General features: G+C 41.9%; 56 protein-coding genes, 2 pseudogenes, 1 riboswitch and 2 other annotated features (1 of these 61 running past the window's edge). Of the genes and pseudogenes, 42 read left to right on the top strand and 16 right to left on the bottom strand.

The genetic code is table 11. The features are described from left to right. From CVN76_RS14535 to CVN76_RS14505, 7 genes are all read left to right on the top strand, one after another. Nucleotides 1-1,957: the 3' portion of an ATP-binding protein gene (locus tag CVN76_RS14535; protein WP_198512561.1), read on the top strand. Its footprint begins 173 nt before the window's first position; 1,957 of the gene's 2,130 nt are visible here — the last part of the coding sequence; its start codon lies off the left edge, out of view; it ends in the stop codon at nucleotides 1,955-1,957. Between the two features lie 7 nt (nucleotides 1,958-1,964). Then, nucleotides 1,965-2,591 (top strand): hypothetical protein, encoded by a 627-nt coding sequence (locus tag CVN76_RS14530; RefSeq protein WP_100531856.1) that lies wholly within the window; start codon nucleotides 1,965-1,967, stop codon nucleotides 2,589-2,591. Further along, complete coding sequence (locus CVN76_RS14525; RefSeq protein ID WP_157805667.1) at nucleotides 2,581-3,234, top strand: HNH endonuclease; 654 nt, start codon at nucleotides 2,581-2,583, stop codon at nucleotides 3,232-3,234. Before CVN76_RS14530 ends, CVN76_RS14525 begins: the two co-directional genes overlap by 11 nt. A gap of 21 nt (nucleotides 3,235-3,255) precedes the next feature. After that, complete coding sequence (locus CVN76_RS14520) at nucleotides 3,256-4,695, top strand: Eco57I restriction-modification methylase domain-containing protein (RefSeq protein ID WP_198512560.1); 1,440 nt, start codon at nucleotides 3,256-3,258, stop codon at nucleotides 4,693-4,695. Nucleotides 4,696-5,254: 559 nt separating this feature from the next. Beyond that, complete coding sequence (locus CVN76_RS14515) at nucleotides 5,255-6,547, top strand: AAA family ATPase (protein ID WP_100531854.1); 1,293 nt, start codon at nucleotides 5,255-5,257, stop codon at nucleotides 6,545-6,547. 7 nt (nucleotides 6,548-6,554) lie between these two features. Further along, nucleotides 6,555-7,262 (top strand): HNH endonuclease, encoded by a 708-nt coding sequence (locus CVN76_RS14510; RefSeq protein WP_100531853.1) that lies wholly within the window; start codon nucleotides 6,555-6,557, stop codon nucleotides 7,260-7,262. Nucleotides 7,263-7,514: 252 nt separating this feature from the next. Continuing rightward, nucleotides 7,515-10,325 (top strand): DEAD/DEAH box helicase, encoded by a 2,811-nt coding sequence (locus tag CVN76_RS14505; RefSeq protein ID WP_100531852.1) that lies wholly within the window; start codon nucleotides 7,515-7,517, stop codon nucleotides 10,323-10,325. A 5-nt stretch (nucleotides 10,326-10,330) separates the two neighbouring features. Here CVN76_RS14505 and CVN76_RS14500 read toward each other — a convergent pair whose 3' ends face one another. After that, nucleotides 10,331-10,744: a (deoxy)nucleoside triphosphate pyrophosphohydrolase gene (locus tag CVN76_RS14500; protein ID WP_100531851.1), complete on the bottom strand. Its 414-nt coding sequence runs from the start codon at nucleotides 10,742-10,744 to the stop codon at nucleotides 10,331-10,333. A 119-nt stretch (nucleotides 10,745-10,863) separates the two neighbouring features. Between CVN76_RS14500 and CVN76_RS14495 the strand changes: the two genes are divergently transcribed. Together CVN76_RS14495 and CVN76_RS14490 are read left to right on the top strand one after the other, a co-directional pair. Further along, the gene (locus tag CVN76_RS14495; protein WP_100531850.1) at nucleotides 10,864-11,190 is read left to right on the top strand and encodes a nucleoside triphosphate pyrophosphohydrolase; all 327 of its coding nucleotides are present in this window, start codon (nucleotides 10,864-10,866) and stop codon (nucleotides 11,188-11,190) included. Then, complete coding sequence (locus CVN76_RS14490; protein WP_100531849.1) at nucleotides 11,183-13,597, top strand: DEAD/DEAH box helicase family protein; 2,415 nt, start codon at nucleotides 11,183-11,185, stop codon at nucleotides 13,595-13,597. The genes CVN76_RS14495 and CVN76_RS14490 overlap by 8 nt, the downstream gene beginning before the upstream one ends. A 135-nt stretch (nucleotides 13,598-13,732) precedes the next feature. Here CVN76_RS14490 and CVN76_RS14485 read toward each other — a convergent pair whose 3' ends face one another. After that, nucleotides 13,733-14,632 carry a DMT family transporter gene (locus CVN76_RS14485; RefSeq protein ID WP_100531848.1) on the bottom strand — a complete coding sequence of 300 codons (900 nt, stop codon included), beginning with the start codon at nucleotides 14,630-14,632 and terminating at the stop codon, nucleotides 13,733-13,735. 150 nt (nucleotides 14,633-14,782) lie between these two features. On the opposite strand from CVN76_RS14485, the gene CVN76_RS14480 reads away from it, so the two are divergent. From CVN76_RS14480 to CVN76_RS31030, 3 genes and pseudogenes are all read left to right on the top strand, one after another. Next, nucleotides 14,783-16,159: an aminotransferase-like domain-containing protein gene (locus CVN76_RS14480; protein ID WP_100531847.1), complete on the top strand. Its 1,377-nt coding sequence runs from the start codon at nucleotides 14,783-14,785 to the stop codon at nucleotides 16,157-16,159. 251 nt (nucleotides 16,160-16,410) lie between these two features. Further along, on the top strand, nucleotides 16,411-18,096 hold the full coding sequence (locus CVN76_RS14475) for a methyl-accepting chemotaxis protein (RefSeq protein WP_100531846.1): 1,686 nt from the start codon (nucleotides 16,411-16,413) through the stop codon (nucleotides 18,094-18,096). Nucleotides 18,097-18,177: 81 nt separating this feature from the next. Further along, nucleotides 18,178-18,292, top strand: a pseudogene (locus CVN76_RS31030) (IS3 family transposase); the annotation flags it as partial. A 68-nt stretch (nucleotides 18,293-18,360) separates the two neighbouring features. On the opposite strand, the gene CVN76_RS14470 reads toward CVN76_RS31030, so the two are convergent. Continuing rightward, nucleotides 18,361-19,278: an aldo/keto reductase gene (locus CVN76_RS14470; RefSeq protein ID WP_100531845.1), complete on the bottom strand. Its 918-nt coding sequence runs from the start codon at nucleotides 19,276-19,278 to the stop codon at nucleotides 18,361-18,363. A 750-nt stretch (nucleotides 19,279-20,028) separates the two neighbouring features. Between CVN76_RS14470 and CVN76_RS14465 the strand changes: the two genes are divergently transcribed. The 3 genes from CVN76_RS14465 to CVN76_RS14455 are packed head-to-tail and all read left to right on the top strand — an operon-like array spanning nucleotide 20,029 to nucleotide 21,090. Further along, nucleotides 20,029-20,394, top strand: coding sequence for a DUF2089 domain-containing protein (locus CVN76_RS14465; RefSeq protein ID WP_100531844.1), 366 nt, complete (start codon nucleotides 20,029-20,031; stop codon nucleotides 20,392-20,394). Between the two features lie 15 nt (nucleotides 20,395-20,409). Beyond that, nucleotides 20,410-20,799, top strand: a complete 390-nt coding sequence (locus tag CVN76_RS14460) for an SHOCT-like domain-containing protein (RefSeq protein WP_100531843.1) — start codon at nucleotides 20,410-20,412, stop codon at nucleotides 20,797-20,799. Nucleotides 20,800-20,808: 9 nt separating this feature from the next. Next, complete coding sequence (locus CVN76_RS14455) at nucleotides 20,809-21,090, top strand: hypothetical protein (protein WP_100531842.1); 282 nt, start codon at nucleotides 20,809-20,811, stop codon at nucleotides 21,088-21,090. Nucleotides 21,091-21,204: 114 nt separating this feature from the next. Here CVN76_RS14455 and CVN76_RS14450 read toward each other — a convergent pair whose 3' ends face one another. Beyond that, a complete protein-coding gene (locus CVN76_RS14450) occupies nucleotides 21,205-21,699 on the bottom strand; it encodes a L,D-transpeptidase family protein (protein ID WP_061140722.1) in 495 nt (164 codons plus the stop codon). A 196-nt stretch (nucleotides 21,700-21,895) separates the two neighbouring features. Here CVN76_RS14450 and CVN76_RS14445 point away from each other — a divergent pair, with 196 nt between their 5' ends. The 3 genes from CVN76_RS14445 (at nucleotide 21,896) to CVN76_RS14435 (ending at nucleotide 23,581) form a co-directional block, all read left to right on the top strand. Continuing rightward, a complete protein-coding gene (locus tag CVN76_RS14445) occupies nucleotides 21,896-22,234 on the top strand; it encodes a hypothetical protein (RefSeq protein ID WP_061140721.1) in 339 nt (112 codons plus the stop codon). A 100-nt stretch (nucleotides 22,235-22,334) separates the two neighbouring features. After that, entirely contained in the window at nucleotides 22,335-23,060 is a 726-nt protein-coding gene (locus tag CVN76_RS14440; RefSeq protein WP_100531899.1) for a ZIP family metal transporter, read from the top strand. Between the two features lie 164 nt (nucleotides 23,061-23,224). Further along, on the top strand, nucleotides 23,225-23,581 hold the full coding sequence (locus CVN76_RS14435) for a hypothetical protein (RefSeq protein ID WP_061140720.1): 357 nt from the start codon (nucleotides 23,225-23,227) through the stop codon (nucleotides 23,579-23,581). A 61-nt stretch (nucleotides 23,582-23,642) separates the two neighbouring features. Here CVN76_RS14435 and CVN76_RS14430 read toward each other — a convergent pair whose 3' ends face one another. Further along, a complete protein-coding gene (locus CVN76_RS14430) occupies nucleotides 23,643-24,524 on the bottom strand; it encodes a 5'-methylthioadenosine/S-adenosylhomocysteine nucleosidase (protein WP_100531898.1) in 882 nt (293 codons plus the stop codon). Nucleotides 24,525-24,690: 166 nt separating this feature from the next. Next, nucleotides 24,691-24,795: riboswitch (purine riboswitch) on the bottom strand. A 205-nt stretch (nucleotides 24,796-25,000) separates the two neighbouring features. Here CVN76_RS14430 and CVN76_RS14425 point away from each other — a divergent pair. Together CVN76_RS14425 and CVN76_RS32115 are read left to right on the top strand one after the other, a co-directional pair. Beyond that, nucleotides 25,001-25,429: an NUDIX hydrolase gene (locus CVN76_RS14425; protein ID WP_100531841.1), complete on the top strand. Its 429-nt coding sequence runs from the start codon at nucleotides 25,001-25,003 to the stop codon at nucleotides 25,427-25,429. Between the two features lie 114 nt (nucleotides 25,430-25,543). Then, nucleotides 25,544-25,672 carry a hypothetical protein gene (locus tag CVN76_RS32115; RefSeq protein WP_269800040.1) on the top strand — a complete coding sequence of 43 codons (129 nt, stop codon included), beginning with the start codon at nucleotides 25,544-25,546 and terminating at the stop codon, nucleotides 25,670-25,672. Nucleotides 25,673-25,974: 302 nt separating this feature from the next. On the opposite strand, the gene CVN76_RS14415 is transcribed toward CVN76_RS32115, so the two are convergent. Both CVN76_RS14415 and CVN76_RS14410 read right to left on the bottom strand, forming a co-directional pair. Further along, nucleotides 25,975-26,898: an NAD(P)-dependent alcohol dehydrogenase gene (locus CVN76_RS14415; RefSeq protein WP_100531839.1), complete on the bottom strand. Its 924-nt coding sequence runs from the start codon at nucleotides 26,896-26,898 to the stop codon at nucleotides 25,975-25,977. A gap of 88 nt (nucleotides 26,899-26,986) precedes the next feature. Next, entirely contained in the window at nucleotides 26,987-27,910 is a 924-nt protein-coding gene (locus CVN76_RS14410; protein WP_100531838.1) for a LysR family transcriptional regulator, read from the bottom strand. A 410-nt stretch (nucleotides 27,911-28,320) separates the two neighbouring features. On the opposite strand from CVN76_RS14410, the gene CVN76_RS14405 reads away from it, so the two are divergent. The 4 genes from CVN76_RS14405 to CVN76_RS14390 all read left to right on the top strand — a co-directional run bounded on the left by CVN76_RS14405 (nucleotide 28,321) and on the right by CVN76_RS14390 (nucleotide 32,429). Further along, entirely contained in the window at nucleotides 28,321-29,604 is a 1,284-nt protein-coding gene (locus CVN76_RS14405) for a GntP family permease (protein WP_100531837.1), read from the top strand. Between the two features lie 36 nt (nucleotides 29,605-29,640). Beyond that, nucleotides 29,641-30,417 carry a 3-hydroxybutyrate dehydrogenase gene (locus CVN76_RS14400; RefSeq protein WP_061140713.1) on the top strand — a complete coding sequence of 259 codons (777 nt, stop codon included), beginning with the start codon at nucleotides 29,641-29,643 and terminating at the stop codon, nucleotides 30,415-30,417. A 130-nt stretch (nucleotides 30,418-30,547) separates the two neighbouring features. Next, complete coding sequence (locus CVN76_RS14395; RefSeq protein ID WP_100531836.1) at nucleotides 30,548-31,975, top strand: GntP family permease; 1,428 nt, start codon at nucleotides 30,548-30,550, stop codon at nucleotides 31,973-31,975. Nucleotides 31,976-32,174: 199 nt separating this feature from the next. Beyond that, nucleotides 32,175-32,429 carry a sigma-G-dependent sporulation-specific acid-soluble spore protein CsgA gene (locus CVN76_RS14390; protein WP_100531835.1) on the top strand — a complete coding sequence of 85 codons (255 nt, stop codon included), beginning with the start codon at nucleotides 32,175-32,177 and terminating at the stop codon, nucleotides 32,427-32,429. 41 nt (nucleotides 32,430-32,470) lie between these two features. Here the strand turns inward: CVN76_RS14390 and CVN76_RS14385 are convergent, their stop codons facing one another. After that, a complete protein-coding gene (locus tag CVN76_RS14385; RefSeq protein WP_100531834.1) occupies nucleotides 32,471-33,097 on the bottom strand; it encodes a hypothetical protein in 627 nt (208 codons plus the stop codon). Nucleotides 33,098-33,244: 147 nt separating this feature from the next. On the opposite strand from CVN76_RS14385, the gene CVN76_RS14380 reads away from it, so the two are divergent. From CVN76_RS14380 to CVN76_RS14360, 4 genes are all read left to right on the top strand, one after another. Beyond that, nucleotides 33,245-33,463, top strand: coding sequence for a DUF1659 domain-containing protein (locus CVN76_RS14380; protein WP_100531833.1), 219 nt, complete (start codon nucleotides 33,245-33,247; stop codon nucleotides 33,461-33,463). A 37-nt stretch (nucleotides 33,464-33,500) separates the two neighbouring features. Continuing rightward, nucleotides 33,501-33,719 carry a DUF2922 domain-containing protein gene (locus CVN76_RS14375; protein WP_100531832.1) on the top strand — a complete coding sequence of 73 codons (219 nt, stop codon included), beginning with the start codon at nucleotides 33,501-33,503 and terminating at the stop codon, nucleotides 33,717-33,719. Nucleotides 33,720-33,772: 53 nt separating this feature from the next. Beyond that, nucleotides 33,773-33,928, top strand: coding sequence for a YvrJ family protein (locus CVN76_RS14370; RefSeq protein WP_064465749.1), 156 nt, complete (start codon nucleotides 33,773-33,775; stop codon nucleotides 33,926-33,928). Between the two features lie 223 nt (nucleotides 33,929-34,151). After that, nucleotides 34,152-35,495 carry a DUF3238 domain-containing protein gene (locus CVN76_RS14360; protein ID WP_100531830.1) on the top strand — a complete coding sequence of 448 codons (1,344 nt, stop codon included), beginning with the start codon at nucleotides 34,152-34,154 and terminating at the stop codon, nucleotides 35,493-35,495. Nucleotides 35,496-35,534: 39 nt separating this feature from the next. Here the strand turns inward: CVN76_RS14360 and CVN76_RS14355 are convergent, their stop codons facing one another. Next, a complete protein-coding gene (locus CVN76_RS14355) occupies nucleotides 35,535-35,927 on the bottom strand; it encodes a thiol-disulfide oxidoreductase DCC family protein (RefSeq protein ID WP_100531829.1) in 393 nt (130 codons plus the stop codon). A 92-nt stretch (nucleotides 35,928-36,019) separates the two neighbouring features. Between CVN76_RS14355 and CVN76_RS14350 the strand changes: the two genes are divergently transcribed. Next, complete coding sequence (locus tag CVN76_RS14350; RefSeq protein WP_100531828.1) at nucleotides 36,020-36,421, top strand: hypothetical protein; 402 nt, start codon at nucleotides 36,020-36,022, stop codon at nucleotides 36,419-36,421. Nucleotides 36,422-36,529: 108 nt separating this feature from the next. On the opposite strand, the gene CVN76_RS14345 is transcribed toward CVN76_RS14350, so the two are convergent. Next, nucleotides 36,530-37,048, bottom strand: coding sequence for a hypothetical protein (locus CVN76_RS14345; RefSeq protein WP_100531827.1), 519 nt, complete (start codon nucleotides 37,046-37,048; stop codon nucleotides 36,530-36,532). A 271-nt stretch (nucleotides 37,049-37,319) separates the two neighbouring features. Between CVN76_RS14345 and CVN76_RS32390 the strand changes: the two are divergent. Beyond that, nucleotides 37,320-37,451, top strand: a pseudogene (locus tag CVN76_RS32390) (YjcZ family sporulation protein); the annotation flags it as partial. A gap of 117 nt (nucleotides 37,452-37,568) precedes the next feature. On the opposite strand, the gene CVN76_RS14335 reads toward CVN76_RS32390, so the two are convergent. Further along, nucleotides 37,569-38,411, bottom strand: a complete 843-nt coding sequence (locus tag CVN76_RS14335) for an alpha/beta fold hydrolase (protein WP_100531826.1) — start codon at nucleotides 38,409-38,411, stop codon at nucleotides 37,569-37,571. A 303-nt stretch (nucleotides 38,412-38,714) separates the two neighbouring features. Then, nucleotides 38,715-39,491, bottom strand: a complete 777-nt coding sequence (locus CVN76_RS14330) for a 3-hydroxybutyrate dehydrogenase (protein WP_100531825.1) — start codon at nucleotides 39,489-39,491, stop codon at nucleotides 38,715-38,717. Nucleotides 39,492-39,724: 233 nt separating this feature from the next. Here CVN76_RS14330 and CVN76_RS14325 point away from each other — a divergent pair, with 233 nt between their 5' ends. From CVN76_RS14325 to CVN76_RS14295, 7 genes are all read left to right on the top strand, one after another. Beyond that, nucleotides 39,725-40,669, top strand: a complete 945-nt coding sequence (locus CVN76_RS14325) for a 3-hydroxyacyl-CoA dehydrogenase family protein (RefSeq protein ID WP_100531824.1) — start codon at nucleotides 39,725-39,727, stop codon at nucleotides 40,667-40,669. After that, nucleotides 40,669-41,844, top strand: a complete 1,176-nt coding sequence (locus CVN76_RS14320; protein WP_100531823.1) for an acetyl-CoA C-acetyltransferase — start codon at nucleotides 40,669-40,671, stop codon at nucleotides 41,842-41,844. Before CVN76_RS14325 ends, CVN76_RS14320 begins: the two co-directional genes overlap by 1 nt. Before the next feature lie 64 nt (nucleotides 41,845-41,908). Continuing rightward, nucleotides 41,909-43,579: a sigma-54 interaction domain-containing protein gene (locus tag CVN76_RS14315; RefSeq protein WP_100531822.1), complete on the top strand. Its 1,671-nt coding sequence runs from the start codon at nucleotides 41,909-41,911 to the stop codon at nucleotides 43,577-43,579. A 581-nt stretch (nucleotides 43,580-44,160) separates the two neighbouring features. Then, nucleotides 44,161-45,546: a GntP family permease gene (locus CVN76_RS14310; RefSeq protein ID WP_100531897.1), complete on the top strand. Its 1,386-nt coding sequence runs from the start codon at nucleotides 44,161-44,163 to the stop codon at nucleotides 45,544-45,546. Between the two features lie 29 nt (nucleotides 45,547-45,575). Beyond that, nucleotides 45,576-46,271 carry a CoA transferase subunit A gene (locus tag CVN76_RS14305; protein ID WP_100531821.1) on the top strand — a complete coding sequence of 232 codons (696 nt, stop codon included), beginning with the start codon at nucleotides 45,576-45,578 and terminating at the stop codon, nucleotides 46,269-46,271. 17 nt (nucleotides 46,272-46,288) lie between these two features. Beyond that, nucleotides 46,289-46,936, top strand: coding sequence for a 3-oxoacid CoA-transferase subunit B (locus CVN76_RS14300; RefSeq protein ID WP_100531820.1), 648 nt, complete (start codon nucleotides 46,289-46,291; stop codon nucleotides 46,934-46,936). Nucleotides 46,937-47,100: 164 nt separating this feature from the next. Next, complete coding sequence (locus tag CVN76_RS14295) at nucleotides 47,101-48,003, top strand: peptidoglycan-binding protein (RefSeq protein WP_232732244.1); 903 nt, start codon at nucleotides 47,101-47,103, stop codon at nucleotides 48,001-48,003. Between the two features lie 176 nt (nucleotides 48,004-48,179). Here the strand turns inward: CVN76_RS14295 and CVN76_RS14290 are convergent, their stop codons facing one another. Further along, nucleotides 48,180-48,695, bottom strand: coding sequence for a GNAT family N-acetyltransferase (locus CVN76_RS14290; protein ID WP_442857575.1), 516 nt, complete (start codon nucleotides 48,693-48,695; stop codon nucleotides 48,180-48,182). Nucleotides 48,696-48,814: 119 nt separating this feature from the next. Between CVN76_RS14290 and CVN76_RS14285 the strand changes: the two genes are divergently transcribed. From CVN76_RS14285 to CVN76_RS14270, 4 genes are all read left to right on the top strand, one after another. Continuing rightward, on the top strand, nucleotides 48,815-50,296 hold the full coding sequence (locus CVN76_RS14285; RefSeq protein ID WP_232732241.1) for a sigma-54 interaction domain-containing protein: 1,482 nt from the start codon (nucleotides 48,815-48,817) through the stop codon (nucleotides 50,294-50,296). A gap of 217 nt (nucleotides 50,297-50,513) precedes the next feature. Beyond that, entirely contained in the window at nucleotides 50,514-51,944 is a 1,431-nt protein-coding gene (ablA, locus tag CVN76_RS14280; RefSeq protein WP_198512564.1) for a lysine 2,3-aminomutase, read from the top strand. Nucleotides 51,945-51,946: 2 nt separating this feature from the next. After that, entirely contained in the window at nucleotides 51,947-52,213 is a 267-nt protein-coding gene (locus CVN76_RS14275) for a YokU family protein (RefSeq protein WP_157805666.1), read from the top strand. 137 nt (nucleotides 52,214-52,350) lie between these two features. Further along, nucleotides 52,351-52,992: a DUF7010 family protein gene (locus CVN76_RS14270; RefSeq protein WP_232732235.1), complete on the top strand. Its 642-nt coding sequence runs from the start codon at nucleotides 52,351-52,353 to the stop codon at nucleotides 52,990-52,992. Between the two features lie 37 nt (nucleotides 52,993-53,029). Here CVN76_RS14270 and CVN76_RS14265 read toward each other — a convergent pair whose 3' ends face one another. Together CVN76_RS14265 and CVN76_RS14260 are read right to left on the bottom strand one after the other, a co-directional pair. Beyond that, nucleotides 53,030-53,656 carry a Type 1 glutamine amidotransferase-like domain-containing protein gene (locus tag CVN76_RS14265; RefSeq protein WP_100531816.1) on the bottom strand — a complete coding sequence of 209 codons (627 nt, stop codon included), beginning with the start codon at nucleotides 53,654-53,656 and terminating at the stop codon, nucleotides 53,030-53,032. Nucleotides 53,657-53,687: 31 nt separating this feature from the next. Then, a complete protein-coding gene (locus CVN76_RS14260) occupies nucleotides 53,688-53,963 on the bottom strand; it encodes a hypothetical protein (RefSeq protein ID WP_100531815.1) in 276 nt (91 codons plus the stop codon). A 153-nt stretch (nucleotides 53,964-54,116) separates the two neighbouring features. Beyond that, nucleotides 54,117-54,337, top strand: a binding site (T-box leader). Nucleotides 54,338-54,367: 30 nt separating this feature from the next. Next, nucleotides 54,368-54,591 (top strand) — a binding site (T-box leader). Nucleotides 54,592-54,650: 59 nt separating this feature from the next. Between CVN76_RS14260 and thrS the strand changes: the two genes are divergently transcribed. Continuing rightward, on the top strand, nucleotides 54,651-56,558 hold the full coding sequence (gene thrS, locus CVN76_RS14255; protein WP_442857576.1) for a threonine--tRNA ligase: 1,908 nt from the start codon (nucleotides 54,651-54,653) through the stop codon (nucleotides 56,556-56,558). Between the two features lie 127 nt (nucleotides 56,559-56,685). Here the strand turns inward: thrS and CVN76_RS14250 are convergent, their stop codons facing one another. Then, a complete protein-coding gene (locus CVN76_RS14250) occupies nucleotides 56,686-57,312 on the bottom strand; it encodes a LysE family transporter (protein WP_100531813.1) in 627 nt (208 codons plus the stop codon). Between the last annotated feature and the right edge of the window lie 359 nt (nucleotides 57,313-57,671).

Below are 57,671 nucleotides of genomic sequence, written 5' to 3'. Positions count from 1 at the left end.
TGGTAATGGAATGAATGAATTAGATATAAAGCAAAGTTGGATGCATGTTGGTAAAAGTAATAAGGGCTATAAAGATAAAAATAATAATAGAATTTTAACAGGATCAAAAGGTGTAGGAAGATTTGCTTTAGCGAGATTAGGGAATAAGGCAAAAATTATATCAAAAAAAGAAAACAATATTCCAGTACATTGGGAAACGGATTGGATTACTTCTGGTTTTAAAGAGTTAACAGTTGAGTTTAAAACGGGAACTTATATAGAGATTACAGATTTAAGAGATAAATGGCGATTGAAGGATATAGAGAATTTAAAGGCATTTCTTAATAGAGCTTATAAAAGTGGAGATATGAAAGTATTTGTTCATTTTAATGAGGATAAACCGTTTCAGATACAGTCCATATTTAAAGATTTAAATATGGGTGTTAACTATAGTTCGAAAATATTATTAAATTATGATAGTGAAAAAATGGAATTAACAGTGACTACAGAATCAGATGAGTTTAATCAAGAAATTGGTAAAATAGTAGATAGCAATTTTGCTAAACACTATAAAGAAACTTTTAGTATGGAAAACGAACTAAAATCTGCTAAATCTAGTGAAGATTCGCATTTTTACCTTACACAATTAGGTGATTTTAGTGCTGAATTTTATTTTTATTTAGAAAAACAGACTAATGATATAGCAAAAAAATTTATGTATAAATACAATGGATTACTTGGTATAGATACAAATATTGCTCTATATAGGAATGAATTTAGTATTTCTTCTCTTGAAGGAAAAAAGGACTGGCTTGAAATAGCTTCCCGTGCTAGAAAATCTCCAGCGGCAGCCACTCATCTATCAGGTAGTTGGAGAGTTCGCTTAAATCAAATTTATGGCTTTGTGACAATTGATAAAGTAACAAATGATAATTTAAAAGATATAGCTAATAGACAAGGCTTAGAAGAAGATGAATTCTACTATTCCTTTGTTGAAATTATACATTTTGGAATAAGTAGATTCGAGAAATATAGGCAATCAATTATTAGAAAAATAGTTGAAAAACAGAACACAGAAAATAATAAGAATAAAGAAGAAAAAAAGAAATTAAATGAATTTTTGAAAAAACCATCAACTGTAACAAAAATGTCAAAGCAAGAAATTGTTTCACTAGTTACTGAAATAAAAGATATTCAGAGAGAAGCAATAGAACAATCAAAAGTATATAAAGAAAGCGAGCAAAAGCATAAATATGATGTTCGAATTTTAAACGTCTTAGCTACGCAAGGTTTAAGAGCAAGTGCTATTGCACATGAATTACAAAATAAAAGAAATGCATTAAGTACAGGGTACCAAGATATTATAAGTGCGTTGGAGGAATATGGATTTTGGGAAGAGTTAAATTCAGATGAATGTACTAGAGTTGCCTATAAGAATGTACCTAAGACTTTGAAAAATTTAGAAGAAATTAATCTTAAATTAATAGCATTTTTAGATTTAATTCTTAATAAAATCGAAAAAAATAAATTTAATTCTAAAATTGAATCAGTTGAAAATGTGATAATCAAAATAATAGATTTATGGAAACAGCAATATAATTGGCTGGATTTTAATATCCAAATAAGTGAAATGCCGAGAGTATACAAATTTACTGATGATGTATTAGAAGTTATTTTTGATAATTTGATATTAAATAGTATCCAACATAATGAATTGAAAGATAGACTAATAATAAAAATAGTAGCAGAAGTAAATGAAGATTTAATTAGTTTGAAATATAGTGATAATGGGCGTGGTTTAAATAGGAAATATAAAAATGATCCAGGGCGAATATTAGATGTGCATGAAACTTCTAGAGAAGATGGTCATGGTTTAGGTATGTGGATAGTTAATAATACTTTACATATGTATGGCGGTAAAGTTATTGGAATATATGGAGAAAATGGTTTTAATATAGATTTATCATTAAAGGGGTAAGTGTAAAATGAAGAAGATTATTAATATTTGTTATATTGATGATAGAATAGACAATATATTAGATAGATATTTGGATGTATTCTGTAAAGAGCACAATCAAACAAATGAATTTAAATATCATTTGGCATTTTCTGATTACACATTTGAAAGTACAGATAATTATAAAACCTTATTAAGTAATAGTATCATAAACAGTTCAAATATTATTATTATTGATTCTAGGTTATTTGAAAACGAGAGTTCTAGCTTAAGTAAATTTACTGGAGAGCAATTTAAAATCATATTAAGGCAAGTTCTACCGTTTATTAAAACTATTGTAATTAGTCAAAATGCTTCCAGTTCTGATTCTCTAACTATAAGAAAATTTCAAGCTAATGGGTCGATGGATTTAGCTGAAGCTAGAGAATATTATGATAAGTATTTAGCGCCAAAAATAAAAAGGAATATTTTGTCTATAATCGAAGAGTTTGAAGTACTAAATCAATTAACTCTTGACAATGAAGTTGATTCTGTATTGATAGGAACAATACAATCTACAATTGCAGGGATTCACGATACAGCTTTATTTGAAAAGGAAGATTTGGATAAGTTAATTGGACTCTTTAATGAGGTTAAGATTAAGTATGATAACTAAGCATAAAAAGGATTATAGAAATACATCATATAATGAACTAGATCATTCTTTAGGAGAAAAAAAAATAAAATTCATGGATGAATTTAAATTGGATTTTCCTAGAGCTTGGAATATATATAATAACATTAATAAAAATGGGAAAATTTATAATGTGAAATTCAAAAACTTATATTACAATAAATGCGTTTATTGTGGAATAAGTACACAAGTGATAAATTCCTCTAATTTTGAAGTGGATCATTTTATACCAAAAGCCGTTTTGGATTTAAATTTAGGATATGATAAAAAGCATATTCAAGGTATAAAAAATTTAGTTAACAGTTGTACAATGTGTAATAGAGGGAAACTAGATTTTTTATGTAACTCTGAGGCTTTATATATGTTGCATCCAGATAATAATCAGTTGCCTCTAATATTTAATCGTAAAACTGATTTGTCAATAGAAATAAAAAAAGAATATGATGATAATGATGTAATTAAAGAGTTTTATACTAAATTAAAATTAAATAATCAATTAAGAAGGTTAGATTATTTGCTAATGGAAATGAAAGATTTTTGTGATAAGTATGAAGGAGAGCCAATTATTAATGAAATTCAAAAGCTTATTCTTAAAATTGAAAGTAAAAGAAGAAAAGATTATTAATTTTATTGTTGGTGAAACATTGTGAATAGTAAATGCCAAATTTTCACCCCTGTACCATATGTAAAGAAAATGTTAGATGCTATAAATTATGAAGGAAAACAAATTGTAGGAAAATATATTTTAGAGAACTCATGTGGTGAAGGGAATATTTTAATAGAAATTGTGAAAAGATATATTGAAGCATCGATAGATCTTCATCATTCAACAGAAGAAATAAAAGAAGATTTAGAGAAATATATATTAGGTTTTGAAATTGATAAGAATGTTAGTGATATTTGTATTAAGAATCTGAATAGGGAAGTTAGTAAGTATGCTATAAAAGAGGTAAAATGGAAAATTATTAATACAGATTATTTAAGATATGATCTTGAAGGAAAAATGGATTTTATTGTAGGGAATCCCCCTTATATTATGTATCAAGGATTAAATTTAGAAGATAGAGTGTTTATAAAACAAAATTTTACATCATGTTGTCAAGGGAAATTTGACTATTGTTATGCATTCATTGAGAAAAGTATAAAAGAGCTAAGTAATATCGGGAGAATGTCTTATATAATTCCAAATAGTATTTTTAAAAATGTATTTGGTAAAAGAATAAGAAACATTATGAAGAATACTCTTGAAAAAATATATGATTATAGGGAAAGTTCAATTTTTGGTAAAGATATCCTAACCTCACCAGCAATTATATGTATAAATAATCAAAAACAAGAGAATTCAATAAAATATTATGACGTTGATAACGACCAAGTTCTTTTAATTGATAAAATGTTGTTAATAGATAAATGGTTATTTTCATCTAATGTAAGTGCTGGTTTTTATGATAGTTCAAAAAAATTTGGGGATTTTTTTAAAGTATCTAATAGTGTAGCAACTTTATTAAATGAAGCATACTTGATTGATAAGAGTACTATTTTATATGAGAACGAATGTTTTATAGATATAGGAGGTTTTCGTATAGAAAAAGGAATACTTCGTTGTGCTGCTAGTCCTAGAAGTTTTTCTATAAATAGAGAAGAATATATTATTTTCCCTTATGCTTATATAAATAATAAATTGGAAAAGTATGAAGAAGAAGCTTTTAAAATTAATTATCCAGGAGCATACGAATATTTATTAAGTGTTTCTGAAGGGTTGAATAAAAGAAAATCAGATAAATCTGCGAAATGGTTTGAATATGGTAGAAGTCAGGCTCTTCCATATTTAAATCAAGAAAAGATTTTAATATCTTCTGTAATCACCAATGAGGTTAGAGTCCATCGTCTTGATAAGAATACAATACCCTATTCGGGATTTTATATCATTCCGTTAACTGATAAGAATTTAGATGTAGCAGAAGAAATCTTGACTTCCCCTGAGTTTTATTCTTACTTGTCCATCAGAGGAATAAATGCAAATGGTAAATCTCTTAGGTTTTCTGTAAATGATATATTAAACTTCCCTATGAATGAACTAATTTAAGTTTAAAGTCTACTCAAGTCATAAAAATGGAGTTCAGGGATTCTTTCCGAACTGCATTTTTTATTGGTTTGATGTCATAATTACTAAATGTCCTACTAGGTTAATTTAATATCATATTTTTGATATTTCTTGATTTTAATGGTGATAAAAGCCAAATCTAGGACTAGGAATATAGGGACATGTAAATAAGTGGATTTGGATTTTTGATCATTTTACTTTGAATACAAATGAGTAATTAATTGGTATCCTCCATTTAAGTCCACCCCTAAAGGCTTTCAACTCCCACTAGTATGCATGAATTCTGAGAAGATATAAGATCTCCATGACTTGGAGCATCATAATAATGGGTATGTATACAATTTTTTCTGAAAACTCCACATATTTTCGTTAGGGGGTCATTTAAAGTTAGGCGTAATAAACTTTTAAAAAAAGTTAATAATTATGTTATATTATTCAGTTAAAAGGAAAGGATTAATTCTATAAACTAAACATTTTAAAATATATTAATTTATTCAATTATAAAATACGTATTTGTATTAATTGAACAGGAGGTGCATTCATGAAAATTCTTGAGTTATTAATGGAAAATTTTCACGGTTTTGAAAAGCGGCATATAAATTTTTCGGACCAGTTTACTGTACTTGTCGGTGATAACGGTAGTGGTAAGACTGCTGTTCTAGATGGCTTGGCTGTTACATTAGGTTCCTTTTTAAGTGGATTGAATGGCGTTCAATCCAGGCATATTAGGCGAGATGAAATATACCGCAAAATATATATACATGGTGGTCTATCTGATGTTCAAATGCAATTTCCTGTTAGGGTAACTAGTAAAGGTAGGATAGGAGGAAATATATTAGAGTGGTCAAGAGCAGTAAACGGAAAGCAAGGCTCGACAACAAGTAAAAATGCAAAGTCAATTATTGATTATGCTTCTAAACTTCAAAAAGAAGTATCAAAAGGTGAACCAGTGATACTTCCGGTAATATCCTATTACGGAACTGGTAGACTTTGGGTGCAAAAGAAGGAAAGAATTGAAGTTAAAAGAAAAGTTGATAGGCTAGAGGGATATTCATATTGTTTGGATCCTGCATCTAATGAAAAGCATTTCTTCCGTTGGATGGAAAAAATGACCTATATTGAGCTGCAAAGAAAAGAAGCTCCTCCTGTCCTTAAGGCAGTACGACAGGCAATTACAGTTTGCATGCAGCAATGGCAGACACTTGAATTTGATGTTGATTCAGAGGAGTTAAGAGCAATTGGTCATGATAATACTGCAATACCATTTCGGTTACTTAGTGATGGAATTCGCAATACAATTGGTCTTGTTGCTGATCTTGCACATAAAATGGCTCAATTAAATCCAGCATTAGGTGAGCTAGTTGTTGAACAAACACCAGGTGTTGTTCTAATTGATGAACTTGATCTGCATTTGCATCCTAGTTGGCAACGCAGAATTGTAAATGATTTAAAACGTACTTTTCCAATGGTTCAGTTTATAACAACTACACATTCTCCATTTATTATTCAATCACTTGAAGAAGGAGAACTCCGACGTCTTCATGAAGTAGATGATGATGAGGTAGTTAGCAGAGAAGAATTTGTAAACAAAAGTATTGAAGATATTTCTGAGAATGTAATGGAATTAAAAGATGTACAAAGAAGTGAAAAGCTTAATGAAATGTATAGAGTAGCACAAAAATACTATAAACTTTTACAAGAAGGAAAAGATATTTCTAGTATAGAATTAGAAAAGGTAAAACTTAAACTAGATCAGTTAGAATCAATGTACAGTGAAGACGTGGCTTATTATGCATTTTTACAAATGGAGAGAAAGTCAGCTGGATTGGAGTGAGAACAGGATGAGACCAATTGATAAGGGGACTATTCCATTAGATCAAGAGGGTAACCCAGTTCAGTTAGAATTTTATCAACAATCAAGGGGACATTTAATTACTAGATTAGGGGCATATTGTTCTTATTGTGAAAGATATTTAGGAGGTAATATTGCAGTAGAACATATACAACCAAAATCAAAAAAACCAAATTTAGAATTGGATTGGGAGAATTTTTTAATTGCCTGTAATAATTGTAATTCTATCAAAGGAAATAAATCTGTAATTCTAAGTGATTTTCTTTGGCCTGATAAAGACAATACTTCATTGGCTTTCATATATATATCAGGAGGATTAATTACAACTCCCGCAAACCTTACACCAAAGATTTTGTCTATGGCCAAAAATACCATAAAGTTAACAGGACTAGATCGTGTACCTAGCGACGATCTTAATATTAACTCAGAAATGAAAGACAGACGTTGGAGCGAAAGAAGAACAGCTTTATTAAGGGCTGAACGAGCTAACCAGAATTTACTAATGACTAACACCAAATCAATGAGAGACCAAATAGTTGATACAGCTCTAGCAACAGGCTTTTTTTCAATTTGGATGACGGTTTTTCAACATGATTCAGATATGCTTCAAAGATTTATACTTGCATTTCAAGGAACAAGTAAAGGCTGTTTCGATTCTAAATGTACTCCTATAAACCGACCAGGTGGAAATATTTAATGTTTTTAAGAGGGGATAACTGTGGAAGGTTATATCCTCTTGTTTTGCAGTTATAATACTTCCGTTTTTACTAGAAACTACAGTGGAGTTAGTATAGTTTTATGGACTAAATTAATTATGCAGCTGACCTTGTTAGCTGTTTTTTCATGGGAAATTATTTGTTTTGATAATCTAAAGATAAATGTTAGACAAATTATGCAATCTTTTATTATCTGAAACATTCTCTAATATAACCACAGTCAGGAGCAAATCATGAGCATCGAGAAAAAGCTAATTGTCAATTCAGACAAGGGTAATTTATTAAATGAATTAATTTCTTCTATAAATGAGTGTGAAAGGTTTTATTTCAGCGTCGCTTTTATTAATTATAGTGGTCTTCAGCTTTTATTGGATACTTTCAAGAACGCGGAAAAAAGGGGAGTAAAGGGGAAGATTATTACTTCTACTTATCTTAATTTTACTGAAGCGAAGGCTTTAAAGAAAATAAATGAGTTTAGTAATATCCATTTGAAGATTTTTGAAACAGATAAGGCGATTGGTTTTCATACGAAAGCGTATATTTTTGAATGTAAGGATCGTTATAAGGTGATTATTGGTTCTTCTAATATTACTCAAAGTGCTCTTAAGAGTAATATTGAGTGGAATGTGGAGATTATTGCTAAAGAGGATGCTCAATTTTTGAAAGATGTACTTAAGGAATATGATGGCTTATGGAATAGTAGTGTCGTTGCCGATGACAATTTTATAGGTAAGTATGAAGAGTTTTTGAGTAAATTAAAGAGCTATACGAATACGCAGCAATTTATTTATGAAAGCTCTGAATATATCATTCCTAATAACATGCAAAAACGTGCGGTTGAAAACCTTGAAAGAATTAGATCGTTTGGGGAAAAGAAGGCCCTAGTTATAGCGGCAACAGGTACTGGTAAAACGTATATGTCTGCTTTTGACGTAAAGGGATTCAGGCCTAAAAGATTATTGTTCATTGTACATAGAGAAGAAATATTAAAAAAAGCAAAAGAGACCTTTGAAAAGCTCCTACCAAATGAAAAGCTGACGTCTGGATTACTGACTGGAAATCAAAAGCAAAAAAATGCTGATTATATTTTCTCCACCATTCAAACTTTGTCTAAATGCTATGAGGAATTTAAACGAGACGAATTTGATTATATTATTTTTGACGAGGCTCACCATGCAACAAGTCCTAGCTATCAAGCCGTGCTAGAATATTTCAACCCTCAGTTCACATTAGGAATGACAGCTACTCCAGAGAGAAGCGATCAACAAAATGTTTTTGATCTATTCGATAATAATGTGGCATTAGAGGTTCGTTTACATGAGGCTTTAGAGGATGAACTGGTGATTCCCTTTCATTATTTTGGTATTACTGACATTGAGGGAATTGATTTAAGTGATGTAGATATTGACGATGTAGCGGAGATAACGAAGCGATTAAAGGTTAACGAGAGAGTCGACTTTATTATTAAGAATATGAATTTCTATGGCCATGACGGGGACAAAAGAAAAGGTCTAGGGTTTTGCGTAACCGTTGAACACGCACAATATATGGCCCAGGAATTTAATAATAGAGGGATACAAAGTATCTGTTTATCTGGAAATGACTCAGTTGAGCTGAGATCACATTATATAAGTAGATTAGAAGATGACCAGGATGACTTGGAATTTATTTTCACCGTTGATATTTTTAATGAGGGTGTGGATATTCCTTCAGTAAATACCGTTTTGATGCTTAGACCAACTAATTCTCCGATTGTTTTTATTCAACAGCTAGGACGAGGACTTCGTAAGCACAAAGACAAGAGTTTTCTAACTGTCCTTGATTTTATCGGCAATCATAGTAAAACGTTCTTAATCGCCATCGCATTAAATGGAAGCCGTTATTACGATAAAGAGAGCTTGAAGGTTGCGATTGCGACTGGCTTTGCCAACATTCCAGGTTGTACACATATTCAAATGGATAAAATCTCGGAAGAACGGATATTAGCGCAGATTGATAAGGAAAACTTTAATTCACTCAAATATTTGAAGGAAGAGTATTTTGAATTTAAGAAAATGAATCAAGGTAAAATTCCTTTATTATTAATGGATTATATGAAGTTTGATGGAGCTCCCGATCCGATTAAGTTTATTAATCGTGAAAAAACCTATTTGCAATTTGTAGCTAAGGTAGAAAAAAACGATTCCTTGAAAAGGCTATTACTGGACGAAGCATTTGAAGGTGTATTAAGGGAGTTATCAAGTAAGCTACCTTTAAAGCGAGTGTATGAGTTTGCGATTGCTAAATATCTATTGGATCATGATGAGATTTCTTTAGAAACCGCAAAACATGAGATATTGAAGTTAGTTAAAGAGGTAGATGAAGATAGCGTATTGCATGCCTTGCAGTGTCTAAATCAGGATTTTTATGATCCTGGTCAGAAAAAGAGGAACTTAAAGTTATTTGCTTTTGAAAATGGTCATTTATCTAAGACATCAACTTATGAGAGGGTTCTAGAGAATGATGAATATAGAGCATATATCGAGGATCTTATTATTTATGGAGTATTTAGATATGAAAAGGAATTCAAAGAAGACTACTATGGTGTGCCACATTTGAAACTGTATGAGCAATATCAAATGGGTGATGCTGCATTATTATCAAATTATCGCAAAAGTCATAGTGCTTTTAGAGGTTCTGGTTTACTTTCAAATGGAAATGACTATTTCTTGTTTATTGATTTACACAAGGAAGAGGATATAAAAGAAAGCATTAATTACCACGATGAATTTATAAACGAGCGGATGTTTCAATGGCAGACACCAAATAGTACAGCCCCAACCTCTGAGAGAGGGAAGAATATTGTATTCAACCAGGATAGAGGGATCCATTTACATTTATTTATTAGAAAGTATAAAGAAATAGATGGAAAGACAGAACCTTATATTTATATCGGGAAGGGTAACACCGTAGAATATGAAGGAGAAAAGCCAATTACCGTTAAGATGGAATTAGAGGATGAAGTCCCAGCTGGTTTATATACGGAGTTCACGAAAAGAGTATAGTCTTCTCATTTGAGAAGACTATTTTTTTCATTGATCAATTGCTCCACAGCTGGAATATCAGCAGGAGCCCATTTTAGAGAGCTTAGATTCTCGCGCTTTAGCCAAATTAGTTTAGAGTGCTCATTGGCTGTTGGGGTACCTCCAATGATTCTACATTTTATAGACAGTAGGTTAATGATGAAGGTTTCATATTCATGCGTAGTATCATTAAAGACTGAAGTCTCCGTTTCAACCTTGCATTGTAACTCTTCATCAATCTCTCTTTTTAAAGCAGTAAAAAGATCCTCGCCTTTTTCTACTTTTCCACCTGGGAATTCCCACATGTTCGGGATGCTCATATCGGGAGAGCGTAAAGCACATAGTATTTCCTCTTGTTCATTTTCAATGATGGCTGCAACTACTTTAACTTGCTTTTTCATGTTATCCTCCTATAGGTTTGCTATGATTAAATCATATCATGATTAAGTGATGTTTGTGATAAATACAAAATCCGGGTAAGTGATATAATTGTAAGAAAACCTTTAAAGGAGGCTATTTTATGCCTATCCACAATAAATTAGTTCGTGATCGGATTCCTGAAGTAATTGGAGCAACAGGTAAGAAATTTATAACAAGAGTGTTAGATGAGAAGGAATACATAGAAGAATTGAAAAAGAAGAGCTTTGAAGAGCTACAGGAATATGTAGAGACTGAAGGTAAAGAGGCTGCGATTGAAGAGTTGGCCGATGTGCTAGAAATCCTTCATGCTCTCGCTGAGTATCATGGGGCTTCTATTGAGGAAGTGGAGGAAGTACGAAAGAGGAAAGCAGCTAAACGCGGGGGATTTAAGGAGAAGATTTATCTGGTTGAGGTTGAAGATGAGTAAGGTCCAATTAATTACTAATCAATTAGGGACACATCTATTGAAGCAGATTGATTCTGCTTCTTCTATTTGTATTTTAACCTCTTTTGTAATGAAATCTGGTGTTCAATATTTGAAGGAAGCATTAAAAGCAGCTGCGGAGCGTGGAGCGGAAATTAAAGTGTGTACCGGCGATTATTTGTTTGTGACCCAGCCAGAAGCATTAAGGATGCTCTTAGAGGTTGATGCAAGGATTGAGGTCAGATTATGGAAGAGTAATGGGGTCTCCTTTCATCCTAAAGCTTACTTATTTCAAAAAGAAAATCAAGATAGCCTGTTCGTTGGATCATCTAATCTTTCACGTTCGGCCTTAAGTAATGGAGTGGAATGGAGTCTTTCTGTTAGTGATGATGAAGCGGTCTTTTCCCAAGGACTGCATCTATTCTTAGAAACGTTTTATAGTGATCAAACGATTCCTTTAAATCAAGAAGCGTTGAAAAATTATAAAGAAAGCTATGAAAAGTTTCTTATCACTAATCCAAATCTTCCTCAAAAGTGGACAGAAACAGAGGAAATGGATTTGATGCTTCCAAGTGATGGTGATGAGTCTTTTCCAACAACAGAGATCATTCATGAACCATCTGTGCCATACGGGAAGATATCTCCTCGATTTGCGCAAATAGAAGCATTAGAGGAATTAAATAAAACGATGGAAGAAGATTATGAAAAGGCATTAGTCGTAATGGCGACAGGGTTAGGAAAGACATATTTAGCTGGATTCTTTGCGCGCAGTTTTAAACGAGTGCTTTTTATTGCTCATCTTGAAGAGATTTTATATCAGGCGAAGAAGTCATTCCAAACGGTTATGCCGGAGGGGCGCTTTTCAATTTATAATGGCAAGGTGAAGGAAAGTGACGGACATACCATTTTTGCTTCGATTTACACGTTAAGCATGCAGCGGCATTTGCAAGTGTTTGATCCTGAAGAATTTGACTTGATTATCGTGGATGAGTTTCATCATGCAGCAGCTGAATCGTATCAACGGGTACTAGATTACTTCAAACCGAAATTCTTGCTTGGAATTACGGCCACTCCAGATAGAAATGATAACAAGGACGTATACGCTATCTGTGGTGGAAATGTTGCGTTCCGGATTGATTTCCTTGAGGCTATTCAACGGAACTGGTTAGCGCCGTTTAAGTATTTTGGTGTGTATGATCATACTGATTATAGTCAGATTACTTGGCTCGGAAATCGATATGATGAACAGGAGTTGTTACAGCTTCAACTAAGAGATGAGATGGCTGAAAAGGTATTGAATGCGTGGAAGGACAAAAGAAAGACTCGTACCATAGGTTTCTGTTCATCGATTAAGCAAGCAGACTTTCTTTCTGCCTTTTTTAATCAAAACGGATTTAGCGCAATTAGTCTGCATTCAAAGCAAAAAGACATGAATCGAGATGAAGCAATCAATCAGCTGGCAGATGGAGTCCTTGATGTTATTTTTACGGTCAATTTATTCAATGAGGGAGTCGATATTCCGGCGGTTGATACGCTGTTATTTGTTAGGCCAACAGAATCTTTAACGGTCTTTACCCAGCAGATTGGCAGAGGGCTACGGCTACATGACTCCAAGGATCATTGCGTTATTATTGATTTAATCGGTAATTATCGAAATGCAGATGTTAAATTTAGCTTGTTTGATACAGATCCGAATAGGAAGGCTAAAGCCATTGAACCGGTTGTTCCGGAGTTATGCGAAATACAATTAGATATCCAAGTTATTAATCTCTTAAAGGAAATGGCAAAAAAGAAGCAGCCTAGACGAGATACATTAGTAAATGATTATTTCCTATTAAAACAGGAGTTAGGAAGAAGGCCATCTTATTTAGAATTACATTTAAAAGGTGCCTCTGAGTCTCCGCAGTATCGTCAAGAGTTCTCTTCATATTATGGTTTCCTGGAATTTGCTAAAGAGCTTTCAGAACAAGAATCAGACATCTTTCACCGCTATAAGCAATGGCTAGTGGAGGTAGAGAAAACAGGTATGGCGAAGAGCTATAAGATGGTCGTTCTACTAGCAATGCTAGAGCGTGGAGAGGATAGCTGGTCCAAGCCCATCACTTCTAAAGAAGCAGCACCCTTCTTTCATAGCTACTTAACAGAAGTAGAGTATCGAAAACAAATCGACTTTAGTGACAAATCCTCTAAAAAGCTATGGAACTACGATGAAGCTGGAATTAGTAAGCTGATTTCAACAATGCCTATGACCAAATGGAGTGGAAGCTCTAAAGGGTTAACTTCTTACGAGGATGATATTTTTAAACTGAACTTTGATGTCAGACCAGAGGATCAGAGGGTTCTGTATAATATGACTAAGGATATATGTGAGTATCGGCTTCATTATCACTTTGAGCGGAAGGCGAAGTAAAAAAATCAATACTAAAAAAGAGACATCACCAGATGGGAATGTCTCTTTCCCTCTACTCGTTCCTTTTTTTGGGAGAATAGCCGGGTAATTACTTAACAGTTGTCAATGCAATCAACCCCTAGCATACCTAACCACTCACCCCTCCCGAGCCACCTCCACCTTCCTTACACGAGCACCCTTCCCAAAAACAACCGAAAGTACCACAATCACAGCGATTACAATCGTAAAATAGGTGATGGATTCATTCAGGAATAGGGTGGCGAATAGGATCATCAGAAAGGGCTGCAGGTATTGGATTTGGCTGACTCTGGCTATTCCGCCCATGGCCATCCCGCTGTACCAGGCGACGTAGGCGAGGAATTGGCTGACGATGGCGAGATAGATGAAGCTGATCCAGGCTTGGATGGGGGCGTGGAGCATTTCGGTTGTCATGCTTAGGGCGACCGGGATGATGAAGAAGGGGGCACCGATGATGATTGCCCAGGCAATCACCTGCCAGCTGCCTAGTTCCTTCGCTAATTTTCCTCCTTCCGCGTAGCTGAGGCCGAGGATGATCACGGCTGTCAGCAGGGCTAGGTCGGCATATTGCAGGGAGCCGAATCCAAGGTGGAGGGCATAGATGATGACGGCCAAGGAGCCGAATGCGCTTGATAGCCAGAATTTGAGCGAGGGGAGTTCGCCGGCCCGAAGCATGGCAAATCCGGCTGTCGCTAATGGCAAAAGCGCCACTTCCACCGCGCCATGGGAAACGGGCAAGGCTTCCATGGCCCACGAGGTGAGGAGCGGAAAGCCTAAAACGGCCCCGACCGCAACGATCAGGAGACTTTTGAATTGTCGGGGAGAGGGTAATTTTTCCTTGCGTATGAGCAATACGACCGCGACTAACATGGCCGCAACGACCGTTCTGCCTAAGCCGACGACCGTCGTTCCGAAATGCTCGACGGCAATCCTTGTAGCAGGGAGCGTTAAGCTAAAACAAATGACACCGACCAATCCTAATAATAATCCGAGTTTTTCTCTTTTTTCTCCCTGCATTCTATCCAGCTCCCATTCTGTTAGTTGTTTCAAATCTGTACCATTTATCAAAATAGTTTTGCTATAATTAACATAATATGAGTACAGAGATGAAAAATAAACTAGTTTTTTGTTGATCTGTCCTGGTACAGATGGAGGGAGGGCGACAAATTGAGCTCGAAATACAATAAGATCATGGCGGACATGAAGCGCCGGCTGGAGGAGGGTTCGCTTACGGCAGGGAGTAAGCTTCCTTCTGTCCGGAAGGTGTCCGAGGATTATGACTGCAGCAAAAACACGGTCATGAAAGCTTATGATGAGCTTGAAAAAGAGCATGTCATTTATTCGGTTCCGAAAAGCGGATATTATGTGGTCAATGATTTTCAAAAGGCGAGGGAGGAGCAGGAGGTAATTGATTTTTTGTCTGCCGGTCCGGATAAAAATATCATGCCTTATGTCGAGTTTCAGCATTGTTTGAATCAGGCCATTGACCAATACAAAGAAGAGCTTTTTACCTATTCCGATCCACAAGGGCTGTATTCGCTGCGCGTGCAATTGGTGAACTATCTGCAAAGTTTACAGGTGTTCACCGAGCCGGAAAGCTTGGTCGTTGTATCTGGCTCGCAGCAAGCCCTTCATTTATTGGTTTCTCTGGCTTTTCCGAATGGGAAAAACAATATTTTGATCGAACAGCCTACGTATTTCGGCTTCATCGAGTCCCTCCATCTGCAGCAGGCTACCGTTTTTGGTATAGAATTAACGATGGAAGGAATCGATCTTGATCGGCTGGAATACATGTTTCGAAATAATGATATAAAATTTTTCTATATCGTCCCGAGGTTTCACAATCCGCTTGGACATGGTTATACGAATCGTGAAAAGAAAAAAATCGTTGAGCTGGCGGAAAAATACGATGTCTATATCGTCGAGGATGATATTTTAGGAGACCTTGATCCGGATTCGAAAGCTGATCCGTTATTTTCCTTTGATCCTTCGGGGCGGGTGATTTATATTAAAAGCCTTTCGAAAATTTTTCTTCCAGGGTTAAGGATTGGTACGGTCGTTCTGCCAGCAATCATGATGAGGGATTTTTTGCAGGCTAAATTCTGTGTGGATTTTACGAGCTCGGCACTTTCCCAAGGTGCGCTGGAAATTTATTTAAAAAGCGGGATGTTCAATAGCCATCTTAAAAAAGTGAAAGAGGTGTACCGGAAGAAGATGCTTCTCGTTCAAGAAGCCTGTGAAGCATGGCTGCCGGCTAACATTTCCTTTTCAAAACCGGCTTCAGGATTTTATCTTTCCATCAGCTTGCCCGGGAATGTGAAGGCGAAGCAGGTCGTCCAGCTGCTGCACGAGCAGCATGTCTATGTGGATGATGCCTCTAGGATGTTTTTACCTCCATATAAAAAGGAAAATCTGATTCGATTGAGCATCTCCCAAGTGAACGAGAGTCAAATTGTACCTGGGATCAAGCTGTTGGCTGACTGCATTGCCGTCCTTGACAGCAGGAAAATTCATGGAAAGCCGACCAACTTTTTGCCGATTTAGGGTAAGTACAGATAAAAATGGAGCCCACTAAAATGTGAACTGCACCTCCCATTGTTAGTTGTGTCTAACTATTGGGGGACAGTACACATTGGTAGGGCTTTTTTGTTGTAGCTCCGATCAGTGAGCTGCCATGGAGCCGGCATTATTTTTATTGCGGCTAAAGGTTTTTATCTTAATAAAGGGAGCTGGGGTTCCGATATATATGATGATTGAATGTTGAACATATATTGCATTTTAGGAGATGTAACGAGTTGAAAATTAAAACGAGATTGATCACTACAGTATCCATTCTTATTGGGACCATTCTAATATTGGGTAGCTTTGCTGTTTATGTAATAAAGGCATCATCTGAAAGGAATTCCATCCTTCAGGATAAGTTGGAAATCCAAAAGAGTGTGATTGGAATTCAATATCGCCTTGCGGGTTTATCAAATGATGAAAGGGCATTTATCATAACGGGGGATAAACAATTTACCGAAGGGATGGAAGAAAAAGCGAATGATGTATATAAGAAAATCGAAACAATGAAGGAGCTTAATAAGGATCAGGAACACGGGGAGAATATAAATAAGCTGGAAGAGAATTTTAATGATTTTTGGGAAATGAACCAGCAAGTGATTAGCCTGTATAAAGAAGATCATGAAGGAGCCAAAAACCTGCACTTTGGAGAAGAAAGAACTCTTAGGAAAGAAGAGTTGGATCCTTCAGTAAATGAATTAGTGGAAACTCTTAACACGGATGTTTCCAATATCCAAGCTTTAAATGACCGTTATTCTCAGTTGAGTAGAGATGCCTTTCTCTTCCTCGCTATTGCTTCATCGATAGTTGGAATTACGTTATGTATTTTGCTGTTAAAGTCTATCCTTCAACCACTTGGAAGGTTAAATCGTCAATTAGAAGAAATAGCTACAGGTGATGCTGATTTAACTAAGCATATGGAGGTTACAGGCAATAACGAATTTGGTCAACTAGCAAAATCGTTTAATAGTTTCGTGGACTCGCTTAGACAAATGATTTCACAAATCGGCATATCATCTGAACAAGTGGCAGCTGCTTCTGAAGAGCTCTCGGCCAGTACCGAGCAGTCTATCGTAACATCGGATCACATTACGGAAACGATGCAAGAGATAACGGAGAAAAATCGTGAACAAAGCCAATTGACAGGTAAAAGTTTAAAGTCAGTGAATGATTCACTTAACAGCATCGTTTCGGTTGCTTCGAATACATCAAAGGTAGCGGAAGTCTCATCAACTATGAGAGAGCAAGCTGAGAGTGGTTCAAGCTCAGTAAAAGAAATGCTCGAGCAAATGAAAACTATCAATCTGTCAGTTGACATGGCCGATAAGGGAGTCACCTCATTAGTATTCAGCGCGACAAAAATCAAAGAAATCTCCACGCTGATTACCGATATTTCAGGTCAGACGAATCTACTTGCATTAAATGCTGCAATTGAGGCTGCTAGAGCCGGGGAGCATGGAAAAGGATTCGCCGTTGTTGCAGAAGAGGTTAGGAAATTAGCCGATCAAACCAACCAATCAGCGAATGACATCCATAAGCTCGTTTCAACCATCCAAAATGAATCAAACGAGACCGTTACTAATATTCAAATTGTAAGAGATAACGTAGACTCTGGAATCAAGCATTCTGAAGAAACGGTAACAAACTTTGAAGAAATATTAATTTTAATTGAGCAGGTAACATCTCAAATTCAAGAAGTGGCAGCCTCTACCCAGTTTATAAAGACTGGCTTTGATGACCTGCAACTCACCATAGAAATCATTGCTGAAGGGTCACAGGAAACGCTATCCGGTACTGAAACAGCAGCAGCTGCCAGTGAACAGCAGTTGGCCTCAATTGAGGAGGTCTCAAATGCGACCATTTCGTTGAACAAATTGGCGGAGGAATTGCAGGAGATGATTTCTCGCTTCAAGGCGTAACTAAAAATAAAAATAACCTTTTCAAATTGAGCTGCCCCTCCAATTGTTAGACACAGCTAACAATTGGAGGGGCAGTTTTAATATGGCTATCGGCATATCACTTTGGAATTGTGTAATCGGGGTTTTCACATGAAGCATAAAACGGTGCTTTCGTTAATGAATTAAGATGGGAGTAAAGTGTCTGGTGCGTTTGAAGAGTGACCTTAAAAGGCATGAGCCCGGTTGGTTTCCGGATTCATGCCCCTTGTGAGTTCACTTCAACATTTACGGCAGCACATTGCCTGCCGCGCGATAGATGCTATACCATTCTTCGCGTGTTAGCTTGATTTCGGTTGCCTGGCAGCAATCCCTTAAGCGGCCTTCATTCATCGTTCCGATGACCGGCTGCATGTGCGCGGGGTGGCGCAGGATCCATGCGATCGCAATCGTCGTGTTGCTGACTTCATATTTAGCGGCGATTTCATCGATCTGTTTGTTCAATTCAGGGAACTTCTCGTTTCCGAGGAATACGCCTTCAAAAAATCCGTATTGGAACGGTGACCAAGGCTGAATCGTGATATCGTTCAGTCTGCAAAAATCGAGCACACTGCCGTCGCGGTTCACGGCTTGTTCATTTTCCATGTTCACATTAAAGCCATTGGAAATCATGTTGGCGTTCGTGATGCTTAATTGCAGCTGGTTGGCCACGATCGGCTGCTTGACCGATTTTTTCAGTAGCTGGATTTGCATCGGATTTTGGTTGGAAACGCCGAAATGACGCACTTTGCCTGAGTTTTCAAGAATATCGAAGGCTTCCGCCACTTCTTCCGGCTCCATCAACGTATCCGGGCGGTGAAGGAGGAACGTATCCAGATAATCCGTCTTCAGGCGCTTCAGGCTTGCGTCCACCGATTCGAGGATATGTTCCTTGGAAAAGTCGAACATCCCCTTGCGTATGCCGCATTTGGATTGCACGATGATCTTTTCCCGGATGCTTGCGTTCATCCCGATGGCGTCGGCGAATATTTCCTCACATTCGCCGCTGCCATAAATATCGGCATGGTCGAAGAAGTTCGCGCCCAATTCCAGCGCCGTTTGCACAAAGTGCTCCGCCTCGGTCTTGTCCAGCGAATTGATTCGCATGCAGCCGACTGAAACGACCGGCACCTCTAATGTACTGCTTCCAAGTTTCATTGTCTTCATGAATTAAGTCCCCCTTATTTGTAATCGCGTACATGGTGTGTGAGTCCGTCACCTGCAAGAAGAAATGTGCCAGGCCTGTCTTCACGTCAAGAGTAAATCTGCGTATCTCTTTTTGATTGTGACACACACTGCCAGTAGTTTTCAAGATTTAGCAACCGGTTACAGAATTCGGTTGATGTTTGGCAGGTGAAGGGGGTGCCTATATCGGCTTGTATTTTGGCGAGCTCATATTATATTGATCTATATAGAGTCAAGGTGTTCAGTTAGGGAATAAATAAATTCAGGGAATGATATCATGTTTTTTTACTTATCATCATTATGCTGGGACTTTGCTATCAGCAATATAAGATCGTTAATAAATCCACTATACTTGCAGGCTTGCTATTGCCTGTCATTATTAGTGTGGCTTACGTTGTTCCAAACTTCGATTTCTTTCATGTATACGTGCTGGTTTTTTGTATAATCCTCTGGGTAGTATTCTTTTGGGGTATGATCACTAGGAAAAGATAATGCTTATATAGGATCACATGAATGGCAGTGGGTATCCCTGCTTTTTTTTCAGTATGGAGAGCAGTCTGTGTACTGAAGTTGGTTAATCAGCATTCAATTTCAATTATCAAGGTAAATATCAATAATTTTAATTAAAATATTAATATTATTGATTTTATTTATCTGAAAATTAAATTTTGTTATTTATATTTTTAATAATTTGTTTTATAATCATGTTAACGAAGAGGAAGGGACTATATCATGGCGTATAAACTAATCACTAATTGTCCTGTTTGCAGTAATACATTGAACATTACAAAGCTGTCGTGCTCTCATTGTCACACGACGATAGAAAATGAGTTTGAATTATCTAAGCTGGCATCCTTATCAGCGGATCAGCTTCATTTTGTGGAAGTATTTTTAACATGCAGAGGGAACATCAAGGAAGTGGAAAAGGAACTGGGGATTTCGTATCCAACGGTTCGGGGCAAGCTAACCGACATCATTTCATCTCTTGGATATGTGCAGAAGAAGAAAAATGAAGTGGACGAGAAAAAGGTTGTCACCATGCTGGAAAATGGCGAGATCACAGCAGAAGAAGCCATTAAGCTCTTAAAAGAAGAATAGGGAGGAAATGATCAGATGAAAGAGGAAATTACCAGAGTGTTAACCATGGTTCAAGAGGGGAAGATTGATGCAGATAAGGGAGCAGAGCTGATTCAAGTATTAAAGGAGAAAGAAGAAACAAGTAAGAAGCCTGTTGAAAAACCGAATAAATACTTAGATAAAACATTGAAAATTCGTGTGGTATCAGCCGAAGAGGATAACGTCACGGTCAATGTGCCGATAAAACTGGTCAAAGTAGTATTAATGGCTGGACATAGCATTGCAGCGAGTATCCCCCAATCGGAAAAATACATGAAAGATATCGACATAAACCTTGTTATTGAGGCAATCGAAAACGAATTGGACGGCCAAATCGTTGATATTAAATCAGCAAACGGGGATACCGTTTCCGTCTTCATCGATTAGGATTTACTTATGATGCATGTAAAAGTGAAAGCAAAAGACGTTCGATTTTCCATCCCGGTTCCGTATGCTCTTTTAAACATGGTAATGTCCATTTTGTTTTCAAAGTTTGTTCATCATCTTGTTAACAAATGGACAAAAGAGTACTTCGAAAGAAAAAAACTGGACTTTGCCTTTCCGCTAATGGACAAAAAAACACTAAAGCCGATCGTCGAGGAACTGAAAAATTACAAAGGGCTCGTCCTAGTGGATGTCAAGGCCAAGGACGGTACCGAGGTTAAGGTTAGGCTATAGAGCCGAGCTTCTGAAGGACATTCCTTCATGTGTAATTTCTTAAGTGAATAGCTAAATAAGCCGATGGGATAATCTCGTCGGCTTATTTTTAATGGGGAGAGTATCACTGCCCCCTTACGGATGAATCGTCACCAATGTCCCGATCGGAACGATTTTAGATAATTCCTCGACATCCTTGTTGTGCATGCGAATGCAGCCCTTGGATACGGCTCTCCCGATCGAGCTTGGATCATTCGTTCCATGAATCCCGTAATGTTCCTTGGATAAACTCATCCACATCGTACCGAATGGGCCGCCGGGGTTGGGGTCTTTATTGACGATGATGAACCGGCCTACAGGGGTTCCGAACAATATCCTGCCAACGGCGATCGGGTATTGTTTTTGCAGGACGCCATCTTTCAGCAGCCTTAGTGTACGGTTGTTTATCGAGACATCAATTTGATAGGGAAGGGAGTCAGGTGGTGGAAAGCCGGGTATGACGATTGCTTGACCAGGGTAGATGACGTTAGGGTTTATGGTCGGGTTAGCCAGGATGATCGCTGCCAGCGGCGTCCGGTAGTCTTTGGAAATCTGCCCGAGCGTTTCCCCTTGCTTGACTGTATGGATCATCTAATCACCTCCATCGGATATCTTCGTTACCTTACATTGTATGTAGAGGAGAAAAAGTGTTTCGTGAAGCTGTTGTTATCTGTTTTTAATAATACGTATTGGTTCAGTAAATAAGCAGAAAAGGAACCGACATGAATGTTTGATACAATGAATTTTTTATCGAGTTGGATTTGACAGTGAAAGAGGGGGAATATAGGTGGAGGAGCATGTGAAAAAGGCACTAGTGGAATGGAATGAAGAAATTAGTGACGTGCTGAATGGAATTGAAAAGGAATATGAGGACGTGAAACGGGAGCTTCAGGTTTATTCCTATAAATTCAATATCACCAAGCAGGTTGTCCAATCGACGATCAATGATGAAATTATCCGCAACATCCGTGAGATGTATCATAAACCGTTTGAACAGAAGCTGAACGAGTTGAAGGGATCGATCAAGGAGCTGGAGGAAAAGAGAAAGGTTTTCCACATGTTCGTTGATAAGATTGCGAAGGTTAGTGAAAGAGAGGAAGATAAACCGCAGGCATCCACCATCTAAGAGGGCGCCTATATCCCCGCGGCGCTGCTTTACTTTGTCCTTGTTTACATACGGCACCAACATGGGTATCATGCTATAAAAAAGGAAAGTAGGGTATATGATGTGGAATGCGGTCTTTTGGGGAGGGGTTTCTGGTTCTGCTGTCCTGCTTGGCGCACTTGCGGCCATTTTCATTCCGATCAAGAAAAACGTCATTGGCTACATCATGGCATTCGGAACGGGGGTGCTGATCGGGGCGGCTGCTTATGAGCTGCTTGCCGATTCGGTGGATGATGGGGGCATCTGGGCAACGGCAATCGGATTTATAGCCGGGGCTGTCGTGTTTACGGTCCTGGATTTCCTTGTTTCCAAAAAAGGTGCCGATCAACGGAAACGGTCGAATAATAGCTCGTTGAAGGAAGCGGGCCTGGCGATTTTCATTGGAACGGTGATGGATGCCATCCCGGAGTCGATCATGATCGGAGCCAGCCTGTTAAGCGGGGGCTCGGTAAGCTGGCTGTTGGTGATTGCCATCTTCATCAGTAATATTCCCGAGGGGCTCTCTAGTACGACAGGCTTGCTCAATAGCAACTACTCCAAAAAGAAAATCATGCTGCTGTGGTTTTCCGTGCTGGTCATCTCGTCCCTATCCTCGATGGGCGGCTATCTATTCCTTGACCATGCCCCGGATTATGCGATGGCAGCGATGGCAGCCTTTGCAGGCGGCGGCATCATCGCCATGATTGCGTCAACGATGATGCCGGAAGCCTATGAAGACGGAGGGCCGATCACCGGGATATTCACCGCTGCCGGCCTGCTCATCTCCTTGATTCTTGATTCGATGTGAAGCATGGAAGGGTCCCCTTGATAAGTTGGGGGCTTTTTTTTGTGCCGGATCTCCATGATAAATCTATCATCGTCGAGAAAAATTGCTGGTGTTAAAATACCATTTCAAAACATATATTCAACTAATGCGATGGATTAGATTTTAGACATTGGGGAGATGGAGAGATGAACTTCGAGATGCAAATAGCGAATATGCTGGCTGATCAAATCAAGGGTTTTATTGAATTCGTCCAAAAACACCATCAAGATAAGAACAATATCTTTTGTTTACATATAGATAAATTGTATCAATTGAAGCTGCTTGTCGAGGAGTTTAAGTTTCAAGTATGGGCAGATGAACTGAAAAGGATCAACCGGTTCACCTGGGATGAAAACTACACGCATTTATTGGTTGATAGATTCAGAAAAGGCTATATCATCATCGAAGAATACGTAGGAAATAACTATGATGATTTATTCATTTTCACTGCCAGACTGCACACATTGAACAGCCTCAGCTTGATATTGTGCGGCGAGGAATGAGGCTTACCACAAGGAAAGAGGCGCTAGAATAGTGGTCTGCGCCTCTTTTGCATGTTAGAGCTTATTTGCTTGAAACCGTGGAGATATATTGTTTGACCACTTCATACACATAGCCTTGATTGGCGGTTGCTGTATTCGGGTTATATGTACCGCCATTCACTTTATTATTGGATAGCACCCGTATCCCTAGGAAGGGCACATCGTACGCTTTGGCGATTTGGGCAGCGGCGGCTCCTTCCATCTCTTCTACGGATGTACCATATTTCGTATGGAACCATTTGATCCGATCGACTTCATTATTCCAAACGTCCGCTGAACCGATCGTACCATCGACAACCTTCCCTTTTGTGTATGTTTCCTTAACGGCATGTGCGGCCGCAAGCAAATCCTTATCACCTTCGTAGAAGCGTGGTTTTTCAGCATTAGGATCTTCCCCTGCACTTCCTTCAGACGCCATTAGATCCATCGGCTTCCATATAGTTGGATCGATGCCCTGGTTTTCAGCTTTATCTGCCGTTTTTAATGAACCTAGGTTTACCGTTTTTTGGCCCAAAACAATATCAAAAACGTTTAAGCTTGGGTCGTGTCCTCCGGATGTTCCTTGATTGATGATGGCGATGGGGTTATACTTTTCAATCGCCACGGCAGTAGCTGCAGCGGTATTTTCCATCCCTTTACCCGTTTTCGCAACGATGACAGGGTAACCATCTAAAGTTCCCTTATAAAAAACAAAATCCCCTGATTTATCTTCTTTCACATCTTCCAATTTTTTCGCGAAATGTTCAGCCTCGATCGGCATCGGACCTTGAACCATGATCGGCCTTTGCGCCTTTTTTTCTTCCGTTTCATTTTTTGGTGTCGAACTGCAAGCTGCAACTATGGACACAAGCAGTAATGTAATGATGCCTACTATCGAATATTTTTTCAACAGGATGTTTCTCATCGTAATCTCTCCTTTATATTGGATGCACCCGCAGGTTTGGCCTGAAAGAAAAAAGCTCCAGAACGGCAGAATGATCCTGTCTCCTGGAGCTGCGAACGTCAAAGCATCTGATAATAAAGCAAAAACGAAGAACATGCTAAATCATGACCTGCTCGAAAAAGAAGAGCGGGAGGATGCTTCAACTCGTAGTCCAGTTCTTTCAGATGGGAACCAGGTAGAAACGCTCAGACCATATTTCCAAGCCTATACGAGTAATGATAGGTACGATTATCACTTTGCTAATATAACAAAGGAATGATCGAATAGCAATGAAAAAAGTGAACGTTCATAAAATAGTGTTGTATAATGTTCGTGTTTTGTGTATGATTTTTTCGAAAACTCACAAATTCATTGAGTGGAAAAAGGATTTTTATAATGGTGAGAAGAGTTAGAAAAATATAATGGGTGTACTCTTTTATGTTAATGGGAGGGATAGTGTGAGGAATAGAGGGTCAATGATCTTAATGGAAAAAGATAGCGTAGCCTTGATTAGAAGATATAGGGAAGGGACTGCTTATTATGTCTTCCCTGGGGGAGGCATCGAGAAAGATGAAACGCCTCAAACAGCGGCAAGAAGGGAAGCCTTTGAGGAATTGGGGCTGGTGGTGAAGGTTAAAGAATGCCTGTCAGTCATTCATTATAATGGGGTACAATTCTTTTTCTTAGGCGATATCGAGGAAGGTGTTCTCGGAAAGGGAAAGGGAGAAGAGTACACGGAGGAAAACGGAGTAAGAGGAACCTATCAGCCGTTGTGGGTGAAAATAGAAGACCTTTCAACGTTGGATGTGCGTCCAAAAGAAGTAGCCGAAAAAGTGCAAAGCTTATATAGAATAAATTCAGAAAAACCTACGGAAAAATCCGTATGAGGTCATTTTTTTCTATCCTTGGATTTATAGATAGAAAAAAAGAATAGGTGCATAAATAGTTGCACCTATTTTGCGACCCACCATAAAAAGATGACTATAGCGATGAGGGCCGAGATGATAGGTAGCACGGCTTTCCATTTTGATGAAGCGTATAACCATACAAAGGCGCAAATCATCATCATTCCAATTGAAAAAAACACAGCGCTTTCCATTTTCAACCATGCGAATTCAAAAATCGGATGAAGCAATAAGAATACGAAGCTGAGTGCAACTAAGCCGTATGTAGCGGCAAAACGCTTACTCGCAACTTCAGTCATAAGTCATGTCTTTCTTCCTTCGACATCTTTTTATAGCTCCGCCGCATCATGAAGGCTGGAATGACAATGATTAAAGCGAGTCGTACAATGGCAACTATTTTCATGAAATCCTCCCGGAATCCCTAGCTACCTTCTATATGTTTATTCCTGGTTAAAGTTTCACCATGCATACGCTGATTGGAAGTAAAGGGAAAGCGGGTTAGGATTCAAAAAGAGAGTGATGTTATGTCACAGTTCGTCATGATTAATGGTTATCACGACATTTCCCTTTTTATGTCCTTTTTCGACATAGCGATGGGCTTCGGGAATTTGCTCGAACGGGTAGCATTTGTCGATGACCGGTTTTAGTTTTCCTGTTTCGATGAGCCCTTTGAGGTAGAGTAAATCGTCGGTAAGGATTTTGGCTATTCCTTGGCCCTCGACTGACACGTAGCGGCCATTCGGAGATAGGAGCTTCTTGCAGCTTGCCTTGGAGCTTTTCCCGACTGCATCAAAGATGACATCGTATCTCTCCCGGCTTTTCGTGAAATCCTCTTTGGTATAATCGATGAGTTTATCGGCTCCGAGCGATTTCACCCATTCAAAATTGGCGGCACTGCATACGCCGGTAACCTCTGTGCCTAAGATTTTGGCAAGCTGTACCGCCGAAGTCCCTACAGCTCCGGAAGCACCGTAGATGAGCACCTTTTGTCCAGCCTCGATTTGTCCTTTTCGAAAAAAATGCAGCGCTGTCGTTCCTCCGAATGAGAGGGCGGCCGCCTCCTGATAGGAAAGGTTGGCCGGTTTCATGGCCACGGCCCTATCCTCAGGCAAGCATGTGTATTCGGCATAAGCGCCAAAATTCATGCCTGTCATCGCAAAAATCGCGTCACCGTTTTTGAATTTTTTCACCTTCGCTCCCGTTTCAACCACTTCCCCGGCCAGCTCCACGCCGAGTATGGCTTTGCGCGGCTTTGTAAGTCCCAGGAAAATCCGCATCGGTATCCAAAGCAAGAAAGGGCTATGGAAACGGCGGACTCTTATGTCTCCTGAGGCAACTGTAGTCGCATGTATCTTTACGAGGATTTCATTGTCCTTCGGTGTGGGTTTTGCCACCTCCTGGAGCTCCAGTACATCGGGTGAACCATATTTGGTGCATACCATTGCCTTCATAAGCCAGTCTCCTTAGGAATCGATTCAATCTGTTCATCTTATGATGGAAGCCTCCATACATGCAAAAAAGCAGTGAATTTCGAAAAATTCACTGCTTTTCCTTTTCATTTGGATGATTGTCGCACTGCACGAAATGAATCCCTTCCTCCAGCAGCTTCAATAACTCTTTCAACGCGTAGGATTGGTAGGCGTCTTTTTTGGTGATGATCCCAAGTTTCCAATAAAGATTCGAGTGTTTTAGCGGCTTGATTGTAACATTTTCATTGTTTTGCTTACGATAGATCGATCTGGGCAGGAGGGTGATGCCCAGCTTGGATGAGACGAGCTCGATGATCAAATCCCATTGTGAGCTTTGGTATGAGATGTCCGGGGTGAAGCCATCCTTTTCACACGCCTGAATGATGTAGTCATGCAGGGTGAAATCTTCTGAAAAGAGGATGAATTTCTCATCTTTCAGTTCAGCTAAAGAGACAGCGGGTTGCTGCGCAAGTCTGTGTTCTTCATGAAGGAATAAGACGAATTCGTCTTCAATGAAGGGGGAGATATGGAAGGTTGCATCACTGGCCGGCAATACGACGATGCCGAGATCAATTTCGCCATCTTCGACAAGCTTGCCGATCAGCTTGGCTCCAAGCTCCACCAACTGAAGGGAAACCTTCGGATGGCGTTCTTGAAAGCTGCGGGCAATATCCGGGAAAAACAAGGTGCCGATCAGCGGAGGGATGCCGATTTTCACCTCGCCGGTCGTAATGTCCCTCAGGTCATCGAGGAGCACGTTCAATTCCGATAATGCCGCAAAGGCTTTTTGGCTTTGCTGATAGACGATTTGTCCGGCATCGGTAAGGCGGAGGTGTCTCGTAGAACGGTCGAATAGCTCGACACGCAGTTCTTCCTCGAGTTTTTTGACAGCTTTACTCAAGGAAGGCTGGGTTAAATAAGAATGGGCCGCGGCATTTGTAAAGCTCTTATGAAGGGCTACTTCCATGAAGGATTTTAAGTCTCGGAATTCCATATCTCTCTCGCTCCTATTTATTCAACTTTGGCATGGATTGTATTCTTTTTATTCATTTTACTTATAAATTAAGTGGATGTAAACTATATGAAGATAAAAAAAGCAAGTATATATTACCCTATATCAAAAAAACATTCTCTTTACTAAAAGGATCCAAAACAAGATTGCATTCTTTGTTAGTAGATATATTCCTTACTTATTGCTTGGCTTATTCATCTTTATCGGAATACGGTCAAGGAATGGCTTTAAATTATCTTGGCATAATAAAAGAGAGTGTCCTGATATATCATGTTTACAATTCTTTGTGGGGTAGAGGCTGATGTTTTCAGCCGAGAGAGATTTACACATCAAGGGGGAACTGGGATGGAAAGCAAAATGATTGATATCACCATGAAAAGAGGTGGTTCCGTGTGTTAAGTATCATTGTTGGCTTAGTATTGCTGATGGCTTTAGCCTATTTGGGATGGTCCATTATTTGGGTAGCACCATTGGTAGCTGGAGTAGTCGCATTAATGAGCGGATTGAATGTATTCGATACGTATACGGGCACATATATGACCGGATTGGTCGGTTTCGTACAGAAATGGTTCCCGATCTTCTTACTCGGAGCGATTTTCGGGAAGTTAATGGAAGAAACGGGCGCAGCGAAATCCGTCGCCAAGAAGGTAACACAAATCATCGGTAAAAAGAGGGCGATTCTGGGTGTTCTGATCGCTTCCGCTTTATTGACATATGGCGGCGTTAGCTTGTTTGTCGTCGTATTTGCCGTTTATCCGATTGCGCTGGCTCTCTTTAAAGAAGCCAATGTTACGAGAAGGCTGCTTGTTCCGACTTTCGCGCTTGGGGCATTCACGTTCACGATGACAGCCATACCGGGTACACCGCAAATTCAAAACCTGATACCGATGGAATATTTCCACACGACCCCAACTTCGGGGATGATCATCGGGATCGTCACTTCATTAATCATGGCCGTTGGCGGGTATTTCTGGTTATCTTATAGGGAAAAATCACTTTCCGCCAAGGGAGAAGGCTTCATCGCAACGGACGACTCGGTTACGGCTTCAGCCGAAGAAGAAAAAATCCCTAATTGGATCTTGTCTTTGGTTCCGCTTCTGATCGTTGTCCTATTACTTAATGTTGTGAAATTAGAGCCGATTTATGCCTTATTATTAGGGGTCCTGAGCATAATGCTCATTAATATCAAGGATTATAAAAAGTTCATATTCTCTGTGAACGAGGGAGCAAAAGGGTCGGTTATGGCGATCCTGAATACGAGTGCTGCCGTTGGATTTGGCGCTGTCATTGCGGTTATACCTGCATTCGATAATATCACTTCCTGGCTGCTGAATATTTCCAGCAATCCGCTCGTTGCCGAATCACTTGCCGTCCAGATCATGGCGATCATTACAGGTTCTGCTTCAGGCGGTATGGGTATTGCGCTTAATGCACTTGGCGATACATTCTATAGCTTGTCGCAATCGACGGGAATCAGCCCGGATGTATTCCACAGAATGGCCGCAGTTGCCTCAGGTGCATCCATTTTCCCGAACAACGGCGCGCTATTAACACTTTTAGCGGTAACAGGTTTAACGCATAAAGAAACATATAAGGATGTTTTCATGGTAGCCTTCATCATCCCGACCATTGCGATGATCGTCGGTATTATCATGGGTGCCATCGGAATCGTCTAATCAATAAAAACGTATACAAATAGGAGGAAATTTATCATGGTTGAAAACAAAGTCGTCATCATTACAGGTTCTGCTCGCGGTATTGGATTTGAAATCGGCAAACATTTCGCTCAAAGCGGAGCGAAAGTGGTTCTATCCGACATTAATGAAGAAATGGTAAAGGAAGCGGCAGCATCCCTTAAAGCGGAAGGCTTCGAATCAATCGGTATCAAAGCCGATGTAACGAAAGAAGAAGATATCGTAAACATGGTGAAGGAAGCTAAAGAAACATTCGGTTCCGTAGACATCGTCATCAACAATGCCGGGTTGCAGCACGTATCGCCAATCGAGGACTTCCCGACTGAAAAATACGAATTGATGATCAAAATCATGTTGACGGCACCGTTCATGTTAACGAAAGCCGTATTCCCGATCATGAAGGAACAAGGCTTCGGACGCATCATTAACGTTTCTTCCATTAACGGAGTCATCGGCTTCGCAGGTAAAGCGGCTTACAACAGTGCGAAACACGGGGTGATCGGCTTAACGAAAGTTGCTGCCCTTGAAGGTGCAGAGCACGGAATCACGGTCAATGCATTATGTCCTGGATATGTGGATACACCGCTTGTTCGCGGACAAATGGCAGACTTGGCGAAAACACGCAATGTCCCGCTTGAGGATGTATTGGCAGAAGTCCTTCTTCCATTGGTGCCTCAAAAACGTTTATTGGATGTTAGTGAAATTGCTGATTATGCATTGTTCTTGGCAAGCGATAAAGCGAAAAGTGTAACAGGACAAGCTGTCGTCATCGATGGCGGCTACACAGCTCAGTAATAGGAAATAACGTATAACAAACTGAAGGTGAACCCTTCCGTCCAATTTAAATGGACGGAGAGGTTCACTTTTGGCGTATATATGACTGATTTGGGGGAATTTTTCAAAGTTGGATTAAAGGGGGATTTACATGGACTTACTGATTATTTTACTATCGTTAGGACTGCTGATGTTTGCAGCCTATCGCGGTTATTCCGTTATTTTATTTGCACCCATCTTTGCACTTTTACCGGTTTTTTTCATCGATCCGAGTAACATCCTTCCGTTCTATTCGGGTGTATTCATGGAAAAGATGGTCATTTTCATCAAAAATTATTTTCCCGTCTTCCTATTGGGGGCCATATTCGGGAAAATCATTGAAATGTCGGGAATCGCCGAATCGATTGCGAAGACGATCGTGCGGCTGATCGGGGCCAAACAAGCGATGCTGACGATTGTCCTTTTGGGTGCGATCTTAACCTATAGCGGCGTGAGCTTGTTTGTAGCGGTGTTCGCAATTTATCCTTTTGCCGTTCAATTGTTCAAGCAAGCCGACATTCCGAAAAGGCTGATGCCTGCAACCATCGCACTTGGTGCATTCACGTTCACGATGGATGCGTTACCAGGCACACCGCAAATCCAAAATGTCATTCCAACAGCCTTCTTTGGTACGGACATTTATGCCGCTCCATTACTTGGCATCATAGGCGCCATTTTTGTCCTATCGGTCGGGTTGACGTATTTGGAAAGCAGGAAAAGGCGAGCCAAGAAAGCCGGAGAAGGCTATTATGGCACGCCGGAGGAAAAGGTGGCGGCCGCTGAATCGGAAAAAGGCGAGCCAGCTCCGGATTTACGAACCAATCAAACGGCATTACGGCAAATTTTAGCCTTCGTTCCCCTTGGATTAGTGGCCCTCATGAATAATTATCTATCGAAAGCGATACCGAAATGGTACCCGAATGGATTTGATTTTTCAGCAATCGGGCTTGAAACCTATTCCGTCGATGTAGCAGCCACAGCTGCCATCTGGGCGGTTGAAATCGCCTTGGTCGTCGGCATCATCACGGCCCTTGCCTATGATTGGAAACGAGTGACGAAAAACATGAAGGAAGGCCTCAATACCAGTATTGGCGGCTCCTTGCTAGCTGTCATGAACACAGGATCCGAGTACGGCTTCGGCGGAGTCATTGCCGCCCTCCCAGGATTCGCCAAAATCAGCGACAGCATATCCGGTGTATTCTCGAATCCACTCGTCAATGGTGCCGTCTCCACCAGCGCACTCGCAGGCATAACGGGATCCGCCTCAGGAGGAATGGGAATTGCACTAAGCGCCATGGCCGACAAATACAATCAGGCCATCGCCGCGGCAAACATCTCACCCGAAGTGATGCACCGCGTCGTCGCCATGGCATCAGGCGGCATGGATACCCTTCCGCATAACGGAGCCGTCATCACCCTGCTTGCCGTCACTGGACTAACGCATCGACAATCATACGGCAGCATCTTCATGATCACTGTCATCAAATCACTCGCTGTCTTCGTCATCATCGCCCTCTACACCTGGTTTGGCATCGTGTAATGATGACACAGCATGAACTCGCGAGAAAAGTCCGAATTGGCGAGTAAATCGCCGAAACTCGCGGCGAACCCGAAAAAGGACCCAAGCGTAATGGGTCCTTTTTTTATAAACCTCCAAAAATAAAGCAAGGAATGCATCCGCCCATAATAGGGGAAGGTATATATAAGCCTTAAACCTAACAGTGGAGAGGGATGGAATAATGGATCGTACGCTTGGTTACTTACGTGAGATCTTGTCTAACTATACGGATCGAAATCCTGCAGCGCAGGGCATATATAATAAAATCAAGGGTGGACATCTTCAATCAGAAGAAGATCTCATCAACGTGCTTACCGGTAAAGAAGCCAGTTTCCTGAACCATATCCTGCCTCAGGAAATCAAGCATGCCAAAGAGTCCAGTGATACGGAGCGGGTCACTCAATTATCGGAAGTTTATGAACTGATTTTGACGTAATAAAACCTTGTCCATGATGTGCATGGACAAGGTTTATTTCGTTAATCCATTTCGCTCAGTTTATCCATGTGGCTTGCGATCATGGCGATGATGGTGCTTGCCTCTTCCTTGCTGAAAATAAAGTTCGTTTCATCCTTTAACAAGTCATCATCCGCTGTTCGAATCCGATTGATGCGCTTTAGCACGCCATCACCGGTTTCCTGGACGATTCCGAATTGATAGGTGACCTCCACTTCATTTTCCTTCATATAGGCGGTCACTTCAGGAGTTTCCCAATCGACATCAATTTCGTAAATCTCAACTTCGTCATGTTCTTCTAATACATCGGCATCAAGATCATATTCATCAGTGTCGTTTTCTTCCAAATAGAAATGGAAGCTTTCGTGCACAGCATCAACGATATCTTCAATATCAGCCAAAACCACCTTGCTGACCTGGCCCAATTCCTGCTCGAAGGATTCGAGGTAGAATTCTTCATTATGCGGATCGAAAAACACCGAGGCGAAATAATCCCTCTCATGGTCATCCAGCTCTGTATAAAATTCGATGCGTGGATGCTTAGATCCGCGCTCCACGATCATGCTGCCATTTCGGCCGTATTCATCGCAAATCGAGGTAAGGTGATCCTGCAATTCTCCGCTTATTCTGTCGAACCATTCTAATGACATGACTGATCCACTTCCTTTCTCGAATATTATTTCCCATTAAAAGGTGAACATATCGTTCCAGTTAAAACCAAATGCCAACTTTTTACTAAGACCATGCTACTTTCGGCTCGGAATAATGTATATAGAGTGCGAAAGGGGGTGAGAGACATGGCCAACCAAATTCCAGTATCCAGTACGCTCCGGGTCGATTTTGAAACAGGGCTGAATGAAAAAGGGAACATTATCTTCAAACGTAAATCCTTCACCAACATCAAGACCGAGGCGACGGCTGATCAGTTATTTTCAACAGCTGCGGCGATCGCGAGCGTGCAGAATTATCCAATGGGCGAAGTGACGAGGGTCGATACGTATTCATTGATGGACTAATTGGTGCATGAAACCGACCGGAGGGAGGTGATGTCAAGTGGCTAAAGTGTTGGAAATGATATTCGAGACGGAGGAAGGAAAATCAGCGACGATTGCCGTAGAAAATCCGAAAAATCCGATTCATGTAAATACGGTTAAACAGGCAATGGAACAAGTCATTGCTGGGAATGCTTTCATTTCTGCCTCAGGTGGATTCGTTGGCGTGAAGGGAGCACGGCTTGTTGAGCGGAATGTCGAGGATTTGGAGCTTAACTAACTTAAGGAAGTGTTTCCTTGACCGTTCACCCTGGAAGGTGAGGTGAAGAAAAAGTGGATCAAATCCTGCCGTTTGTCAGTGATATTGGGTTTCCGATCATTGTTACCCTTTATTTGCTTCATCGGATTGAAACGAAACTGGATACCTTGAACGAAACGCTTGTAGAGCTGCCAAATCGCCTGCGAGAAGGGATTCCAAAATCGGGATAAAGAAGGTAGAAAGCATCATGAGTGGTAGCATTCATGATGCTTTTTTCGGCGAAAAAATGAATAGACATATAAAATCGCCGTTAAATGTAAACAAGACCGTGGGCATGCACTTCCTCATTTTTTTTAGGTTAATGAACGTGGCAGCACATCGCAAAGTGTGCCCCGAGTTTAAAATGGGTAAAGGAAAAAAAAGATACACCTATCAAAGGAAGAGGTGTTGAAGATGTGGATGACTCATTTTTCATTTCCAGGCTTAAAACAACGTGGAGTTAAAATCACCACTCGGCAATCATTGCTGGCTCTCGGGATTGCAGGGATTGCTTATCTCGTTTCGCATAAGAGGTTGCATCGGGCCGTGATCAAGACGACGTCCTTGATGTGTAAAATCGAGCGGAAAGAGGATGCCATAAAGCTTGTCTGGCCAAATGAAGCGCAATTCTACCGGGTTTTTAGAGGTGTGCAGCCAATTTATAGCGGACCGGTTCCTTATGTGGCGGAAGAAGGTCTGACAGCAGGAACCATCTATACGTATACAATCGAGAGCCTGGATGGGGAGAAGCAGGTCAAAAAAAGGATGAAAATACAAACATCGACGACCGCCGAAAATAAGAAGGAGGATAATATCCTTTTGGATCTGGTCTTCACGACGATTGTCGCGAAGGGTCAAATCAGCCTCGAATGGGAACCGATTAAAGGGATAGAGGAATATATGATTTTCAAGAACGGCGTGAAGGTGGGGCTGGTGTATGGATGTTCCTTCAGTGATCGGAGTATTAGCGAGAACCAAGAATACACGTACACGATCAAAGCGAGGCGTCCCCTCCCGCGTTCCGAGCAAGAAACATATGCCGTTAAATCATTTTTGGCGAGTATGGTCGGCGTCTTTAAAAAAGGGTCTTCCCAAGCACAGGCAGCGATTGAGGAAATAACGAACACCAAAAAGGTAGGACCCGTGAAGCAGCTGTTGCAATCGGTTAAAGAAAGCAAGGCGGATGACCAAAAGCTGAGACATTGGCGGCTTCGTTATTCCACCTTTTTACCGGAGGAGTGGCTGAAGAACCCCAACCTTGCTTCCAAGGTTCCATATTTTAAAGGGGACAATCGGGGCTTCGATCCCGATTCATCCCGCTATAGGACCAGGGTCGATATGACGATTCAAGAGAAGGAGAAGGATGCGGAAATCGAGTTTTCCAAAGCCGTCGGAAAAAGTGAGGCATACGACAAGGATTTTGTTTTTCTCGAGGAAGGTGTGGCATCTGACGAAGACATTGTAGTGAAACACGTGTTAGCTAATAAAGAGAAAACGACGATTCAACTGACACACTCTGTCGGGAACCCGATCATTCTTTCTCCTGCGGTGGATTATAAAGTGATCGGGACCTTTTACCGAAATGGCGAAATCAATATTGCCGGCTATCATGACCAGGCACCCCATCATGAAGTTTATCTAAAGGAAACAGATGAACAGGAGTGGGAGCCCCTCCATCAAGCGAAGAGTAAAGGCCTTGAAATGATGGCCCGCCCGACGGCCAATCATCTATGGAGATATTCCACCTTTACACAATGAAAAGGACGGAGAGCCGCTGATGGCTCTTCGTCCTTTTTCTTATAAAAAGCGCTTCCGAACACTTGGCGATGGCAGCATACAGCTTTCTTCCTTCTTTCCAAACCATTTGTACCGGTTCTTGGCAATGAAGTCATAAACCGAATTCCTGATGAAGCTTGGGACGATGATGAAGCCGTAACACAGTTTCCATGCCCCTTGTAACCTGCGGGAAATCCTCAAGGCTGCAGACGATTTATAATGGGCTTGGTCCTTCTCGATCAGTACCATGCTATCGATGTCTGCAGGCACATCGTATTTCTTCAGCAGCTCCTGCCCTGCCTCGCTTTGGAGCGAAGCATAATGAAAAAGGCCCTTCGGATCGCGCTTTATGATGAACTGCACGCTCGAATCACAAAAGTTGCATTCCCCATCAAACAAAATCACCGGATTCATGAACATTCCTCCTATAGAGAGACGTTTATCAAACTCATGCTTCTATCATACATTACCCGTTTCGGTAAAGCGAAAACGTAGGAGGTTGAAGAATGCTTATAGAGCATCTTTGCAATGCAATGATACTCTTAAAAATGATAATGGAAGTACTTCCTAAAGAACAATCAGGTGCGTTAGCTGAAGATCGAAGCTGTTATTTATCACCAGCACCCTTGTTGTCAGCAATTGGCTCGGCTCAGCGGTACAACCTTGTTTTAGGCCCGCGGATACAACCGGCCTTTGATTATCGTTACGATCAAATCGTTTGGCAGCGATTTGATCTTTTATTGTTTGATATAAGAATAACACGATCAGAACAAATGTTCCAGTGTTTAGTGGTGGATTTATTCCATTTTTTTGAAAAATTATTCAATGTGTTTTCGGGCTCTAAGGCGGGACGTGCCATCGGGTTAAAACTATACGACTATTTTGTGTCAACCCTACCTTATCTATGAGTTGCTTTGGCGGCGATTAATAGAGTAAATGAACTGCAGGATAAAAGAAGCTAATTTCTTTTATCCTTTTCATTTTGCCACACTGCAAACTGGCCAGGATAACAGAGGTCAGGTATTTGACGGATATACGTTAGTGATTTCATCCAGTGCAAAAAAGAGTATCGAGCAAATAATCGCAGGTAAAAGGAAGCCTGGCATGATGAAGTATGTAATCAGTCCAAAGGCTATATGAATGAATCCAGATAACCAGATACGGATCGTGAAAAACCTGATTGAAATAACTTCAGCCATAAGCGAGGCTGGTAAGCCGTAAATGAAATTTCCCAATAAGCTATAAAAAAGCACAGCCATAAGAAGGGAAAGGTGATCACCAGATAAAATGGATGATGGTTCTTCGAAAATCGAGATTAGAAATAGGCCCAATGTAAAGGTCAATGATGAATACAGTGCCGCTTTCATTTTCCTGAATTTGTCTTTGAACATAAGCTTCCTGATTGCAGGGGTTGAAAATGCCATCGTTAGGGCAGCAAGTAAAGCCTTGATGATTATCGGCGTATCCGAAACAAGTACGATTAGCAACACAATCAGCATGGAGAAAACAAGAATATAAGAATTTCCTTTTATCATACATACCTCGAACCTTTTTAGCTTCATTGTACAATAAGCCGAAGCTGGCAGGAATGGGTTACATGCTCATTTTTTTCGATCATGGAGTGAGTCACATCTTCTTTCACGATAAGGTCTCCGTCATGAAAGAGGCCCCAAACTAAAAACGTCAAGTTTGCTCTGTTGTGGGTGGTTCATAAAAAGTTTCTAGTGATTATTGTGTCATTATCCTAATTAGAACATAAAGTGAATTAACCCATTTAATTTTTCAAGTTCTAAAACAAATAAGGAGATGTTTCTATTGTCTAATTGTGGTCATGAATCGAATTGCGGTTGCGATAACGGTGTTGGAGGTTTTGGTGGAGGTTTCGCTTTTATAGTCGTTTTGTTTATCCTCTTAATCATTGTCGGAGCGGCTTGCTTCGGCGGCGGTGGCGATAACGGTGGCGGTTATGGCGGCGTTCAAGGATATGGCGGGTACTGCTAAAACGTATTAAGAAAAGCCGACCTTTTATTGGTCGGCTTCTTTTATGGCTGATTCTTATCGTGAAGTAAGCTTTTTAACGGAATCGATGATGTCATCCCAGTCTTCACGATGAATCTCATGCCCCGATCCCTCAAGCGTCACGAATGAAGCTTGAGGGATTGCTTTTGCAAGCGCAAGTCCATGTTCGTATGGCAAGGCTGGATCTTCTGTCCCGTGGATGATGAGGACAGGCGCCGTGATCTCCCCCATTCGATCGTAATATTCGTCCCCGCCGGCAAGCATGGCATGATTGAATCTGCTTGGCAGCTGTATGGCGCGCTCTGCTTCTCTTTTAGCCAGTTTATACATTCTTTCCTGCTCATAAGGTTTGGAACCGGCCAGCGTTTTCCAGCCATCCGCAAGAAAGGCGATGACCGACTCCTTGTTTGCCCAATCCACGGAAGCGCTTTTCGCATGATGATCCAATATGCTTTGGTCCATTGGAGGCAGTTCTTCCATGACAGTCCCGAACACACTTGATGCGATGAGCGTAAGCGTAGTGACGCGTTCCGGATATCTTAAGGCAAGGATTTGGCCGATCATACCGCCCATGGACATGCCGACGATATGAGCTTGCTCTATGGAATGAGCGTCCAGGACACCCGCGGCGTCGTCAGCCAAGTCCGTTATTGTATAGTTGGAAGTGCCGGGTTCATAAACGGTCGATCGTCCCAAATCCCGATGATCGTATCGAATGACAAACCTCCCCTGCTCGGCGAGGCGGATACAAAAGTCCTCATCCCACCAATCTAAAGAAGACATCGCTCCCATGATCAAAAGCACAGCAGGGTCTTTGGAGTTTCCGAAACTTTCTGTACATATATCGACTTTATTTATTTTCACGATTTGTTCACTCATGTTTTACCCTCCGTATTAAATATGATCTAATTGCGCAAATCCATACATTCTTTCCGGAGCATGATTGGCCTGCCCTTTTAATTATCGCAGTCTAACCCACTTAATAATCATGACGAAGCCTCCTTTTAAGGGTGGTATCCCTATATTACTGTAACATGAGGGAATTCTTTGTTCCACCATTTTCTTCCACTTCTTTTCCGATCCAAACGACTGTCTAGTTATCCCATGAATACAAAAAAGCCCGAATGAAGAGCACCTTTGTTGGTGTTGTTTAATCGGGCTTATTGCTTATATATTTTCTTTTTATTGAGCTGTATATCCGCCATCCAATACAACTGCCTGGCCTGTGATGCCCCGTGCTTTGTCGCTTGCGAGGAAGATCGCGTAGTCGGCAATTTCACTAACATCCAGGAGACGTTTTTGAGGCACTAGCGGAAGAAGGACCTCTGCCAATACATCTTCTAGAGGAACATTGCGTGTTTTCGCCAAGTCTGCCATTTGTCCGCGGACGAGCGGAGTGTCCACATATCCAGGGCAAAGGGCATTAACGGTTATGCCCGATGCGGCGCTTTCCAAGGCGGCGACTTTCGTTAAGCCGATGACACCATGTTTGGCGCTATTGTATGCCGCTTTGTTGGCGAAGCCAATTAGACCGTTGATGGAAGAGATGTTGATGATCCTGCCGAAGCCTTGTTCTTTCATGATGGGCAAAACGTTCTTGATCGCGATGAAAGGAGCGGTCAGCATGATTTTGATCATCAGTTCGAACTTTTCGGTTGGAAATTCTTCAATCGGCGCCACATGCTGAAGCCCGGCGTTATTAATGAAAATATCGATTCGTCCATATTTGTCTTTAGCTTGATTGATCAGTTGGATGATATCGTCTTCAACGGTTACATCTGCTTTTAAGCCGATAACGTCCAAGCCTTTGTTTCTTAGATCTGAAGCAGCTTTTTCAACTGTGTTTTGATCAAGATCGGACAAAACGACCTTCGCGCCATTTTCGGCAAAGATCTTTCCAATCTCAAACCCGATTCCTCTAGCCGATCCGGTAATGATCGCCACTTTGTTGTTAACCATCTTACATTCCTCCAAAAAAAATGTAATGGTCCAATCTGTTCATTTTAAAAAAGGAAGATTCCTCAAGATAATGTTGGAAATGAATAGGGAAGTTATAAAAATATGGGTTAGGTTAATGAGTAAGAGTCTATCATGATTTTTGGCATAACAAAAGAATTTTGTTTTTTCGTTATCGGTGGCACGAATATTGCATGAATGAAAGGTGAGGACATAAAACGGAAAGGGGAATTAGGATGATTAACAAAATAGCGATTATCGGTTCAGGTGTCATGGGGAGTGGGATCGCGCAGTCATTTGCCGTTAGCGGGTATTCCGTCACGATTAACGATATCCAGGAAGAATTCTTAGCGCATGCCAAAAACCGGATTTCTGAGAATCTATCCCTGCTGATTGCGGAAGGGGTGTTGACCGATCAGGAAAAGCAAGACGCTTTGGCGAATATTACTTATAACATTGATTTGGAAGTGGCCTTAAGGGATGCCGATTTTATCATTGAAGCGATCCCGGAAGTCATCGAGCTGAAGTTGAGTCTCTATCAGCAAATGGAGAACATCATCAAACCGGATGCGATTGTTGCTTCCAATACATCGACTTTTCCGATTTCCCAATTGATGGAGAAGGCTTCGTTTGCAAACAGGATGGTGATCACGCATTTCTTCAATCCCGGCCATCTGGTTCCATTGGTTGAAATTGTTCAGCATGACGAAACAAAACCGGATATCGTCGAGACAACCCTTGCTTTGATGCGTAAAATCGGCAAGTCTCCGATTCTCTTGAAAAAAGAAATACCAGGCTTCATTGCCAATCGCCTCCAGACTGCCTTGATGCGGGAAGCCTTTCATTTATTAAAAGAGGGTGTTGCCGATGCTGAGGATATCGATACGGCGATAACGGCCGGACCAGGCTTTCGCTGGGCATTTACCGGGCCGATCGAGATTGCCGATTTTGGCGGACTGGATACATGGCAGCGTGTTTTTGATAATGTTTCACCCAAGCTTGATCAGAGTAAGGAAGCTCCTGTGTTGATTCGTGATTTGGTGGAGGAAGGGAAGCTTGGGGTAAAGTCGGGAGAAGGGATCTTTACGTATGAAGGATCTGCCGCTTCCGAGAAAATCGATGAGCGGGACCGACATTTCATTAAACTGGCAAAATTAAAAAGGGAGAAGGAGGAAGTATGATGAGAGAAGTAGTGATTGTAGGGGCCGCTAGGACACCGGTTGGTACGTTCGGAGGAAGTCTTGCCAATGTTTCAGCGGTTGAATTGGGAGTTGTGGCAGCAAAGGAAGCGATCAAACGGGCAAAAATCCCGGCTGATCTGATCGATGAGGTGTTGGTCGGGAATATCCTGTCTGCTGGATTAGGGCAAAATGTGGCACGTCAGGTTGCGATTCATGCAGGCATTCCGGAAACGACGCCGGCCATGGCCGTTAATAAACTTTGCGGGTCCGGACTCCGTACAGTCATAATGGGAGCACAATTCATTGCCCTTGGTGATGCGGATGTGATTCTTGCTGGAGGGATCGAAAGCATGAGCAATGCCCCGTATTTACTTCCCAACTATCGTTTTGGCCAGAAAATGGGGAATGCCGAAGCCGTGGATTCCATGACGTATGATGCCTTAACGGATGTCTTCAACCAATATCATATGGGCGTGACTGCGGAGAATATTGCCGAGCAATGGGATATCAGCCGGGAAAAGCAAGATGAATTCGCTTTGAATAGCCAAATGAAGGCTGAAAAGGCCCAGCTTGAAGGACGGTTTGCAGATGAAATCGCCCCTGTTGAATATAAACGCCGCGGAAAGACGATCTTGGTGGACCAGGATGAACATCCGCGTCATGGGCTGACGATCGATCAGCTAACGAAGCTGCGTCCTGCTTTTAAGGAAAACGGAACGGTGACGGCCGGTAATGCATCGGGAATCAATGATGGGGGAGCGATGCTGGTCCTGATGTCCAAGGAAAAAGCAGACGAGCTGGGACTGGAAGCGCTGGCAACGATCAAATCCTATGCCAATGCCGCCCTCGATCCGAAAATCATGGGCTACGGGCCAGTTCCTGCTACAAAAAAAGCTTTAGCGAAAGCGGGAATGACAATCGATGAAATCGATTTGCTGGAAGTGAATGAAGCCTTTGCGGCGCAGTCACTCGCCGTGCTTCATGACCTTGAATTGAATCCGGGGAAAGTGAATGTGAATGGCGGGGCGATTGCATTGGGTCATCCGGTAGGTGCATCTGGTGCCCGCATCTTAGTGACTTTACTGTATGAAATGAAGCGCAGGGACGCAAAAACCGGCCTTGCCACCCTATGTATTGGCGGCGGACAAGGAACGGCGCTGATTGTGGAGCGGTAATCCCTTGACTTCAATTTCCTATGATATAATGAGGGAAAATTCAGACGGGTTAAGGAGAATAAGGATGGCAAGCGATAGTGAAACTGTTCATTTGGAATTAGTGAAGGCGATAGTCGAAGAATTGCCTGTAGGTGTTTTGGTAACGAAAAACGAAAATGAAATCTTTTTATGCAATCGCATATTATCAGAGATATTCCCTGAGGATCAATTTGATCGGCAAATAAATGTGCTGATGGAAAAAAAGCTTAGACCAGCTGTCAATACGCCCATCCGTTTGAACGATCACAATGGGATTGTCAGAAAAACCATCATTCAAATCGGTGCTGAGCAGTATCAGATTTATCTACTATTGTTTACGAATAATAAAAGTGATTTTCTTAATGTCGATAATCATGAAGAAATTCTGTTCAAGGATATCATTGAATTTGCCTATGACGGGTTGGTGATGGTCGATACGGAGGGGTATGTCCAAATGCTGAGCCACGCTTATGCGGATTTTCTGGGGGTCGATCAGGAAAGCTCCATAGGGAAACATGTAACGGAGGTCATTGAAAATACGCGGATGCATGTGGTCTCCAAAACAGGCAAGCAAGAGGTCGCCGAATTACAGAAAATAAAAGATAACTATATCATCGCGACACGCTCCCCCATACGGAAACAAGGTAAATTAATAGGAGCGGTCGGGAAGATTCTTTTTAAGAATGTCGGGCAATTCACCGCTCTTTCCAAGCGGATAAACTCACTTGAAGTAGAGCTGAAAAAGTACAAAGGTGATTTTCGCGAGAGGAATAAAGCCTCCTATACGTTTGATCATTTGATGGGCAGAAGTCCCGCATTCATGGAAGTGAAAGGTCAAGCCAAAATTGCCGCGAAAAGCGATTCGAATGTGTTGATCTTGGGCGAAAGCGGAACGGGTAAGGAGCTGTTTGCCCATTCCATCCATAATGATAGCAGACGGGCGATGGGCGTGTTCGTCAAGGTGAACTGTGCCGCCATCCCGGCAGAGCTGCTGGAGTCGGAGCTTTTTGGCTATGAAGAGGGTTCCTTCACTGGTGCAAAAAAAGGCGGAAAAGCAGGGAAGTTCGAAGCAGCTGAAGGGGGAACGATTTTTCTCGATGAAATCGGTGAGCTGCCGCTGCATATGCAGGTGAAGCTGCTTCGTGTGCTCCAAGAAAAAGAAATCGAGAGGGTCGGATCGACGGGAAGCATTCCGATTGATGTCCGGGTAATCGCTGCAACGAACCGCAATCTGGATGAAATGGTCTCAAAAGGGGAATTCCGGCTTGATATGTATTATCGGCTAAAGGTCATGCAATTTCAGGTCCCTTCCCTGAAGGAGCGGCCGGAGGACATTGAAATACTGGTCAATCATTTTGTCGAGAAGTACCAGAGCCTCATGAAAAAGCGTGTAATCGGGATGAGTGACCAAGCATTACGGCTGCTGCGACATTATGGGTGGCCGGGCAATATTCGTGAGCTGGAGAATATCATTGAACGGGCAATGAATATCGTGGAAGAAGGGGAAATGATATGTTCCAAGCACCTCCCGAAAGAAATCACGGGTCAGAAGGAAGCGGTCACGATCCGCACCTTAGCCGAGGTGATGGATGAGACCGAGCGGGCTGTCATCCTTTCATGCCTGGAAATGACTTCTGGCAATAAGTCGGAAACGGCAAAGAGGCTCGGGGTCAGCCGAACGACGCTTTATGAAAAAATGAATAAATATGGTTTATGATGATAGGAAAATAGCTGTTTGCCCATCTATTTAAATGTTAAAATATTGGTAAATGGGTGGGCATCCGCTCAGAAGCGAATCCCTGAAGTGTAACGTTTGCGCCGTTGTAGCTATTTTATCCTGCAAAAAGTAGCGATGTGTCAGGGAATCCGTACATAAAACAAGGTAGTTTTGAGATGTTGTATGAAAAGGCTTACACTTTTTAACCTTTTATGCTTATCTGTAAGGAAAACCTGACAGTTACCAGGGATTTTAGCTTGTCCCATTTATAAAAACGTAACGAATAGACCTTGAAATCAAGTTGGCACGACAATTGCATTATTAAATTAGTGAATGGCCAATCTGTCATGATAAATGCTGTTTGCACTTAAAATGAAAAGAAAATTCATCATTCACCAAGAAAGTTGAAAGCGTTATCAACGCTTGGGAAGTTTGGGGAGATCATTCAGCTTGACTTGGGGAAGGCAGGCTTGGATGGAACAAAGGAAAAAATATGGGATTTAGGGAGATTGATATTTTTTACTAAGAGATTTCCGTCTCATTTTGGGGCAAAGGGAGAAAAAAGAAAAGGGGGAAATGAGTTGGTGATTCAAATTTTAGCCATTGTCGTGGCGCTGGGACTTTTAATCTTTTTAGCCTACCGGGGCTATCCGGTCATTATCATAGCGCCGCTTGTTACATTGTTGGCGGTCATATTATCCGGCGGTCACTTGCTGCCGAGTTATACAGAGACATACATGACGTTCGCCGCTAACTATATTAAAGCGTTTTTTCCGATATTTTTATTAGGGGCCGTATTCGGAAAGGTCATGGAGATGAGCGGTGCAGCAGCATCCATTGCCAAGACCATCGTAAAATCACTAGGCTCGAAGCAGGCCATTCTTGCTGTCGTGCTTGCCTGTTCGGCGCTGACATATGGCGGGGTTTCACTGTTTGTCGTGGCATTCGCCGTTTATCCATTTGCAGCAGCCATTTTTAAAGAAGCCGACATTCCAAAGAGATTGCTGCCGGGAACGATAGCATTAGGCGCTTTCACTTATACGATGGATGCTCTTCCTGGAACACCTCAGATCCAAAATATCATTCCAACGAATTATTTCGGAACGGATACCTATGCAGCTCCCATCATGGGGATCATTGGCGCAATCATTGTTTTCACAGGAGGAATGCTTTGGCTGGAACGCCGTCGTAAACAAGCGGTGGCAAATGGGGAAGGGTACGGGGAAGGACATATCAATGAACCCGAAAGTGCAGAACAGCAAAACCTGCCTAACTTTTGGCTGTCCCTCGTACCGCTCATCCTTGTCGTCGCTTTCAATTTCGCTTTCAGCCGCAGCGCCATTTCGGTTAAGCATTGGTATGACGGATCGATGCTGAAGGAAACGTTCAACATTGCCGATGTAAGCACAGTCACTTCATCGTGGTCGCTGATCGTTGCCCTCACAATCGGTATCATAGCCGCCATGCTTTTGAATGTTGGACGCATAAAGGTCAAATTGGCAAGTGGATTGACGGCTGCTGCGATGGGATCTTTGCTTGCCATATTCAATACCGCATCTGAAGTCGGTTTTGGGAATGTCGTAAAAACGCTTCCTGGATTCTCGGTCATTCAAAACTGGGTGTTCAATGCAAGCGGCAATCCCCTCGTATCCGAAGCTGTTGCCGTCAATGTACTGGCAGGAATCACCGGATCGGCATCAGGCGGACTTTCGATTGCGCTGGAAGTGATGGGAAGTCACTATATGCAGGTGGCCCAAAATGTCGGGATCACCCCGGAAATGCTTCATCGAATTGCATCCATGGCATCAGGCGGGATGGATACGCTGCCGCATAATGGCGCCGTCATCACCTTACTTGCCATTACAGGGCTGACACATCGCCAATCGTACAAGGATATCTTTGCGATTACGGTCTTGAAAACAGTGACCGTCTTCATCATTGCCTTTGGTACATCATTGTTTATTTAAAAGAATAGATTAGGAATGGAGATGGGGAAATGAGTAAATTGTTATCATCTTTTGACAGCGCTATTGAACATATCGAGGATGGAGCTACCATTATCGTTGGCGGGTTCGGGTTAAGCGGAATTCCAGAAAAGCTAATCATTGCTTTGCGTAACAAAGGTGTAAAGGATTTGACGGTCGTCAGCAACAATTGCGGGGTCGATGATTGGGGTCTGGGACTTTTGCTGGAAAATAAACAAATCAAAAAAATGATAGCCTCATACGTAGGGGAAAATAAGTTGTTCGAGCAGCAATTTTTAAGCGGCGAGCTGGAGGTCGAGCTAGTTCCCCAAGGAACGCTTGCTGAGCGATTAAGAGCGGGCGGAGCGGGCATTCCTGCCTTTTATACAGCTACGGGAGTGGGAACGGAAGTCGCCAAAGGAAAGGAACATAAAGAGTTCGATGGCCGCACATACATCATGGAAAAAGGGATCGTCGGGGATTTTGCCTTTGTCAAAGCTTGGAAAGCGGATCATTTCGGTAACCTCGTATATCGAAAAACAGCAAGGAATTTCAATCCTGTCGTTGCCACAGCGGGGAAAGTCACGATCGTCGAAGTGGAAGAGGTTGTGGGCACAGGGGAGCTTGATCCGGATGAAATCCATACTTCAGGAGTTTATGTACAAAAAGTGCTTGTAGGAAATGACTATGTAAAACGTATTGAAAAACTTACAACTGCTAACGCATAAAAAGGAGGAGTATTCAAATGACAAGACAACTGATTTTAGAACGGGCCGTTAAGGAAATCCAAGATGGTATGTGTGTGAATTTAGGGATCGGGATGCCGACCTTGATTGCCAATATGATCCCAAATGACTTCAATGTCATGCTTCAATCGGAAAATGGCTTACTCGGAATCGGACCCTACCCACAAAAGGATGAAGTCGATCCGGATTTGATCAATGCAGGGAAAGAAACGGTAACCGCCAAAGCGGGGGCATCCTTTTTTGATAGCGCTGAATCGTTCGCGATGATCCGCGGCGGCCATATCGACCTAGCGATATTAGGCGGCATGGAGGTTTCCGAAACTGGGGATTTGGCGAACTGGATGATTCCTGGCAAGATGGTCAAAGGAATGGGAGGCGCGATGGACCTCGTCCAAGGCGCGAAACGCATCGTTGTCATCATGGACCATGTGAATAAGCATGGTGAATCCAAAGTGAAAAAGAGCTGTACATTGCCATTGACAGGAGAAAAGGTCGTCCACTGCCTGATTACCGAATTGGCTGTTTTCCATTTTTCCGAAGCGGGAATGGAATTGATTGAATTGCAAAATGGCGTAACACTTGATGAAGTGAAAAGCAAAACAGAGGCTGACTTCACCATAAGTCCCTCTATTGAAATCAGGGCATAAGATTAATAAGAACTATTAGACTATTTCCATTCGCAACCAGGCGAATGGAAGTGGTCTATTTTTTGTTGCACCTCTTTTGTTTCATGACTCCTCATGCTACTTTTCCGTTAAAAAGGCTTATATAAAGGGTGATGGAAACGTAAAAAGGAGGGATGGCATTGAACGTGGAATTACGAACATTATTGGATCGATCAGTGAAGAAGATGGGTATAGGGATGGATGCAGTAGTGAAGGCATCAGCATTGGAGATGATCGAACGTGCTTATACAGAAGGGATCGCTGTACAAATAAGCGCAGGTTACCGCTCTTTGGAAGAGCAAGCCGCGCTTTATGGTCAAGGACGAATCTACAGTTACAATGGAAAAAATTATAGTGATCCGGCTAAGCCTGTTGTGACGAACGCTAAGCCAGGCCAATCTTATCATAATTTTGGACTGGCCATCGATTTCTTCCTTGTGAGTGATGATGGCAGGAAAGCGATCTGGACGGTGGATTCAAGGTGGCAGCGTGTGGCTGCGATAGGTAAAAAGTTAGGATTCGAATGGGGCGGAGATTGGCGTACATTCAAGGATTATCCCCACTTGCAAATGACGGGGGGCTTAACCTACACACAATTACAAGCAGGGAAGAAACCGCATCTTACCAACCGATTCAAAACAACAAAGGGCAGTAAAGGAGATAGCCAAATCATTTCCATTCAGGAAACAGTAAATAGCCGCTATAAAACGAATCTGGCGGTCGATGGTTTTTTCGGCTCCAAAACTCGATCAGCTCTTTTAAAAGGAGTACAAACGGAGCTTAATAAGCAATATAATCATAGACTTGCGGTCGATGGAAAATGGGGGCCAAAAACCAAGTCTGCGATGGTCACATTGAGTATAGGAGCTACGGGCCCTATCACATGGATACTGCAAGCAGCACTCTATATGAAAGGATTCGATCCCGGGCCACTTGACGCACGATTCGGCAGCAAAACCGAGGCGGCATTATCCAAATTTCAAAAAGCAAGCAGCATTTCTGGGGATAACCAAGCCAACAAAGAAACATGGAATAAATTGCTTGCTTGATAGAGTATGATCTTGGCGGATAGGATGGTAAACCCATCCTGCCCGCCTGAAGGCTAATTCGTCCCAGCCCAAGAATAATTCGTCCTATTCGGGAATCATTCGACTTTCCCGGGAAATAAATTCACCTAAACCTAACAGAATTCGACTTTTCCCACTGGAAAACAGCCGCTATTGTTTCATTCAAGCTCCAAGCACCAATCATGGCATTGCATGAGGCTCCCTGGCGGATATTCGAATTCACATTCGGAGATGAGATTGAAATCAAGCTTGCGGCAAAGGGCATTGGATGCGGCGTTATGGACGGATGGAAATGCGTGAATGGAGCTGTATTTGCGTTCGTCCTTGAGTTTGGCGATGACAGCCCTGACGGCTTGTGATGCAATGCCTTTCCCCTGGAAAGAGTGGAGGACACTCCAGCCGATTTCATACACATTTTCATCGTTCCAGACGGTTTGCCAGTAGCCTACGGAACCAACAGCTTCGTCCTTTGGCAGGATGATGCTGAACATGCATCCCCTGTTTCCGATTTCAAGGTATCGTTTGTGGCGTTTTTGGATTTGTTCTGCACTCTCTGGACCACCAAGATGCTCCATCATTTTCGGTTCATTGAGTTGAAAAAGTAAATCAAGATCCTTCTCTTCCCAAGGTTTAATTTCTAATTTGGTTTCATTCCTTTTTAAAATACCATTCACCCCTTTTATTTATAAGTTTCCCTGTAGAAAGGGAAACTCCTTTCTTCTCTTCAGAAGCTTTATCATTTCTATGATTCTATTTACCATTAAATGATATAATTTACAGGTAATTCTATCAAGTGACAGAGAACGGAGATGAAGAAATGAAATCTTCAGTCAATCAGTTTTCCACGCAATTTGAATGGATATTGAATGTGATAAATGTGGGTGTCCATATCGTGAACAAAGATGGGGATACGGTTTTTTATAATGAAATGATGGCACATATCGATGGGCTGGCTCGCGAACAGGTGCTCGGGAAGAATATTTTTCAGCTTTATCCATCCTTGACCGATGAGTCGAGTACGCTGCAGGCGGCGTTGGACAAGGGCATCGAAACGAATGAGTCGATTCAAACGTATGTGAATGTAAAGGAGAAAAAGATAACGTCGATCAATAGTACATATCCACTATATGAGGATGGCGAGATCATCGGGGCAGTGGAGATCGCCAAAGACATTACCAAGGTTATGAACATGTATGATCAAATCGTCGATTTACGCTCCCAGCTTGCCGAGACCTATAAGAAAAATAAGTACTTCGAAGGGACGGCGACTTATCATTTCAGTGATTTGATCGGGAGCAGTCCCGTTTTTCAAGAAGCGATATCATTGGCCAAAAAATCGGCCCGCAGCCATTCCCCGGTCATGATTTATGGACCGACGGGAACGGGGAAGGAATTGGTAGCGCAAAGTATCCATAATGTAAGTGCCCATCGCCATCAGCCATTCATTGCACAAAACTGTGCGGCCGTCCCAAAGGAATTAATGGAAGGTCTGTTGTTTGGCACGACGAAAGGGGCTTTCACGGGAGCAGTGGATCGACTCGGGATTTTTGAACAGGCCAATGGCGGTACGCTGTTTCTTGATGAATTGAATAGCCTCGATCCTGGATTGCAGGCGAAATTGCTGCGGGTGCTGCAGGAGGGTGAGGTGCGCCGCGTCGGAGGAGCGCAGGAGCAAAAAATTAATGTGAAGATTATTGCGGCGATGAACATTTCTCCAGAAGAAGCGCTAGAGAGGGGAATCATTCGCTCCGATTTGTTTTTTCGCCTGAATGTCGTGACGATCGCCATGCCTTCTCTTAAGGAGCGTAAAACAGATATAGCGGAAATCGCCAATCACTTTATTCAGAAGTTCAACAAATCATTTTTTTCAGACGTGCGCGGGATCAGTCAGAAGGCGATGAATCGGCTTCTTCAGTATCCATGGCCCGGAAACATTCGTGAACTGGGCCATGCCATCGAATTGGCCTTTAACGTCATGGATACTGGAGAGGATATGATTGATGAGCATCACCTCCCGGCCTATCTTTTTCCTTCAGGCAAATACACTCCCCCCAGTGCACCGAGCCTGCCGCCCATATTAACGGACAAGATGGATTTACCTGTCGTCCTTGAAGAACTGGAAAAGGAAATGATCATCAATATGTTCCGAAAATACAACGGGAATATCAGCAAAACGGCTGAGTCCCTCAATATTACCAGACAAGGATTACAATATAAGTTAAATAAGTACAAGATTGAAAAGGTGTATGCGGCGGAATGGAAGGAATCAAGATGATAGAAATGAAGGTAAAGTATTTTGTATGAGATGCAAAGAATTTGGCTGCAAAATATTGGGCGTTTAGAAAAGAATTTTGCGGCCCGCACGCCCGCATTCCCCTCTTATTCTGATGTTTTCCTTCTCAAAAGAGTTGGCATCATTCTTGCGAGAGTATATCGATAAGTTCTTAGAATAAGGGGAGGGGATTTTTAACATGAACATGATGGGAATGGAAATAAAACATAAAGAGTACCTTGGCGGGCGCAGGCATTATAATGATATCGAGCTTTGGAAGGACGTCAAGGAAGAGCAGTGGAACGATTGGATCTGGCAATTGACCAATACGATCAAAACCTTGGATGATTTGAAAAAGGTCGTCAATCTGACTCCGGAGGAAGAGGAAGGAGTCCGGATCTCGACTCAGACGATTCCTTTGAATATAACGCCCTATTATGCTTCTTTGATGAATCCTGATGATCCTCGCTGTCCAATTCGTTTACAGTCGGTACCGCTCTCGGCAGAAATGAACAAGACGAGATATGATTTGGAGGATCCGCTCCATGAGGATGAGGATTCACCAGTTCCAGGCTTGACGCATCGGTATCCGGACAGGGTGCTGTTCCTCGTTACGAACCAGTGCTCGATGTACTGCCGATATTGCACGCGCCGCCGTTTTTCAGGCCAGGTGGGAATGGGCGTTCCTAAGAAGCAATTGGATGGAGCGATCGAATATATAAGAAATACACCGGAAGTGAGGGACGTGCTGATTTCCGGAGGGGACGGCTTGCTGATCAATGATAAGATCCTCGAATACGTATTGAGCAACTTACGCGCCATCCCGCATGTGGAGATCATTCGGATCGGTACACGGGCCCCGGTCGTTTTTCCGCAGCGGATTACGGAAAATTTATGCAATATTCTGAAGAAATACCATCCGATTTGGTTAAACACCCATTTCAATCATTCGCTTGAACTGACCGATGAAGCGAAAAAGGCTTGCGATATGCTGTCCATGGCAGGCGTCCCGCTCGGTAATCAGGCGGTCATCCTCGCTGGCATCAACGATAGTGTCCATATCATGAAAAAGCTGATGCATGACTGTGTCATGGCAAGGGTAAGGCCTTACTACATTTATCAATGCGATCTATCCGAAGGGATTGGCCATTTCCGGGCCCCGGTTTCAAAAGGATTGGAAATCATTGAAGCGCTCCGTGGCCATACATCGGGATATGCGGTGCCGACCTTTGTGGTGGATGCGCCTGGCGGCGGAGGTAAGATAGCCCTGACTCCGAATTACCTTCTATCCCAAAGCCCGGATAAGGTCGTATTGCGGAACTTCGAAGGTGTCATCACGAGCTATCCGGAGCCTAAGAATTATGTTTCCGGCAGTGCCGACGCGTATTTTGATGAAGTGTATGGCACCGAAGACCGAAAAGCAGCCGTGGGGATATCCGCGCTCATGACGGACGAAAAATTCAATTTGGTGCCAGAGGGCTTGCGCCGTCTTGATAAGAGAAAGGCATATGAAAATGCGGCAGAGCATGCCTCATTGAAGGACCGTCGCGATAAACGGGATGAAATGAAGGAGAAATTGAGGAAAGCGCAAGAAAAAAAGAATGCCCTGGCCCAAAGTGAACCGGTGAAGCCGGAAGGCAAGGAGGGATGAAGATGGACTGCTTATGGTGCAATGCCCCTAACGTAGAAGAAAGTGAAAAGAAGGACTGTTTCTGGATCATGCCCGATGGGAAGCGATCGATAAAGCTCCTGCAGGTTCCCGCCATAAACTGCCCGGAATGTGGGATATATGTGTCCGATCATATGAATCAGAAGGTGGATGAGGCCTTAGCCATACATGATCTGAGTCAATATCCTGACGAGTTCGCCTATGATCAGCTTCTTGTGGCGCCAGTCAAGCAACTATTCAATTGGAAATGAAATCGCGGGAGAAGCGGATGATAGCCATCCCTTCTCCCGTAATACTATCGACGGACCCGCGATCATATCTCCCTTTCGCTTGCTTTTTAGGTATATGGATCATGAATAATCGGCTAATTTCCACAGTATGATGGATTATGTATGATATTACTGAAGATGAAAGGAAGCGGATGATGCAAACGAAAGAAGCATATCGCGGTACAGGAATTGGGGTCATTTTCATGGCGTTCTTCGGTACGCTGTGGGCAGGTATCGGTGTAATGGGATTGCAAGAATGGGGATTTCCGTACGTGGAACTCGCCGCCATACTGGTTGGATTCATCCTGCTTATCGGAGGCATTTCACTGTTACATGCGGCACAAGAAATGCCGCATCAAATTACAGGGAAGCTGAAGCGAATCCGATTCTGGTTCAATATCGTCTTCATCGCCGAAGGTTTGCTGATCGTGGCTGCCATAGCCATCTGTAACGCGAACGATCAAACCGATCTTATACCTGGCGTCATCGCCATTATCGTGGGCCTGCATTTCTTACCCCTGGCATCGCTTTTTCAAATCAAGCTATACTATTTGACTGGAATGCTGCTCTGCTCATTGGCACTTATCACGTTACTGGCCGCTCCAAGCACCTTCATGCTTGGAGGTCATGAAATTACTGCCAAATTATCACTGCTCGGCTTTGGCTGCGCCCTAATCTTGTGGTCCACTGGACTTACCTTAATGCTCCGTGTGAAGAATGCAAAGGGATTGGTTGGACACACCGAAGACCATCCAAGCTGAATAACTTCTCAAGAATTTTTCCAAGCAACTCCTTCACTCAGGGAAAGCGTGCACCATCTTGGAACGAGTATATATCATTCACCACTTTATAGAGTTCGCCGTTCTTTGTGAAAAGGGCACTTCCATCTGGAATGGCATATATTTTTCGTTCAGTTGAAAGGGGAAGCAATTCTCCATCTATCTTATCTTCGTAATGGACTTCAACGCTAAACTCAACTAATGCCAAGCCTTTGATCATTATCGTTTCTGGATAGTCTTTATCTTTCGTCATAATGCAATCCGTGCAGATGGCTAACGAACCCGCACTATATCCAATCAATAAGCCATTAAAGTTTTTCAAGATCGGTGTAAGGCCTTTATTTTCCATGACAGTGATCAATCGTTCTGGCCTGCCGCCAATAAAATAAAGAGCATCATATCCTTTTATGGCTTGTTTCATCTCTTGTTCCGAAAGGTTTTCTCTCAATAAGTCAACACTAGCATGTTCCATGATGGAAAAGGCTTTCTTGACGGTTGCCAGCCAGCCTTCATACCTGGAATCATCGGTTGCAAACGGGATTATTAAAATCTTGGCATTGGGCTTCATCATGTTTGAAAGTTCCAGGTACACTTCAGCTAATTCGGAATTCGCGTGATTGCCGCCGCCAATGAAACAAATGTCCATCTATGGATCGCCTCCCAGTCGTTAGAGTTAGTTAATTTCTCATCCATGTTAACAGCCTGATGATTTGAAAGGGGTCATTCCAAACCAGGATGAAGCTTAAAAGAAAGAACGCGGCGACAGCCAAAAATTTCGTCTTTCCTTTTTCATTTTTGAACATGGCCGCGAAACTTAATAGCATGCCGAGTAATAATGCCCCGAATCCGAAGACCATTAAAAAATCGAAGGCTTCTTTGCTGACAAACGAAAAGCCAAATGCTGCGGCACCCATCACGGCGAATCCGATCGACCAGCTGCTTAAATTTTTCATGGGACCCTCCTTTTTTTACTAATTATACCAATTGATAGAGTGCTAGGATAGGGATTATTCATTTGGTAAAAGTAATATTTTTTGGAATAAAATGTTGTAACTTTCAGGGATTGGTTGTAATATGTATAACAATATAAAAATCGATTTGCAATAGCATAAGCCATGATGAGGACAACAATCATTTTTACGGTCTTAAGAGAGGGAAGGATAGCTGCGAACTTCCTGGCTTAGGAAAATGATTTACCGCCTTTGAGCTTTTATTGGTGAACGAGAGTAACCGATATCGTCTAAGCTACGTTACAAGCTCCAGAGCCATAAGTGAAAATACTTATGGGAAATTGGGTGGAATCACGGGTAACGCACTCGTCCCTTGCTTAGGGATGAGTGCGTTTTTTGTTTATAAAACCATTGCGATGAAAAGGACAATAATCATTTTTACGGTTTTCAGAGAGGGAAGGGCAGCTGCGAACTTCCTGGCTTAGGAAAATGATTTACCGCCTTTGAGCTATATCAGTGAACTTTTAGTAGCTGATATCGTCTAAGCTGCGTTACAAGCTCCAGAGCCATAAGTGTTTTCTTGCTTATGGGAAATTGGGTGGAACCACGAGTAAACGCACTCGTCCCTTGCTTAGGGATGAGTGCGTTTTTTTATTATTCTAAAGGGGTGTTCATGTAATGGATGAAAAAATGATCAAAATCCGATTCCCGGATGGGAAGCAGAAGGAATACCCGATGGGTACGACAGTGGGAAGCGTGGCAGGCTCCATCAGCTCAAGCTTAAGGAAAAAGGCAGTTGCAGGAAAGCTCGATAAGCAATTGGTTGATCTACGTTTCCAATTGAATGAAGACGCTGAACTTTCGATTTTAACACTTGATTCGGAGGAAGGACTGCACGTTTTGCGGCACACTTCGGCGCATATTTTGGCCCAAGCGGTGAAGAGACTTCATGGTACGGCGCAACTGGGCATGGGTCCGGTCATCGAGGATGGGTTTTACTATGATTTTAAGCTCGATCATCCTTTGAGTGCAGAGAGTCTGCAAGCCATTGAAAAAGAGATGGAAAAAATCATAGACGAAAATCTGGAAATAAAAAGGAGGGAGGTATCTTATGAAGAAGCGGTGAAGCTATTCGAAAGTCAAGGAGAGTCATTCAAGCTGGATATTGCGAGGAACATCCCGAACGGTGAAAAACTAACGATTTATCAACAAGGGGAGTTTATTGACCTTTGCCGCGGACCGCATCTTCCTTCGACATCTTTGGTAAAAGCATTCAAGTTGACACGTGTTTCAGGTGCCTATTGGCGGGGAGACAAACGAAATGAAGTTCTTCAACGAGTATATGGGGTCGCCTTCGGAAGGAAAAAAGATTTACAAGATCACTTGCATTTTATGGAAGAAGCAGCCAAGCGCGATCACCGGAAATTAGGGAAGCAGCTCGAACTATTCATGTTTTCCGAGGAAGCCCCTGGAATGCCGTTTTATTTACCGAAAGGACAAATCATCAGGAATGAGTTGGAGAAGTTCTCGCGTGAGCTCCAGGGCGCTGCTGATTACGACGAGGTTCGCACGCCGTTCATGATGAATCAGCGGTTATGGGAAAGGTCGGGCCACTGGGATCACTATCATGAAAATATGTACTTTACTGAGGTCGATGAGACAAAATTCGCGATGAAGCCGATGAATTGCCCGGGTCATATGCTTTTATTCAAAAATAAGCGTTATTCCTACAGGGATTTACCCATCCGGATGGCCGAGTTCGGTCAAGTCCATCGCCATGAGTATAGTGGATCATTGAACGGCATGCTTCGGGTCCGGACATTTTGCCAGGACGATGCCCACCTATTCGTTCGCCAGGATCAAATCGAGGGGGAAATCAAGCAGGTGTTTCAACTGATTGACGAAGTGTATCGTACATTTGGATTCGAATATTCCGTGGAGCTCTCGACTCGACCAGAGGATTCATTGGGAGATGACTCCCTCTGGGATGCCTCTGAAGCAGCATTGAAAAATGTGCTCTCAGATATCGGCATACCTTATCAATTAAATGAAGGCGACGGAGCATTTTACGGGCCGAAAATTGATTTTCATATTAAGGATGCATTAAAACGGAGCCATCAATGTGCAACCATTCAACTTGATTTTCAAATGCCGGAAAAATTCGATTTGACTTACATCGATGAAGAAAATGAAAAAGTCCGCCCCGTCGTCATCCATCGTGCGATTTATGGCTCGATTGATCGTTTTTTTGGTATCCTGATTGAGCATTTTGCCGGGGCTTTCCCGGTATGGCTTGCCCCGGTACAGGTTCAACTCATCCCTGTCTCGCATGTTCATATTCCTTTTTGCCATAAACTCCAAAAACAGCTGAAAGGACTCGGCATAAGGGTGACAACAGACGAACGAAACGAAAAGCTGGGATATAAAATCAGGGAAGCCCAGATGGGAAAAATTCCATATATGCTTGTCCTTGGCGATAAAGAAGAGCAGGAAAATCAAGTCAACGTCCGGAAATACGGCGAGCAAAATTATGAATCAAGTTCAATAGATGCATTCATCAACAAACTGCTCCAACAAATAAAAATACGCAGCAACTAGGTACGAGTAAAGCATCCAAATTGCATCAAACCTTCGAGAAAAGTTCCAACTTCCGTCAAAGCGCCCCCCTGTTGATGGTAAAAGCCTCTGCCCAGGGGCTTTTTTTATCGCCTGGGAGGTGTTTCATTTATGTAAATAGTACTTTTGCGGCCTGAATGGCAAAGTATATGCCGATTCCGATAAGGGATAGCCCGGAGATGACGGATATGCCAACAAGGATGGGTTTGGATAAAAAACGTCTGAAGCTGCTGGAGATGATGGCCATTGTGGTATCCCAGGCTAAGAGGCCGAGAAGGATGCCTGAGCTGTATAGAAGTATGTGATGAAAGTCGTATTTAGTCGTGGTGTTTGCCAGGATCGAGCCGTAAATACCGAGCCAGAACAAAATGGATAAAGGGTTCGAGAGGGCCATGATGAATCCTGATGCAAAAGAAGAAAAGTGGGATTCTTTCACATTCCGTGCATTCACTTCTATTTTACCTGCACTAAAAAGGCTTTCAATACCGGTATAAGTCAGGACAAAAAAGCCAAAAAGCCATAAAAATGTTTGCATGAAGGAGTTTTCCAGAAAGCGGCTGACCCCGTAATAGACAAGGACCAAATAGACAGCATCCGCTAAAATGGCACCCCAGCCGAAAATCCAGGCGTGCCAAAACCCTTTCTTGATTCCTTTGTCCAATTGCCCGGCGTTAATGGGGCCGATTGGTGCCGCTAAGGATAGACCCAGCAATACATAGCTAAAAAAAATGCCCAATACAACATCACCTCATCATGAAATACATCTGCTTATTTGAATGTATTCACGAAAATGGACTTGTACCACTTTTTTTGTTTTGGAAAACGAGCCATTCATTATCATGGCTAGGCGCTGAATAAATCCTTCCGACCTACAACATATTAATTAAAGACATCAAAATTCAATGAAGGACGATTGAGTCATCAATTTTTTTTTGCCTTTGTATGCTGAAAGTCGTGTTTATAATGGATGAGGAGTGTAGGTATGGAAGGTCATGAGAAAAATAATGTCAGCATATGGTGCTTGATCAGTATGGCGTCAATCCCATTAGTTATGACACTTGGAAATTCAATGCTTATCCCGGTATTGCCCATTTT

Source organism: Bacillus sp. mrc49 (assembly GCF_002803435.1).
This window is presented reverse-complemented; position numbering and strand designations above follow the sequence as displayed.

Coding starts and splice junctions, on each gene's coding strand:
- CVN76_RS14530 (WP_100531856.1), top strand. CDS start 1,965: ATGAAGAAGATTATTAATATTTGTTATATTGATGATAGAATAGACAAT.
- CVN76_RS14525 (WP_157805667.1), top strand. CDS start 2,581: ATGATAACTAAGCATAAAAAGGATTATAGAAATACATCATATAATGAA.
- CVN76_RS14515 (WP_100531854.1), top strand. CDS start 5,255: ATGAAAATTCTTGAGTTATTAATGGAAAATTTTCACGGTTTTGAAAAG.
- CVN76_RS14510 (WP_100531853.1), top strand. CDS start 6,555: ATGAGACCAATTGATAAGGGGACTATTCCATTAGATCAAGAGGGTAAC.
- CVN76_RS14505 (WP_100531852.1), top strand. CDS start 7,515: ATGAGCATCGAGAAAAAGCTAATTGTCAATTCAGACAAGGGTAATTTA.
- CVN76_RS14500 (WP_100531851.1), bottom strand. CDS start 10,744: ATGAAAAAGCAAGTTAAAGTAGTTGCAGCCATCATTGAAAATGAACAA.
- CVN76_RS14495 (WP_100531850.1), top strand. CDS start 10,864: ATGCCTATCCACAATAAATTAGTTCGTGATCGGATTCCTGAAGTAATT.
- CVN76_RS14490 (WP_100531849.1), top strand. CDS start 11,183: ATGAGTAAGGTCCAATTAATTACTAATCAATTAGGGACACATCTATTG.
- CVN76_RS14485 (WP_100531848.1), bottom strand. CDS start 14,632: ATGCAGGGAGAAAAAAGAGAAAAACTCGGATTATTATTAGGATTGGTC.
- CVN76_RS14470 (WP_100531845.1), bottom strand. CDS start 19,278: ATGAAGACAATGAAACTTGGAAGCAGTACATTAGAGGTGCCGGTCGTT.
- CVN76_RS14465 (WP_100531844.1), top strand. CDS start 20,029: ATGGCGTATAAACTAATCACTAATTGTCCTGTTTGCAGTAATACATTG.
- CVN76_RS14460 (WP_100531843.1), top strand. CDS start 20,410: ATGAAAGAGGAAATTACCAGAGTGTTAACCATGGTTCAAGAGGGGAAG.
- CVN76_RS14455 (WP_100531842.1), top strand. CDS start 20,809: ATGATGCATGTAAAAGTGAAAGCAAAAGACGTTCGATTTTCCATCCCG.
- CVN76_RS14450 (WP_061140722.1), bottom strand. CDS start 21,699: ATGATCCATACAGTCAAGCAAGGGGAAACGCTCGGGCAGATTTCCAAA.
- CVN76_RS14440 (WP_100531899.1), top strand. CDS start 22,335: ATGTGGAATGCGGTCTTTTGGGGAGGGGTTTCTGGTTCTGCTGTCCTG.
- CVN76_RS14435 (WP_061140720.1), top strand. CDS start 23,225: ATGAACTTCGAGATGCAAATAGCGAATATGCTGGCTGATCAAATCAAG.
- CVN76_RS14430 (WP_100531898.1), bottom strand. CDS start 24,524: ATGAGAAACATCCTGTTGAAAAAATATTCGATAGTAGGCATCATTACA.
- CVN76_RS32115 (WP_269800040.1), top strand. CDS start 25,544: ATGATAGGTAGCACGGCTTTCCATTTTGATGAAGCGTATAACCATACA.
- CVN76_RS14415 (WP_100531839.1), bottom strand. CDS start 26,898: ATGAAGGCAATGGTATGCACCAAATATGGTTCACCCGATGTACTGGAG.
- CVN76_RS14410 (WP_100531838.1), bottom strand. CDS start 27,910: ATGGAATTCCGAGACTTAAAATCCTTCATGGAAGTAGCCCTTCATAAG.
- CVN76_RS14400 (WP_061140713.1), top strand. CDS start 29,641: ATGGTTGAAAACAAAGTCGTCATCATTACAGGTTCTGCTCGCGGTATT.
- CVN76_RS14395 (WP_100531836.1), top strand. CDS start 30,548: ATGGACTTACTGATTATTTTACTATCGTTAGGACTGCTGATGTTTGCA.
- CVN76_RS14390 (WP_100531835.1), top strand. CDS start 32,175: ATGGATCGTACGCTTGGTTACTTACGTGAGATCTTGTCTAACTATACG.
- CVN76_RS14385 (WP_100531834.1), bottom strand. CDS start 33,097: ATGTCATTAGAATGGTTCGACAGAATAAGCGGAGAATTGCAGGATCAC.
- CVN76_RS14380 (WP_100531833.1), top strand. CDS start 33,245: ATGGCCAACCAAATTCCAGTATCCAGTACGCTCCGGGTCGATTTTGAA.
- CVN76_RS14360 (WP_100531830.1), top strand. CDS start 34,152: ATGTGGATGACTCATTTTTCATTTCCAGGCTTAAAACAACGTGGAGTT.
- CVN76_RS14355 (WP_100531829.1), bottom strand. CDS start 35,927: ATGAATCCGGTGATTTTGTTTGATGGGGAATGCAACTTTTGTGATTCG.
- CVN76_RS14350 (WP_100531828.1), top strand. CDS start 36,020: ATGCTTATAGAGCATCTTTGCAATGCAATGATACTCTTAAAAATGATA.
- CVN76_RS14345 (WP_100531827.1), bottom strand. CDS start 37,048: ATGATAAAAGGAAATTCTTATATTCTTGTTTTCTCCATGCTGATTGTG.
- CVN76_RS14335 (WP_100531826.1), bottom strand. CDS start 38,411: ATGAGTGAACAAATCGTGAAAATAAATAAAGTCGATATATGTACAGAA.
- CVN76_RS14330 (WP_100531825.1), bottom strand. CDS start 39,491: ATGGTTAACAACAAAGTGGCGATCATTACCGGATCGGCTAGAGGAATC.
- CVN76_RS14325 (WP_100531824.1), top strand. CDS start 39,725: ATGATTAACAAAATAGCGATTATCGGTTCAGGTGTCATGGGGAGTGGG.
- CVN76_RS14320 (WP_100531823.1), top strand. CDS start 40,669: ATGAGAGAAGTAGTGATTGTAGGGGCCGCTAGGACACCGGTTGGTACG.
- CVN76_RS14315 (WP_100531822.1), top strand. CDS start 41,909: ATGGCAAGCGATAGTGAAACTGTTCATTTGGAATTAGTGAAGGCGATA.
- CVN76_RS14305 (WP_100531821.1), top strand. CDS start 45,576: ATGAGTAAATTGTTATCATCTTTTGACAGCGCTATTGAACATATCGAG.
- CVN76_RS14300 (WP_100531820.1), top strand. CDS start 46,289: ATGACAAGACAACTGATTTTAGAACGGGCCGTTAAGGAAATCCAAGAT.
- CVN76_RS14275 (WP_157805666.1), top strand. CDS start 51,947: ATGGACTGCTTATGGTGCAATGCCCCTAACGTAGAAGAAAGTGAAAAG.
- CVN76_RS14270 (WP_232732235.1), top strand. CDS start 52,351: ATGTATGATATTACTGAAGATGAAAGGAAGCGGATGATGCAAACGAAA.
- CVN76_RS14265 (WP_100531816.1), bottom strand. CDS start 53,656: ATGGACATTTGTTTCATTGGCGGCGGCAATCACGCGAATTCCGAATTA.
- CVN76_RS14260 (WP_100531815.1), bottom strand. CDS start 53,963: ATGAAAAATTTAAGCAGCTGGTCGATCGGATTCGCCGTGATGGGTGCC.
- thrS (WP_442857576.1), top strand. CDS start 54,651: ATGATCAAAATCCGATTCCCGGATGGGAAGCAGAAGGAATACCCGATG.